The organism is Marinimicrobium sp. ARAG 43.8, assembly GCF_050113635.1.
Classification (GTDB): Bacteria; Pseudomonadota; Gammaproteobacteria; order Pseudomonadales; family Cellvibrionaceae; genus Marinimicrobium.
In genome coordinates this window covers 56,632-114,302 of sequence record NZ_JBNJLT010000001.1, presented here as the reverse complement: position 1 = coordinate 114,302, position 57,671 = coordinate 56,632, and the positions used below count along the sequence as shown (strand labels likewise).

The following is a 57,671-nucleotide window of genomic DNA, read 5'->3' as shown; positions in this document are numbered from 1 at the left end:
CGCATAGCCTTTGGGCACACTCAACTCCCGCGTCTGACTGTTGCCGGCGGCATCAAACAGCTCCACATAGAAGTGCGTAGAAACCGAGGCTTTGTTGATGACGTCAAAGGCTAGGTTGTAATCATCCAGACGGGAAAAGTCCCAGGGCTGGTCGGGGACTACGCTAAATACCGGAGTGTGGACCGACGCGGGAAAGCGTATATTGAGAGCTCGCGAGCGACCGTTGTCGACGGCGCTGATTTCGGCCTGCTCCGGCACCAGCCAGTCGAGCTCACGGGCGCTGGCGAAGTCCACAATAGTGGCGGGGAGCTGCCGGGGCGCTCTTTGCGCGGCAGGGCTTTCCCCAGGGCCGTGGCCCCCGAGATCATGGGCTTGCTGGCTACAGGCACTGGTCAGGGCGGCCGCAACCGCCACGGCGTAGGCTAAGGGCTTTAGGGTCATTTTTATGTCCTTTCTCGGCGTTAAGTTGATAGTGATAACGGACTCTGCTTTATAAGATGGCCTATAGAATGACTCACATGTTTATTGTCTACAATGATTGCGCGCAATCAACCCTCGAATTAACACTATTTAACTGCCAATAGCCCCTTGAGACGCGGTGGGAGCAGCAGGTGAATAAGCAACTGGAAGTGATGCAAACTCCGGTCAAAGTCGTCGGTGGCGGCCCCAAAAAGGTGCTGTACACCCTTCAGACCCTACATCGAATCGGGTTGCTGGACTCGGCCAAGGCGCTCAAAAGCCACAACACCTGTAAGGCCTGTGGACTCGGCATGGGCGGGCAACGCGGCGGCATGACTAACGAGAAGGACGAGTTTCCCTCGGTATGTAACAAGAGTATTCAGGCCCAATCCACCGACATCCAGCGAGCCATCCCCGATGAGGTGTTCGAGTACACTCTCAAGGAGTTCAACGAGCTGACCGACCGGGAGCTGGAAACCATGGGGCGTTTGAACACGCCCCTGTACAAGCCCGCGGACAGCGACCAATACCAACCCTTAGGCTGGGATGAGGCACTGGATCTGGCCGCCGAGCGCTTCCGTGCGCAGTCCGCCGGAGAAGAGCTTTTTCTACGCCTCGGGCCGCTCCTCCAACGAAGTGGGTTTCCTGCTGCAACTGCTGGCGCGGCTCTACGGCAGCAACAACGTCACCAACTGCTCCTACTACTGCCACCAGGCCACCGGTGTCGGCCTGCAGGGCACCATGGGCACCGGCACCGCGACGGTGCAACTGGAAGATTTGGCCCACGCCGACATGGTGTTTGTGATCGGCGCCAACCCGGCCTCCAACCACCCGCGCTTTGTGCATCAACTCAAGAACTGTCGCGACCGCGGCGGCAAGGTGATGGTCATCAACCCCGCCAAAGAACCGGGGCCGGTGCGCTTTGCCGTGCCCAAAAGCGCCAAGTCCATGCTCAGTGGCGGGACCTGGATTGCTTCTCGGTTTATTCAACCCAGCATCGGGTCGGACCTGGCGCTGCTCACGGCGCTGGCGAAACTGACGCTGGAAAACAGTGCCCACAACGCCGCCTTTGTCGATGATCACACTCAGGGCTTTGCCGACTACAAACACTCTCTCGACAGCTTAGATCTGGATGACTTGCTCGCCCAGTGCGGCGTGCCGGAGCAGGAGCTGCGTGCGATGGCGGAGGACTACGCCCGCGCGGAGAACGTGATTTTCGCCTGGGGTATGGGGATTACCCATCACCTGAACGGCGTGGCCAACGTGGAAGCCATTGCCAACCTGGCACTGCTGCGCGGCATGGTGGGCAAACCGGGGGCAGGGATGTTGCCGCTGCGAGGCCACAGCAACGTCCAGGGCATTGGCACCATCGGCGTCAAACCAGTGCTGGCCGATGACGTGCTCAAGGCGATGGAAGCCCAAATGGGCGTGACGCTACCGAGCCAACCGGGGCTGGATACCCTGGCCTGCCTGCGCGCCGCCGAGGCAGGGGAGATGCGCAACGCTATCATAATGGGCGGCAACCTGTTTGACGCCACCCCGGATACCGCCTTCGCCCGCCGGGCAATGGATAAGGTGAACTTCAAACTTTACTTGACCACGACGTTGAATCGCAGCCACTTCAACGGCATGGAGAACAGTGAGGCACTGGTGCTCCCGGTGTGCGCTCGGGATGAAGAGCCGCAAAGCACCACGCAGGAATCCATGTTCAACTATGTACGACTGAGCGACGGGGGCATTACACGCTTAACCAATGTGCGTTCGGAGGTGAGTGTGCTGGCTCAACTGGAGGCGAAGCTGCTGCCCAAAGAACCCTTGGATTTTTCCCGGTTCGAAGCGTACGACAAGGTCCGCCAGGCCATTGCGGACACCATCCCCGGCATGGCACCGCTAGCCGATATCGGCACCTGCAAGAAGGAGTTTATTGTCGGTCAACGAATACTGCACGAGCCGGTGTTTAACACCCCATCGGGCAGGGCAGCGTTCAAAACCCTTTCAATGCCCGTTCACGAAAAAACGGCGTACCCCTACCAATTGGCCAGCATTCGCAGCGAAGGGCAGTTTAATTCCATCATTTACGAGGAGGCTGACAGCTACCGAGGCACTCAACACCGATGGTGCGTATTGGTGTCCCATGACGACTGCCAAAGGCTGGGACTCACCAAGGGAGCCACCGTCACCCTGACTTCGGCCCACGGCGAAATGAAAAACGTGGAAGTGGTGCCGTTTGATCTGCCCGCCGGCAGTGTGATGGCCTACTACCCGGAAGCCAATGTCCTGATCGGCACTGAACATGACCCGCGCAGCAAAACCCCTGCGTTCAAATCGGTGCCTGTGTCGATAAAAGTGGGTATCGGTCAAAAAGGGGGAGTCCAGCGATAGCACAACTTGATCGGGACGTGAATCTGTCATATTTGCACAACCAGAGCTGAGAGAGGCGACGAATCTGGAGCGCTGACCCTGATTTGCCGGATGAACAATCCTGTCAGGCTAGTTATCCAGGCGATAATTTGGCCTAAATCCAATGTAGGTTAGGCGGCATAAGCCTATGATCCCCTGGGGGCGGAATTTCTGTATCAATGCTTATATGTTTTATGTGAGGTGGTAATATATCAGGACTGTAACTTGAATTGTGGGGCGCCCAACATGGCTGCTATTAAATTCGACAACGTCTTTGATGTCGTCACCGGGAAGAGAGATGAATCTAACGATTTGAAAGCTCGTGCCGATCTGATTATAGCAATTCGGGACATTGTGAGTGACAATGAATGCAAGCAAGTCGAGGCGGCTGAAAAGCTGGGCCTTACTCAGTCCTGTGTCAGCGATTTGGTCAATGGGAAAATCGAGAAGTTTCCGATTGATCTGCTGATGACTTGTCTTAATAGGCTTACGATCGACTTAAGACCGTTTGCAAGAATGACACGCTAACAGTGATCGTCTAGGCTGTGTGAGGGATTGGAGCATACTAGGCGAGAAAGTGTAGGGGACGTACAGGATAAGCCGAACTTAGAGGTTGAGCTATAACTCATTGATTTTAAGTAGTATTTTCCTTTCCGCGTCAATTTTGAATCACTCTTCCCTGAGTAATGCCGCTCATGCATATCTAGTCTCAAACTTTATTGTAGTCTCAAATCTTATTGTTTAGTCTCAAACTTCATTGTCCATCGACAGTGGTGGCAACCGCTACCGATACTCCTCCATACTTGGACAGGAACACACCAGGTTCCGGTCTCCGAATACATTATCAATCCGGTTCACTGTTGGCCACACCTTGTGTTCTTTCAACCAACTCGCGGGGCGAGCGGCCTTGTCGCGGCTGTAGGCGCGCTCCCAGCTCTCGTCCATCACATCGTCCTGCGTATGCGGGGCGTTGCGCAGCGGGCTTTGTTCGACGCTGTGCTCGCCGCTTTCAACCTGCGCGATTTCCTTGCGGATGGTGATCATCGCCTCGATAAAGCGGTCCAGCTCCTCTTTGGATTCGGATTCTGTGGGTTCGATCATCAGAGTGCCGGGCACGGGGAAAGACATTGTTGGCGCGTGGAAGCCGAAGTCCATCAAACGCTTGGCAATATCTTCCTCGGTCACACCCGTGGCCTCTTTGAGCGGGCGTAGGTCCAGCAGGCATTCGTGGGCGATGGTGCCGTTTTTCCCTTTGTACAGAATCGGGTAGTGGCCGCTCAATTGCCGGGCGACGTAGTTGGCATTCAGGATGGCGTACTCGGTGGCTTGGCGCATACCGTCGCGTCCCATCATTTTAATGTACATCCAGCTAATGGGCAGGATGCTCGCCGAGCCCCAGGGCGCGGCGCTGATGGTGCCGTTGGCCGGATCGGTGCCGGGCACGTCCTGAACCGGATGACCGGGAAGGAAGGGTGTCAGGTGCTCGGCGACGCCGATGGGGCCCATACCCGGACCACCACCGCCGTGGGGGATGCAGAAGGTTTTGTGAAGGTTCAGGTGCGAGACATCGCCACCGAACTGGCCGAACGCGGCGAGTCCGACGAGTGCGTTCATATTGGCACCATCGATATAGACCTGCGCGCCGATGCTGTGGATCAATGCACACAGTTCACTCACCCCCTCCTCGAACACGCCGTGGGTCGAGGGGTAAGTGATCATGATGGCGGCGATGCGAGTGCCGAACTCTTCGACCTTGGCTTTCAGGTCGGCCAGATCCACGTTGCCGTCTTTGTCGCAGTTGACCACCTTGACCTGCAAGCCCGCCATTTGGGCTGAGGCTGGATTGGTGCCGTGGGCGGAGGCCGGGATCAGGCAGAGAGTGCGCTCGGTTTCGCCTTTGCTTTCGAAGTATTTGCGGATCGCGACCAGCCCGGCGTATTCGCCCTGGGAGCCGGCATTGGGTTGCAGGCTGATGGCGTCATAGCCGGTGCAGGCCTTGAGCATCTGCTGAAGATCGTCGAACAGTTGCTGGTAGCCCTGGGCTTGATCCATCGGTGTGAACGGGTGCAACTGCCCGAACTCGGGCCAGGTGACCGGAATCATTTCCGCCGTGGCATTGAGCTTCATAGTGCAGGAGCCCAGCGGAATCATGGACTGGTTCAGGGCAATGTCCCGGCCTTCGAGTCGGCGCAGATAGCGCAGCATCTCGGTTTCGCTGTGGAAGCGGTTGAATACCGGATGCGTCAGCACGGCATCGTGGCGTTCGAGTGCGGCAGGAATGGCTTCCGGGCGTTTTCCAGCAGAAAGTTCGCCGTCGAGCTGAGACAAATTGAGAGCGTGGTCCCCGGCGCAGAAAACATTTAACAGGCGGTCGATGTCATCCAGCGTGGTGGTTTCATCCAGGCTGATGCCCAGCGCGGTGTTGCCGACCTTGCGCAGGTTGATTTCATGAGTCAGGGCGGCCTGATACAGACCGGTCTGCTTCTTCTCGCTGCCTAGTTCCACCACCACGGTGTCGAAATAGTGGTCGTGGCGTAGCTCGAAGCCTTTGTCTTTGAGGCCTTCGCCCAGCAGATAGGCAAGGCGGTGGATGCGCTCGGCAATGCGCCGCAGGCCTTCCGGCCCATGATAAACGGCGTAGCAGCTGCTCATGACCGCCAGCAGTACCTGGGAGGTACAGATGTTGGAGTTGGCCTTTTCCCGGCGAATGTGTTGCTCGCGGGTTTGCATAGCCATGCGCAGGGCGGTCTTGCCCCGGCTGTCGACCGACACGCCGATGATGCGGCCCGGTGCCGAGCGCTTGTAGGCGTCGCGGAAGGCGAAGAAGGCCGCGTGTGGGCCGCCAAAGCCCATGGGCACCCCAAAACGCTGGTTGCTGCCGATCACGACATCCGCGCCCATCTCACCGGGTGATTTGAGCCGCATCATCGCCATCAGGTCGCTGGTGACGGTCACCAGCACATTCTTTTCGTGGGCCTGGGTAATCAGATCCGTGAGATCGCGTACCTGCCCGGTGGAACCTGGATAAGAGAGCAGGGCGCCAAAGCATTCTGTGCTCGCCAGTTGCTCCGCTGGACCGGTGATCACGGTAAAGCCGAAATAATCGGCGCGGGTTTTAAGCACCGCCAGCGTTTGCGGGTGCGTGTCCTCGTCCACGAAAAAGGCATCGGACTTGTTTTTCTTGTTTTGGCGTTTACACATGGCCATGGCTTCCGCCGCCGCCGTGCCTTCGTCCAGCATGGAGGCGTTGGCCAGCTCCATGCCGGTCAGATCCATCACCATTTGCTGGAAGTTCAGCAGGGCTTCCAGTCGGCCCTGGGAAATTTCTGGCTGATAGGGCGTATACGCCGTGTACCAGCCCGGGTTTTCCAGTACATTGCGTTGAATAACCGGAGGCACGAAGGTGTTGTAGTAGCCCATGCCGATAAAGCTTTTGAACAGCTTGTTCTTGCGGGCGACGCTTTTGAGGGCGGCCAGGGCCTGATGCTCGGTCATGGGACCGTTCAATGCCAGCGGTTCTCGCTGGCGAATGGTTTCCGGCACGGTCTGGTCGAGCAGTGTGTCCAGGCTGTCAACGCCCAGCGCGTCAAGCATGGCGCGGGTTTCGGTGGCATCGGGGCCGATGTGACGGTGGGTGAACTCATCGGCGTAGGCCAGTTGCGCCAAGGGCGCGGAGCGGAAATCAGCGGACATAGAATGGCTCGTATCGGGGTTGTGCGAACGTAAGGGTCGGGGTAACGGCAGTGGGGTTCCTGAGCCTGCCCCAAAAGCCGCTAATGGTAGCAATTGCCGGCTCGTGCGGCAATTGGGAATGCGCTGGACCAAACGTTTCTGAAAGGCGGATGGCAAGCGAAACACGTTAAGAATTGGATTAGGTTTGCTGGTGGTGGAAAAATCGGTTTATACTGCCAATCTTATAGTAATATTAACTATATAGGGCGAAGCCGCCTCTGTTGTCAACGACCTACAATAAGATTCCGAGCATTATGAATAATCAATCGCAGCAACTTACGATCAGAGAGAAGGTCGGCTATAGCCTGGGCGACCTGGCCGCGAACCTGGTCTTTCAGACCATGGTGACCTTCATCGCCTACTACTACACGGACGTGTATAAGCTGGAGGCCAGCACTGCCCAATGGGTTATCGCCACTTGCGGCATTATTGGCGGCGTATTGTTCGCCCCGGTCATGGGTGTGATTGCGGACCGCACTCGCACCCGCTGGGGGCGTTACCGCCCCTGGATTCTATGGACGTCCGTGCCCTTTGGTGTGATGGTGCTGCTGACCTTCACCACGCCCGACTTGAGCTATGACATGAAGGTGGTGTACGCCTTCGCGACCTATCTGGCCCTGGTGACGCTCTATACCGCCAACAACCTGCCTTATTCCTCGCTCAGTGGCGTGCTCACCGGAAATATGTCCCAGCGGAACAGCTTGTCCGCCTATCGGTTCGTGGCGGTGATGGTGGCCCAGTTTATCGTGCAGGTGCTGCTGCGCCCGGTGGTGTTGATCCTCGGTGATGGCGACGAAGCGGTTGGCTTCGAGAAAATCATGATGATTTTCGCCGTGGCGGGGGTGCTCATGTTTTTGATCACCTTCTTCACCACCCGAGAGCGAGTGATGGAGAAGTCGAACGAAACCAGTTCGATTGCGCAAGATCTGGGGGATTTGTTCAAAAACCTGCCCTGGATCATCCTGCTGTTTGTGACGATTCTGGTCTTTACCAACCTGGCGCTTAAGGGTGGTACCTACGTCTATTACTTCAAGTATTACGCCGGTCAGGCCGCGCTGGCCGAATTCCTGAGCGATATCGGTTTTACCGGGATGATTGCCAGTATTCAGGAAATCTGGCCAAACTTTAAATGGCCTGAAGAGCCGGATGCGTCTGCTTTCGGTCTGTTTAATGGCGCGGGTATTATCCTCATGATTGTGGGTATTGGTTTTGCCCGTCCGCTTGCTGACCGGTTCGGGAAACGCAATGTCTACGGGCTTGGGTTGTTTCTGTCGACCTTGCCGTTGCTCGCGTTTATGGTGATTCCGCGTGAGGCCGTGGGCTGGATGTTTGTCTCCCAAATCCTGCACGGTTTCTTCTACGGCGTGACCATTCCGCTGCTGTGGGCGATGACCGCCGATGTGGCCGATTACTCTGAGTGGCGCAATCACCGCCGTGCCACGGGGGTGATTTTCTCCGCTATGATTTTGGGGCTGAAAGGCGGGCTGACTCTCGGCGGTACGCTGGTAGTTGCTATTTTGGCCGCGTACGGTTATGAGGCCGGTCAAGCGGAGCAGAGTGACGATTCCATTCTGGGTATCCGTCTCATGATGAGCCTTTATGCCTCGATTCCTTTCCTGATTGCCTGCGGCTTGCTGTTTTTCTACCGCATCAATAAAGGTATGGAAAACCAGATCGAGAAAGACTTGGGAGAGCGTCGTAACCAGCCCATGCCTGAGCCAGATGAGCCCACCCTGTAAAAGGGGCGGGTTGGCGGATGCGCAATGCGCATCCGCCGTCTGCTAACATTGTTCCCGGTGTCTTAACGTTCCGCGTCCCTCACGGCATTGCGGGCGTGAATAAACATAGAGTGAGACACATAAATTAAATCCGCGACTTTGCGAATCAGCGCCTCTTCATATTTATCCAAGTCCCCATCGGCATAAGCCACTTCCCACATGGATTTGATCAACTCGTACTTCTCGTCTGGTGTACAGGCGTCGTTGATCTGGGTCGTGAATTGATGCAGTGAGGTGGCGTCGTCCTGCTCGGATTTGGCCAGCTCGCTCAGCTCATGGAGCTTTTCTGGCTCAAGGTTGAACTGACGTTGAAGGATCGTGTGCAGGGTCTGGAGTTCGGCGTCATCAAGCAACCGGTCAGCGGTGCCCACTTCGATCAGCAGGGCGGCTACCGCCAACTGTTTCTGCTCCGGAGATAACGCCTGGGCGTTATCGTCCGGTTGCAGGTGTTGCTCAATAAACCGTGAGATTTTGCTCAGCACAACGCTTACGCACGACCTTTGAGCAGGTCTTCCAGCTTGATCTGGTCTTCGGCAAACTTGCGAATGCCTTCCGCCAGTTTCTCGGTGGCCATGGCGTCGTCGTTCAATGCGAAGCGGAAGCTGGATTCGTTGTCATTGGGCTTGGCGATGGACTCACCAGTGTTGTCCGGAGACAGTTTGCGCTCCAGAGTTCCGGTGTCTTTGCTCAGCTCTTCCAGCAGCGCCGGGCTGATGGTCAGGCGGTCACAACCGGCCAGGGCTTCGATTTCGCCCGAGTTGCGGAAGCTTGCACCCATCACCACGGTATCGTAGTTGTGCTGCTTGTAGTAGTTGTAGATGTGACGCACGGACAGTACGCCCGGATCTTCCTCGGCGGTGTAATCGGTTTTTCCGGTGCTGGCTTTGTACCAGTCCAGAATCCGGCCCACGAAGGGTGAGATCAGGTAAGCACCGGCGTCAGCACAAGCCGCAGCCTGGGTGAAGCTGAACAGCAGCGTCAGGTTGCAGTTGATGCCTTCTTTTTGCAGCACTTCGGCGGCACGAATGCCTTCCCAGGTGGAAGCCAGCTTGATCAGAACGCGGTCGCGGCTTACACCGTTTTTCTCGTACAGATCAATCAAATGATGGGCTTTTTCAATACTGGCTTTGGTGTCGAAAGAGAGGCGGGCGTCTACTTCGGTAGAGATCTTGCCCGGAATCAGTTTCAGCACTTCGGTGCCAATAGCGACCGCCAGATGGTCGGAAGCGTAGCTGATCTGCTCGGCATCGCTACCGCCTTCTTTTTTACCAGCGGCGACGGAGGCGTCCACCAATTCTGAGTAACCCGGTACCTGAGCGGCTTTCAGCAGCAGGGAAGGGTTGGTGGTAGCGTCTTGAGGCTGATACTTTTTGATGGCCTCGATTTCGCCGGTATCGGCCACCACGTCGGTCATCTTTTTCAACTGGTCGAGTTTCGTAGTCACTGTTATCCCGTCCTATTACTTGTTGAGTGTGAGTGTCGGTTGGCTCCGGCGCTGCCTCGTTGGCAGCGGAAACCTCCTTGAAGTCTGTTCTTTGGGGTCCCTATTGTATTATAAAATGGCGTCCGAGTTGCAGTGCCGTTGTTCCACGGCTTTCGTTACGGTTGTAGTTCTGGTTTGGGTATCGTCATGAATATTCTATCAGAGAGACTTCTTCTCTGGCTTTTTTCAAGACTTCGAGGCCTGCGCCGGGCTTGAAGGCCTGTTCGCTGATAATGCGGCGGAACTTGCGTCCTCCGGGTCGGCCCTGATAAAGGCCGAGAATATGCCGGGTCATATACTTCAGGGACACGCCCTCGGCCAGCCGGGTTCCAATATAGTCTTCAAAGGCGTCCAAAATCTCTTCTCGGGTGGCGATCGGGCGGTCGGCACCGAACAGACGGTGGTCCACTTCAGCCAGCAAATACGGGTTGGCGTAAATTTCCCGGCCGAGCATGACGCCGTCGAGATCCCGGAGCAGGGTTTCGGATTGCTCCAGGGTGTTTATGCCGCCATTAACGATGATTTCAAGGTCTGGACGCGCCTGTTTCAATCGTTTTACACGGTCGTAATCCAGCGGTGGAATGGTCCGGTTTTCCTTTGGGCTGAGCCCTTGCAGCCAGGCTTTGCGGGCGTGGACGATAAAAGTACGACAGCCAGTGGCCGCCACGGTGTCGACAAAATGGGCCAGCCCCTCTTCGCTGTCCATGTCGTCCACGCCGATGCGGTGCTTGACGGTAATGGGGATAGTCACGGCCTGCTGCATGGCGGCAATGCACTCCGCCACTCGCTCCGGCTCGGTCATTAGGCAGGCGCCGATGCGGTTGTTCTGCACCCGGTCACTCGGGCACCCGCAGTTGAGGTTGACCTCATCGTACCCCCAGTCCTCGGCCATGCGGGCGCATTCGGCCAGCTCGGCGGGATTACTACCGCCCAGCTGCAAGGCCAGGGGATGCTCGGCGGGGTGGAAATCGAGGTGGCGGGGGCGATCCCCGTGGATCAGGGCGCCCGTGGTTACCATCTCGGTGTACAGAAGCGTGTGTTTGCTCAACAAACGCCAAAAGTACCGGCAGTGGGTGTCTGACAGGTCCATCATGGGCGCTGCGCAGAAGCGGCGGCTCAAATCGGCGGAGGGATGGGTGCGCCTGTGGGTCCGGAGCATGGCAACCTGATTGGGATAAAACGTGCATTATATCACCGTTTGCAACACCTAAAAACGGCTCGGGGCGGAAAACGCGGGATGAGTTGTGTAAACTATGGGTTTTATTTAGGCAAACACAGGAAGAGGTATTATGACGTTTCGTATGGCTGCTCTCGTTGCTGGCATCGCGGCAACTTCCGCGGCGCCAGCGTTGCTGGCCCAGGATGTGGAACAAGAAAACCGTAAATGGAAAGCCACGGCTGAAGTGGGTGCTATTTCTACCTCAGGTAACACGGAGACCACCACCTTTCAGGGAAAGCTGGATGCCACTCAGGATCTGAATCGCTGGCGCAACCAATACGTGTTAAGCATTTTGTACACGGAAGATGACATTGAGCAGTCGGATGGCACCACCAGCACAGAAACCACGGCAGAGAAATTCTCCGGCTCGGTGAAAAGCGCCTACAAGATCAACAACGACAACGCCAACTTCTTCGTGTTTGCGTCTCACACCAATGATGAGTTCGGTGCTTATCAAAAGTACACCACACTCGCTCTGGGTTATGGTAACCGGTTGTTCGAGACGTCCACAATGACGCTGGATGCCGAAATCGGTCCGGGTTATTACTGGGCAGAGCAGGATCTTCCCGAACCACAAGGTACTACCGACGAAGAAGGTGCGCTGCTGCGTGCGGCGGCGCAATATGAGTGGCAGGTGTCGGAAACCGCGGACTTCAAGCAAGTTGTCAGTGTGGAAGCGGCGGATGATAATACCCGTACCATTTCCGATACGTCGTTGAGCTTGCGCATTAATGGCGCTCTGCAGATGAAAATCGGCTATACTCTGCAGAACGACTCGGACGTGGCCCCCGGTAAGGAAAAAACGGACACCACGACCTACGCCAACCTGGTCTATAAGTTCTGATCAGCGATCCCGCCCGGCGGGATCACACACCCGTCGAGCCGTCTGGTAGCTGCTGCGCTCGGTGCAGCGGCCCAGCCAGGCGTTCACTGACGGGAACTCCTTGAGTTTCAAGTGCTCGCCCGCTTTGTAGAAGATTTCCAGGCAGTCCACCCAGGGAGCAATCGCCATGTCCGCGATACTGAAGCTCTCTCCCAGCATATAAGCCCGCCCTTTCAAGTGGCGCTCCAGAACCCCTAGCAGTCGGCGCGTTTCATCGCTGTACCGTTGGATCGGGTAGGGGTGCTCGCACTTGTCCCTGGCGTACACATAAAAGTGTCCGAACTGGCCGAACATTGGTCCGATGTGTCCCACCTGGAAAAACAGCCATTGCAGGCAGGCGCTTTTCCCGTCTGGGTCCATCGGCATAAACGTGCGGGTTTTCTCGGCCAGATAGGTAAGAATGGCGGCGGACTCCATCAGGCTGATGGGGCGTCCATCCGGCCCGTCGGGGTCGTACAGCGCGGGGATCTTGCCATTGGGGTTGATCCACTGAAATTCCGGGGTGTGTTGATCGCCCTCCATGATGTTGATCGTATGGGGCTCATAGGGCAAGTGCATCTCTTCCAGTGCCTGTGCCACCTTGATGCCGTTTGGCGTGTTCATTGAGTACAGCTGGATAATGCCTGGCTCTCTCGGGGGCCAGCGGCGGAAAATGGGTGGTGTTGACATATAAACCTCCACTTGAAAGATCTGGCACCTGGGTAAACCTGCCAATGCGCACTTGGATTACCAGCTTAAGGCCCCATATGAGTTAAGGAAAGCCCGAATTTGCATCTCGCCGCTCCGCCCACCGCTGGCGCGGGGCGGCGCTTTCGCCTAATCTCTAAGGCATTGATGGAACCACAAGCAAACCGTGAGGCAGTTATGGCAAATTCCTATCAGACCGTTGATACCCTGAAAGTCGGCGGCAAAGAATATCGTTATTTTCCCTTCTCCGAACTTGAAAAACGCTTCTCCATCCAAAAGCTTCCTTATTCCCTTCGGATTCTTCTCGAGAACTTGCTCCGACATTCGGACACCGGGCTGGTCAGTGAGGCGGACATCGAAGCGCTGGCCGGGTGGGACCCAAAAGCCGACCCCTCTCAGGAAATTGCCTTTGTCCCCGCGCGAGTGGTCCTGCAAGACTTTACTGGCGTGCCCGCGATTGTGGATCTCGCGGCCATGCGCGATGCAGTCAAGGCGCTGGGTGGCAAACCCGAACAGATTAATCCACTCTCGCCGGTAGAGCTGGTAATCGACCACTCGGTGATGGTGGATTACTTTGGAACCGAGCAGTCCTTCGAGAAAAACACGGCCGTTGAAATCGAGCGCAACCGCGAGCGCTATCAGTTCCTGCGGTGGGGACAAAAAGCCTTTGATAACTTCAAAGTGGTGCCGCCCGGCACTGGCATTGTCCACCAAGTGAATCTTGAATACTTGGCGCGAGGCGTTTTCAGTCGCGAGCGCGATGGTGTGCTGGAGGCTTACCCAGATACGCTGGTGGGGACCGACTCCCACACCACCATGATTAATGGCCTCGGCGTGCTCGGCTGGGGTGTGGGCGGCATCGAGGCGGAAGCGGCCATGCTCGGCCAGCCGATTTCCATGCTGATCCCGCAGGTAGTGGGTTTCAAATTGACCGGGGAGCTGCCGGAAGGAGCCACCGCCACTGACCTCGTCCTGACTGTCACGCAAATGTTGCGCAAGCTGGGTGTTGTCGGGAAGTTTGTAGAATTCTTTGGGCCCGGTTTGAAGCATCTCACTCTGGCTGATCGGGCCACCATCGGCAATATGGCGCCGGAGTACGGTGCCACCTGCGGCATTTTTCCAGTGGATCAACAGACGCTCGATTACTTGTCATTCACGGGCCGCTCCGAAGAGCAGGTGGAACTGGTCGAGCAATATATGAAGGCTATGGGCCTGTGGCACGACGATAACTCAGCGGATGCCGAGTACAGCGATGTATTGGAACTGGATCTCGGCACCGTCGAGCCTTCCATTGCCGGACCCAAACGACCTCAGGACCGCATTGCGCTGGATAAGGCCAAGTCGGCGTTTCACGACGTACTGAATGAAATGGATCGCCATCGGCGGAATACCATCGCCTCCACCGAGGAAGATTTCGCGGCTGAGGGTGGCGCGGCGGCCGTTGGCGGCGTACCGCTGTCTGATCAAGGGGCTGTGGAGGTTCAGTATAACGGCGAAGAGTTCCTGTTGAAGAACGGCGCGGTCGTCATTGCGGCGATTACCAGTTGCACCAATACCTCTAACCCGGCGGTATTGATGGCCGCTGGCTTGCTGGCCAGAAATGCCCGCAAGAAAGGGTTGAAAAGCAAACCCTGGGTAAAAACCAGTTTGGCGCCTGGCTCTAAAGTGGTAACCGACTATCTGGAAAAAGCCGGGTTGATGGATGAGTTGGAAAGTCTTGGCTTTTACCTGGTGGGTTATGGCTGCACCACGTGTATTGGTAACTCAGGTCCGCTGCCCGAAGAGATTCATGCCGCGATTCAGGAAGGGGATTTGACGGTTACTTCCGTATTGTCCGGTAACCGCAACTTTGAGGGGCGCATTCACCCCGATGTGCGCGCCAACTATCTCGCCTCACCGCCGCTCGTTGTCGCCTATGCGCTGGCGGGGAGCATGGATGTCGATCTGAGAAAAGAACCACTGGGTTATGATGCAGACAGCAAGCCGGTTTACCTGAAAGATATCTGGCCCACGACGGAAGACATCGATAACGCCATCGCCGATAACCTCGAGCCGGAAATGTTCGCGGAGAAATACGCGGACGTCTTCAGTGGCGATGAGAACTGGCAAGCGCTGCCGGTTGAAGAAAGCCAGCTCTATGCCTGGCCAGACTCCAATTATGTGCGCAAACCGCCATTCTTCGAAGGCATGAATAAACAGCCTGGCGAGGTTCAGGCCATCAAAGGCGCACGCTGTCTGGTCAAGGTGGGCGATAGCATTACTACCGACCATATTTCGCCGGCCGGTGCTATCATGCCGGACAGCCCGGCGGGTCTTTATCTGCAAGAGCAGGGGGTTGATCCGAAAGACTTTAACTCCTACGGCTCGCGTCGCGGTAACCACGAAGTGATGATGCGCGGCACCTTTGCCAACGTGCGCCTGAAAAACCAAATGGCGGCCGGCACGGAAGGAAGCTGGACAACCTACTTGCCGGAGAATAAAGTCATCAGCATTTTCGATGCGGCCGAGCGCTATCGCAAAGACGGCACGCCACTGGTGGTGCTTGCCGGTAAAGAGTACGGGTCGGGCTCATCCCGTGACTGGGCCGCCAAGGGACCTTCCTTGCTGGGGGTGAAAGCCGCCATCGCCGAAAGCTACGAACGTATCCATCGCTCTAACCTGGTCGGTATGGGGATCGTACCGCTACAGTTCGCTGACGGCGATTCGGTGGAGTCCCTCGGGCTAACCGGCGAGGAAGTGTTCGACATCCCCGCCGTCGAGGCCGACACCAAAGAAGTGGACGTCAAAGCGACTGGTGAGGATGGCAAGGTCAAAACGTTCAAAGCGCGCGTGCGCATCGATACGCCGAACGAATTTGCCTACTTCCAGAACGGCGGCATTTTGCATTATGTACTGCGCAACCTCGCGAACCAGTAGCGTCATGAGCCTGACCCATACCGATGATCATGGTCGTGCCACCATGGTGGATGTTTCCGCCAAGGTGCCGACCGCGCGGGAAGCGCGTGCGGAAGCCGTTGTTCGCATGCAGCCAGCGACCCTTGCGCTGATTCGCGAGAATGGACTGAAAAAGGGCGACGTGCTGGCGGTGGCGCGTATCGCGGGCATTCAGGGTGCTAAGAAAAGCGCCGAGCTGATTCCTTTGTGTCACCCGCTGGCGCTGAGCAAGGTTGATGTCGCCTTCGAGCTTCTCGATAGCCCGCCGCGCATTCGCATTGAAACCCGCTGTAAAGTCACAGGCCAAACCGGCGTCGAGATGGAAGCGCTGACCGCCGCGAGTGTGGCAGCGCTGACCATCTATGACATGTGTAAAGCCGCGGATCAGGGGATGGTAATTGAGTCAATCTGTTTGCTGGAGAAAACCGGTGGACGACGAGGGCACTATCGGCGGGATCTGACCGAGCCGGGAGAACGCACATGATCGACGTGTTGTTTTTCGCCCGACTGCGGGAAGAACTCCAGTGTGACCGTACCCAGCTGGAGGCGGTGGCGCAGGATACGGTCACCAATATCCGCGAGCGTCTCATTGCGCTGAATCCGCAGTGGCGTGAGCCACTGAGCCGGGCCGGGATTTTGTTTGCGGTGAATCAAACGCTGGTGTCCTCGGAGCATTCAGTACACGATGGTGATGAAGTGGCCTTTATGCCACCGGTCACCGGGGGCTGACGATGATTGCTGTGCAGACCGCGCCCTTTGACGTGGGTACAGAATATGAGCGACTGGTAGGCGGCGATGTGGACGCCGGTGCTGCCGTTTTTTTTGTGGGCCGCGTGCGAGCCAACAATCACGGTCGCCAAGTAACGGGGCTCACCCTTGAGCATTATCCCGGTATGACGGAAAACACCTTGAGCGGCATCGTAGAAGATGCGCGGCAACGGTGGACGCTGGGTCGGGTAAACATTATTCATCGAGTCGGCACTTTGCATTTGGGCGAACCCATTGTCTGGGTTGGAGTAACCAGCACACACCGCGAAGCCTCGTTCGCCGCCGCTGAATTTATTATGGATTACCTCAAAAATCGTGCGCCGTTTTGGAAACGGGAAGAGACTGCAGACGGTGCGATCTGGGTAGACGCTCAGGAAAAAGATCAAGAAGCGCTGAAGCGCTGGTAAAACATTTCCACAAAGTGCTTTTTTATAAATTAATAACCGGAGGCTTTTATGAAGTGGTCAAAACCCTTGGTCGGGCTGGCGGCCTGTTGTGCGCTGGTGGCTTGTGATACCAGCGACGAAACAACCCCCAAAACCAGTGAGACACCCTCGCGTGAAGCGCAGGCTCGTGAAAGCGCACCGATGAAAAGCGAAACGATGGGCGAAACCATCCTGGAGATTATGGCCAGCCCGCATCGCAGCGACACGAACCGCGAGCGTGATCAGTATCGCAACCCGGAAGAAACCTTGTTTTTCTTCGAGTTGAAACCCGAGCATACCGTGATGGAAGTTAATCCCGGTGGTGGCTGGTACATGGAAATCATCGCGCCTTTTGTGCGGGACAAGGGCCACTACATTGCGGCCACACCCGACCCTTCCCTGGACGGCATGCCAGGCTATGTGGAGCGACAGGCCACCAGCATCCAGGCACGCATTGACGATCAGAAAAACATCTATGGTGATGCCGAAATGCGGCTCTACAACCCGGCAGCGCCTGAGCTCGGTGAGCCCGAGTCGGTCGACCGCGTACTGACGTTCCGCAACGTTCACGGCTGGATTGGAGCCGAGCAGGCGCAGGGAATGTTTGAGGCCTTTGCGCGCGTGTTGAAGCCCGGCGGTATGCTTGGTGTGGTTCAACACCGTGCGGAAGATGGCTCTGCCGCCGAAAAAACGACCGGTACCGGTTACGTCTCTGAAGCGACTGTGATTAAACTGGCCGAAGAGGCCGGGTTGGAGCTGGATGGTCGCAGTAACCTGAACGCCAACCCGAAGGACACCCGCGACTATGAACAAGGTGTCTGGACCTTGCCTCCAACGTTGCGCCTGGGCGAGCAAAACCGCGAAGAGTATCTCTCCATTGGCGAGAGCGATCGCATGACGTTACGGTTTATTAAGCCCGCCAAACCCGCTGAAGAATAAGTGGGACGAGGTTGATCGTATGCCGGTGCGGGCAATGGTCCGCACCGGCCCTTCTGTGTTGTCTGCCTGACCCCAACGCCACATCGCGCCTGTCGCCCGGCTCACGTATAATGCCGCCCCAATGTCCTGTTCACCAACCTGCGGAAAGCTATTATGACCGTTCGCACCCGAATTGCGCCCTCGCCGACGGGCGATCCCCACGTCGGAACTGCCTACATTGCCTTGTTCAACCTGTGTTTTGCCCGGCAACACGGCGGCCAGTTCCTGCTGCGCATTGAAGATACCGACCAGACCCGCAGCACCCCCGAATCCGAGCAGGCCATTCTCGACAGCTTGCGCTGGTTGGGTATTGAGTGGGACGAAGGGCCGGACGTTGGAGGCGATAGCGGACCATATCGACAAAGCGAGCGCATGGACATTTACCGCGGCTACGCCGAGGAACTGGTTGAGAAAGGCCATGCCTTCTACTGCTTCGCCACGGCGGAAGAGCTGGATCAAATGCGCGCTGAGCAGCAGGCACGGGGCGAAACCCCCAAATATGACGGTCGCGGGCTGAAGCTGTCCGATGCCGAAATACGACAGCGTCTGGCGGCTGGTGAACCTTATGTGATCCGCATGAAAGTGCCGGAAGAGGGCGTCTGCAAGGTGCAGGACATGCTGCGCGGCGACATCGACATCGACTGGACGCAAGTGGATATGCAGGTGCTACTCAAGGCCGATGGCATGCCGACCTACCACTTGGCCAACGTGGTCGACGACCACCTGATGGGCATCACCCACGTTATCCGTGGGGAAGAGTGGATCAACTCCGCCCCCAAACACTTGAAACTGTACGAATATTTTGGCTGGGAAACGCCGGTGCTGTGTCACCTGCCGCTGCTGCGCAACCCGGACAAATCCAAGCTCAGCAAGCGCAAAAATCCCACCAGCATTTTGTACTACCAGCGCGCCGGGTTCCTGCCGGAAGCGCTGCTCAACTATTTGGGCCGCATGGGCTGGTCCATGCCCGATGAGAGGGAAAAGTTCACGTTGGAAGAAATGCAGGCCAATTTCGACATCAACCGGGTCTCCCTGGGCGGCCCCATCTTCGATGTGGAGAAGCTGTCCTGGCTCAACGGCCTCTGGATTCGTGAAAACCTCTCCGTCGAACAGCTGGCCGACCGCCTTCAGCAGTGGGTTTTTAATCGGGACAACCTGCTCCAGGTGTTGCCTCACGCTCAGGCCCGTATGGAAACCCTGGGTGACTTCGCCCCCCTGGTGAGCTTCCTCGCCTCAGGCAATCTCGGCCTGACCGAGGTCCATTTCAGCGGTAATAAACTGGAGCTGGATGACCAAAAACGCGTACTGCAGTTTGCCCTTTGGCGTCTGGAAGCGCTGCGCTACTGGGAGCGCGATGCCATCTTCCAAACCCTGAAAGGGCTGGCGGATGCGATGGACATCAAACTGAAAGACTTCCTGGCGCCACTGTTCGTGGCGATCTCTGGCACCACCGCTTCTTTCTCGGTTATGGACGCCATGGTACTGCTCGGGCCGGACATGAGCCGCGCCCGGCTCCGCCAGGCGCTGGAAGTGCTGGGCGGCATCGGTAAAAAGCAGCTTAAAAAGCTGGAAAAGGCCTACCAAGCGCTGGAAGCCGAGGCCTGAAAGCGGGTAAGTAGAGGGCAAGTATCGAGAAAAGTGCCTAAAAATCAATTTGTTAGGATTTTTGGCCCATCCAGTCTTGACAGTCGGGGACGGGGTGCTACAATGCGCCCCGCTTCCAACGAAGCACCACTTTTGGGGCCTTAGCTCAGCTGGGAGAGCGCAACACTGGCAGTGTTGAGGTCAGCGGTTCGATCCCGCTAGGCTCCACCACAAAACGCTGTTAAATCAGCAGCTTAAAAGCCCGCTAACTTAGCGGGCTTTTTTGTGTCTGTTTGTTGGGTGAGGACTACTCGTAAGCATAAAAAACCGAATTGGGATGGCATGAATTTCTTCATGCGACGCCGCTTTATCAGATCCTCTACAGCCCTGATTTTACGGTTTCTCCGGCACCAAAACAGGGCGCCACCAACATTTTTAGCATTTCCCGAGTGCAAAAAACCGTAAAGCGGTTGCCTTATGGTTTTTTTCGTAATATCCTTTGTATCGCCTGTAATCGGTTACAAAAAATGGTATTCAGGTCTCTTACATTGTCCTGAAAAATAAGCCTGATCTCCGGGTTTTTGGTTGAAATGGGTATAGATTTACAAAAAGTGCTCATTTTTTCGCCGATATTGGTAAGGTGGCTAGGATGCCTTATATGATCATCGATCATCATTTTGGCGCAGCCAGGATGTAGCCACGACCCGAGAATCAAGCATTTGGGCCAATGATAAAAACTCAATGCTGTGATAGGAGAGTTCCATGACATCCCCAAAAATGCATTTTCATAAGAAAATCATTCCGGCGGTTGTTGCGGCGTGTGCGGTAGGCGGTATGTCTGCTCAGGCGCTGGCACAACAAAATGACGGAATGCTGTTGGAAGAAGTGGTGGTAACTGGCGTACGTAGTGCCCAGGAAACCGCTGTAAACGTCAAGCGTGACGCCGATTCCATCGTAGACGCCATTTCCGCCGAAGACATCGGTAAACTGCCGGATGTCACCATTACCGACTCTCTGCAGCGGATCAGTGGTGTTCAGGTGCGCCGCACCGCCGGTGAAGGTGGTTCGCTGAACATTCGCGGCCTGGCCCAGGTTCAAACAACGCTGAATGGCGAGTCCTACCTGGGCGCTAACTCCATTACCAGCGTTCAGCCCAACTTCTCGGACATTCCGTCCCAGTTGTTCTCTGGCACCACAGTGATTAAATCCCAAACCGCCGAGAACCATCCGGGCGGCATCAGCGGTGTTGTCGATCTGCAAACCTATCGTCCGCTGGACAGCGGCTTCGATCAGGGCTGGACCTTGTCCGGCGCCGTGCAGGGGACTCGCGGTACTGAAACTGAAAAAAACGATCCCTCATTGAATTTCCTGGCCAACTGGCGCAATGACCGCATGGGTTTCATGCTGTCTTTCGCACACCAGAAATCCAATCTGGCCAATACCTACTCTGGCATGAATGGCGATGGAGGCTGGACCGGTTTTGCCAACGAAAGCTACACCGGCGGCAACTATGGTTGGGTCAGCGAAGACACCCAGCTCGGTGGTATGGGTGATCGCATCAATGGCGAAGGCATTGACGTAAACGGTAACGGCACCGTCGGCGACAGCTTCTGGGCTTACCAGGGCCATGCGGCGTTCAACCGTGCTTCGGAGCGTGAGCGCAACGGCGTTAACGCCGCGTTCCAGGTAGATCTGGGCAATGGTTTTGAATTGGTCACTGAAGCGTTCTACACCAAGATGGAAGATTACGACCGTCAAATGGGTGTAGCGTTCACCGATAAGTGGAACCGTTGGGACTGGGCCTACCCGAGCGTCAGCACACCTAAAGGTGTAAACGTAAGCGGTGGTGAACTGCACACCGTTCAGGAGTTCACCGGTAACGGCATGCGTCTGAAGTCCTACTCCGATGTGGCTGCGACCGAAGCGGAGTCCCAGAACTTCAACATTGAATTGAACTACGACAATGGTGGTCCGTTCATTGGTAGCGCACGCTTTGTTCACGGCAGTGCCGAACAAGAGCAGCTGAACAGCTACATGGATATCGACGCGGCGAACGGCAGTCAGTGGGGCGTTGAATGCCAGCTGTACCCGGCTGGAACGGCCGGCGAACAAGGCGACTGCGCCGATGGCCGTCTGCAAACCAACCCGAATGGCTACCAGGGCTTCCCGGTTCTGACCGTCAATTACGAAGGCAGCAACCCGCATTGGAGCGGTTGGGATAACAACGCCAACCTGGATCGTGATGGCCAGGCTCAAGCCGGTATTCCGGCGCGCAGTCTGCAAAGCTACCTTGACGACGTAAACAGCTATTCTGTGGGCGCGTTTGCTTCTGAGAACAACTTCCTGCGCGAAGGCGACTTGAATGTGGCCCGTTTTGACGGCAGCTATGAGTTGAACGTGGGCGTATTGGACTCCATTGATTTCGGTATCCGTTACAGCGAGCGCAGCGTTGATAACTTTGAGTTCGACCTGATGTCGCCCAGCAATGGCTGTGACGTTAAGTGGAAAGCCACCGACGTGGTACTCAATGGCGGCGATATTGAAGGCGCCTGTACTGCTGGTGAAGGTGGTGAGTTCTACACCGCGGGTAACCCGACGCCGCTGTCCAGCCTGGACCCGGTTCTCGTTACTGATTACGGCAGTGCTACCGGTATCCCGGCGGTGTGGACCGTGAATCCGGAAAGCATGGATGACGTTGAGTCTTACCACAATGGTCTGTATCCCGGTACTTACCGTGCTATCAATCCCGGTCGTTCTTACGGGGTGGATCTGGATGAGTTGAGTACTTATGCCAAGGCTAACTTCTCCTACGGCATCATGAGCGGTAACCTGGGTCTGCGTGTTGTGGAAACCGACTTGACGGTTGACCAGTACCAGGTTGGCAATCCGCAGCCGTATGGTGCCGCTAACGAAAGCCTGGGTACGCGCCAGATCGAGCGCTCATACTCTGATGTTCTGCCGTCATTGAACGTGCGTTTTGATTTGACTGACGACTTGACGCTGCGGGCCGCCTTTGCGGAAACCATGGCACCCCTGGATCTGGCTCAGTGGGGTTCTGGCCTGTCACCCAACTATGCCATTGATGGCGAGCCGGGCAGCCCGACTTACCAGCAGTTCATCGTGACTGGCGGTAACTCTGATGGTAACCCGGATCTGGATCCGTGGCGCGCCCGTAACTACGACCTGTCTCTTGAGTACTATCTGGGGCCTGCCAGTGCCTTGAGCGCCGGCCTGTTCTACATCGATGTGGACAGCTTCATTGAAAGCGGATCGGTGATGATGGAGCTGCCGGATCAGGATGGCGTTGTGCGTCGTTCGGTGTCGGTGTCCACCAGCACTCAGGGTGAAGGCGGTGAGTTGAAAGGTGTCGAGCTGAGTGCCAAGCTGGCCTTCGGTGACTTCTGGTACGACTCTGTGCTGGAAAACTTCGGTACTGATGTAAACTACACATACTCCCCGAGTGAGTCTGGTAACCTGGATCTGAATGGTGGCGACCTGCCGTTCCAGGACAACTCCGAACACGTGTTCAACCTGGTGGGTTGGTACGAAGCCGGGCCGTTCCAGGCGCGTGTAGCGTACAACTACCGCAGCGAGCGCGTGGCCGGTTACAACCAGACTTGGGGTAACGGTGCTTTGTGGCAGGAAGCGACCGGTTATGTTGACCTGTCAGCCAGCTACGACATCAATGATGCGGTCAGCGTGTTCTTCAACGCTTCCAACATCACTGAGGAAAAAGAGCAATACTACCTTGAGTACGAAGACCAGTTCGCCTGGCAGTACGAGTACGAAGCTCGCTATACCCTGGGTGTTCGCGCTACCTTCTAAGGTGGTCTCGGGGCCTGATGGCCCCGCTCCCAGCATAAAAAAACCCGGCAGCCTTGATGGTGCCGGGTTTTTTTATGGCTGTTGCCTGAGTGTTATTCGTTGCCGGTGTTATCCGCCCACACTTTCAGGCGCTCGGCGGTTGCTTCATCCACGAGTTCCAGTTCCACGCGCTGGCGTTCGGTATCCACACTCTGGATGACCACAAACACCGATTGATCCAGTCGGTATTGGTTGGCGTCGACCGAAAGGGTGAGACGTCGTGAGTCGAAGTTGGGCTTTACCTTTTCCGAGGCCAGTTTTACGTAGCCGTCAATGCCCCATTCTTCGAGTCGTACGCCGATGCCCTGAGAATTCACCAGCGTGATCTTTCCTGTGTGGACGCTGCCAATTTTATCGCGCACATAGTCGCAAGCCAGCCACTGTTCCAGTTGTCGGCATGCCTGGCGCCCCTTGTGCAACTGTGCTTGCAACTGCTCCAATAGCGCGGCGGAGGGCGACGATGCTTTTTCGTCGCGCAGAATACGCTTGATCGCACGATGATTGTGAAAGTCGTGGTAACGGCGAATGGGTGAGGTCACAGTGGCGTAGTGAGAAAAGCCCAGCCCGAAGTGTTCGCTGGCATTATCCGACAGCGAAGCGGCTTGCAGCATACGTTGCAACAGCGGTTGTAACGTCGAGAAGGCTTCGACATCGTCCGGATTGGTGCGCAGGTCCCGCATCAGTTTCTGGAAATGGGGCAGAGTGGTCAGATCGCCGACCTCGTAGTCTGGCGCATCTTCTCTCAATAAACCCAGTGCGTCGTCCAGACGTTCAGGCCGAAAACCAATATGGTTTGAGAAAATACCTTGACCGGGGTGTTCGCTGAAAAGCAGGCCGGCGCAGATATTGGTGGCGAGCATGGACTCTTCCACAATGCGGTGCGCGCGAGTGCGCTCGCGTTTTTCGATACGCTCGATTTTCTTTTGATCGTTCAGTATAAAAAAGTAGTCGGGGCGATCCTCCATCACCAGAGCGTGTTGCTCGCGGTAACGGCCACGGGCTTCCGCGCAGGCATCCAGCGCCTGCAGGCGCTGCAAATCGTCGGCGTTCAACTGAGCTTCCGCCTCTCCGGCGTGTTCTGTTTGGCCATCCAGCAGGGCGGATACGCCCGTGTAGCTGAGTTTGTGGTGGGAGCGGATCAGCGCCTCCGAGAACTGGTATTGCGCGACCTCGCCGTTGGGCCGTATGTGCATACGGCACACGAGAGCCGGACGGCGTTGCTCGGGTACCAGAGAAAAGGTGTCGTGGGCGAGTTCGGCGGGCAGCATGGTGATGCTTTGCCCTAACAGATAAACGGTGCTCGCCCGTTCGCGGGCTTCGTTATCCAGTGGGGTATCTGCGGCGATGTAGCGGCTCGGGTCGGCAATGGCCACCCACAGGTCCCAGCCGCCGTCAGCATGCGCTTCAACATACACCGCATCGTCCATATCGCGTGTGGTTTCGGCATCAATGGTGACAAAGCGCAGGTGAGTCAGGTCGGTCTGCTCGGGCTCCTGTGTGATCGGTGTCAGGTTGACCGCCTGAGCCTGATCCAGGGCCTTCTCATGCCACTCGTGGGGCAACTGGAACTTGGCGGTAATATACCGTGCTTCCACTCCCGGCTCCCCGGGCTTGCCCAACGGCCCGATGACCTTAGCCTGGGCCTTGCCTTCGTTATGGAACGGATGACGAGACAGTGTGCACTGAATGAGGTCGCCATCCTCATAACCAGTGCGTTGATTTGGCGGAATGAATAGCCAGCGTGTAAACTGTGGGACATCTGGCTCTACAAAATGGGCCTTCCCCTTGATCCGGTATCGTCCGACGAAGGTGGTAAAGTCGCTGTTGAGGAGTCGTTCCAACTGGGCTTCCAGTTGGTCTTTCCGATTGGTTGTCAAATTGACTTCCACTCGATCTCCCGGGACCACCCGCAGGGTTTCCTCCGGCGGAAGAAAGGCGTCCCGGCCATCGTCCAGATGTACGAACGCGAAGCGGCGGGTAGTGGTCCGCACGGTGCCCTGTGCCAGATCTTTCTGGGAGCGCAAGTCGGATTTGAGTTGAGACAGCTGTTGCAGAACGTTTTGGTCAAACATGGGTGAGTAGGAACCGGGTTGGTCGGATTTAAAGGTCTGGCGCGATCATAACAGGAAACCCACCCCGACGTTACCGGCGGGGTGGGAAAAGGGGTGCGCCGAGCGCCCGAAGCTTTGGAGTACTATTGAGCGTTATGGATACATTGAACCAGTTGATTCTCTTCGGTGGGGTGCTGTTTGTCGTCAGTATTCTCGCCAGCACGCTCTCCCCGCGCATGGGGATGCCTCTGTTATTGGTTTTCCTTTGTGTCGGGATGATTGCCGGAGAAGACGGTCTGGGTGGCATCAGCTATGACGATGTGCACTCGGCCTATTTCCTGGCCACGCTGGCCCTGGCCGTTATCCTGTTTGACGGCGGGTTGCGCACGGATCGACACAACTTCCGGGTGGGGCTGCGCCCGGCGCTGGTTCTCGCCACCATTGGCGTGGTGGGCACGGCGGCGCTGACCGGGGCCTTCGCAGCCTGGGTGCTGGGTGTGGGCTGGATTGAAGGGTTATTGATTGGTGCCATTGTCGGCTCGACGGACGCGGCGGCGGTTTTCTCTGTGTTGAATATGCAGGGGCTGGCGCTTAAAACACGGGTGGGGGCGACCCTGGAAATTGAGTCCGGCCTGAACGATCCGATGGCCATTTTCCTGACCATTTTCCTGGTGGAGTTCATGGTCAGCCAGCCCTCGGGCTTTGACGTCATGATGCTCGGTCAGTTTTTCTGGCAGATGGGCATCGGGGCCGCTATCGGGTTACTGGGTGGGCGCCTTCTGGCCTACGGCGTGGCGCGGTTGGCCTTGAGTCCGGGGCTGTATCCGTTGCTGGCGCTGTTCGGCGGCATTTCCATTTTCGGGCTGGCGGCGGTGCTGCAGGCGAGTGGTTTTCTGGCGGTGTACCTGGCCGGCCTGGTGGTGGGGAACCGTTTGTCCCGGGGGCTCTACAATATTCAGCGCTTCCACGACGGCATCGCCTGGCTGGCGCAAATCAGCTTGTTTTTAATGCTGGGGTTGTTGGTGTCGCCCCGGGAATTGATGGTCTATGCCCCCAGCGCGGTGCTGGTGGGACTGTTTCTGATCCTGGTTGGACGACCACTCACGGTGTGGTTGTGCCTGCTTCCCTTTCAGTTCGCCTGGCGTGAAAAGCTGTTTATCAGTTGGGTGGGGTTGCGTGGCGCGGTGCCGATTGTACTGGCGATGTTCCCCTGGCTGGCCGGCTTTGATAACTGGCCGTTCTTTTTCAACGTGGCGTTTTTCATCGTGCTGGTCTCCCTGGTGTTGCAGGGGTGGACAGTGGCGCCGTTTGCTCGCCGACTGAAGCTGGATGTGCCGACGACGTCGTCCCGGGTGCAGCGGGTGGAGTTGGGTGTTCCGGGGCAGGGCGATTATGAATTTGTGGGTTACAAGCTGGCCGAAGGCAGTCCGGCCGTGCATAAATCCACTGAACAAATGCCGTTGCCCTCTGGCGTGAGACTGTTGTGCGCACTGCGCAATGACCAGCCTCTGGAGATTCGTGGCGGCGTTGTGCTCGAGCCCGGTGACCATGTGTACCTGTTGGCATCGGCCTCCAACCTGGCGGCGCTGGACAAACTGCTCGTGGGTGTGGATGAGCCGGATCGTTTGTCCGCTCAGGCGTTCTTTGGGGAGTTTGTGGTCACCCCGCGTGCCAAACTTGAAGACCTCGGTATGCTGTACGGATTCGTGGCGCCGGAAGACAAGCGCAACTGGAGTATCGCCCGCTACATTTACAGCCAGTATCGCCACCCTGTGGTCGGTGACCGGGTGCGGCTGGGGAACATTGAGTTTGTCGTGCTGGAAATGAAAGATTCCAAGCTGACGAAAGTCAGTTTGAAGTTGCACCAGTAAATGCCAGCAGACGCAGGAGCTGCTGGCCTTCAGAATCCCGGTGGTTGGTCGATAACTTAATAGCTGGCCACACTAGGTGAATGAACTACACTTCGTACAGTAAAAAACAAAATAGTAAAAAGCATAGGTAAAGCATCCACTTTGCCTATTAGCCCTCCCTGTTTTGCGGGGAGCCTCTTTGATGGCTCAATCGGGGTAATTCCGATGATTCGCTGGTACAACAATCTGGGTTTTCGCTGGAAGCTGACGCTCCCTTTACTGGTGCTGGTGGTGATCTTTATTGGCGTCAGTGTGTACGCCGTGCGAGCGACCACCTCCGTGGCCGATAATGCCAATACGATTGCCGCCGTAAACTTGCCCGAAATCCAGTTGCTGATGCAGGCTGATCGGGATCTCTATCAAGCGCTGACCGCCGAGCGCGCGTTGCTGATGAATCGCTCCGATGCACTGAGTCGAGAAGCACTGTATCGTGAACACAGCGAGAACGCGCAGCAAACCTATGACCGGGCCATGCAGTCATTCGAACTCTCCCAAATAGTAACGCGTGACGAACGCGAGCGTTTTGAGCAGTTGTACGAGCAGTGGTTGCAGGTCAGTACCGACATTGTGAACCAATCGCGCACGGCGGATGAGGCGGTGCTGAGCCGTCTGATCGGATTGTCGTTCGGGGAGGGGATGGCTGCATTCAGCGCGTTGCGCCAACATATCGATGTGATTTCCGAGCGTCGCTTGAAACAGGCTGAAGCGCTTAATCAAGAGATTGAGCAGGATGAGCGACGTATGATTTCCGTTTTGAGCCTTTCTGGAGTGATCGGTTCGCTAGTTTCATTGAGTGTGGCGGCGTTCCTGCCGACACTGGTGACCCGGCCGTTGGGTCAAATCAGCGCCCGGCTGGAAGACATCGCCGAAGGGGAGGGGGATCTCACCCTGAGAGTTCACCTGGAAAGGCATGATGAACTGGGGCAACTGGCCGGTCACGTCAATCGGTTTATGGCGCGGCTGCAAGTGTTGATTGGTGATATACGTTCCAATACGGAGGCGGTTGCTTCCTCCTCAAGTGAAGTGTTGCAAGCCTCGGTAGAAAGTCGGCGGGCAGCCGACGACCAGGGGCAATCGATCAATATGGTGGTGGCGGCCGTTAATGAACTGACAGCGGCCATTCATGAGGTCGCTCAGAATACCAATGAAACGGCGGAAAGCGCCAAGGATGCGAATGCCACGACGGAAGAAGGGCGCCAGCGGCTTGAGAAAGCCGTGGACAGTGTGCATAGCCTGGCGGAGCACCTGCGCAATACGGCGACCAGCATGCAGCGCCTTGAAGACGATGCTCGCAGCGTGACGTCGGTCATTGAGACCATTCGCGGGATCGCGGAGCAAACCAACCTGCTGGCGTTGAATGCCGCGATTGAAGCGGCCCGTGCGGGTGAGCAAGGAAGGGGCTTTGCGGTAGTGGCCGATGAAGTACGGACATTGGCCAGCCGCACACAGCAGTCGACGGAAGATATTCGCAGTATGCTTACACGGTTGCAGGGTGGGGTTCAACAGGCGGTGGGTGCCATGGAAGCCAGCCGGGAAATGACCGCGAACGCTGTGGAGTCCGCGGGGGATGCCGGCAACGCTTTGGCGGACATTGCCGGGGCGGTGCAACGCATTACAGAGATGGCGATACAAATTGCCAGCGCGGCAGAAGAGCAGAGTACGGTTACCGCCGATATAGACAAGAATATGGTGGAAATCAATGAGTTATCGGTTCGTACCGCCGAGGGTGCCGCGACGACCACAGCGGCCAGTGAAAGTCTGTCTTCGCTGGCTTCACGCTTAAGTGAACTGGTGGTAAGGTTCCGGGTATAAGCGAGCCGCTGAAATCGAGGAGAAATTTGTGACAGACCCGGTAGGTAACAGCCTCATACTGGTCGGTATGCCCGGCGCGGGAAAGAGCACCGTTGGGATTTTGCTGGCAAAAGAGTTGGCCAAGGCGTTTGTGGACACCGATCTTTTAATTCAGACCCGTGAGGGGAAAACCTTACAAGACATCGTGGACGACCACGGCTACCAAGCCTTGCGTCACATTGAGGAAGAGGTGCTGTTGGCCTCGCGCTTTCTGAACCACATTATTGCCACCGGAGGGAGTGCGGTCTACAGCGAGCCGGGCATGACTCACCTGAAACAGTCCGGCCGAGTGGTGTTTCTCGATGTCCCGCTTGAAGAACTGGAGCGCCGGGTGGTGAACCTGAGTTCAAGAGGGCTTGCCTGCCCGCCGGGGCAGTCCTTGTCAGAGCTTTATGACGAACGGCGTAGTCTGTACCAGCAATACGCGGATATTGTCATTGATTGTGGCACCAAAGGGCAGGAGGATGTGGTGGCAGAGATTATCTATCGAGAAGCGGGCCAGTTCGCCGATATGGACGCCTGACCCTTGACGCAATGGGTCGCCTGAATAACCTGGTTGGCTGGGGTTATAAGGGCAATTCTGTGGTGTACTTTACCTGCTTCAGCGCGAAATTCGAGTGGATGGAGGAAACGTGGGGCAGTGCACGAAGCTGCTCATTGAGCAGATGATCGTAATGCTCGATACTGTTGACCACCACTTTTAAGAGGTAATCACTATCGCCGGTGCTGGCGTAGCATTCCAGAACCTCGGGAATATCCTGCACACCCGCCTCAAAGGCCGCCAGCGTATGACTTTGGTGACCGGTAAGACGAACGGCGCAATGAACCACCACATTCAGTCCCACCTTGACCGGATTCAGGAGTGTTACCTTCCCTCGAATAATACCTTCTGCCTCAAGACGCTTGAGTCTGCGCCAGCAAGGTGTGTGAGAAAGGCCGACCAAATTGCCCAGATCCGCCATGGAATAATCGGCGCTGCCCTGAAGCGCTCGGAGAATTTTTCGATCATAGTCGTCCAGATCGATAGAACCGGTAGGGGTTGATGCAGACATAGTTGTTATCCTGATAATCAGTTTCTCTCTGTTTCTCTCAGGTTCTATTGTAGGCCCGGCTTGTAGGGCAATCAATGACAGTCTGCGGTCCGTGACCCAGGCGTCACCGTCGGGTGCGTCAGCGTTGTGTTTTCAATGCTCGCAGATGCTTTTGGCTTAGTGACAAAAAGCGTGGCGTGGGCCCATCATCCTTGTATAACGGGTCTCCCTGCTCGTCTTCCGCGACAATGTCCTGGCCCTTGATATAGGGCATTCCGGATTCCAGCTCGGCCAGGGCCGCAGACAGCAAATCGGTGATCAGGCTTTCCGGGGTCTTCTTGGGATACATGTCGCTCAGCGCTTTAATTCGCGCGGCGTCTTCTATGGGAAGATGGACAGAATAGGTGGTGTGGGTCAATTCCCCACTGGCGTGCTTTTCCCAATGACTCAGAAGCTCGCTGACTTTCATTGATAAAACCTCACGGTTGGTTTTCAAATCCCTACGGTGTCGCGCCCTTTTGGCGACCGGGTCAATTTAAGTATAGAGCAGGGGCGGAGAGCCAATAGTGCTGGGGCTCATCCGCCGATGCTTTTATATTACCTAGGGATTAATTGTCTGAAATCAAGGGCTTCTGAGGCGCGGCCAGGCGTCGGCAGCGGGAATATTGTGCTCCTGTGAAGGGCCGTGTATCGTATGCGGTTTTTCATTGGCCATCACTCCGCGTGCTCACTGCTTGGCCGGAACCTAATGCTTGAGAGGAACAATACCATGAAAGTCATCCTGCTCGGTGCCCCCGGGGCCGGTAAAGGCACCCAGGCACATTTAATCATGGATAAGTTTGGTATTCCCCAGATCTCCACAGGGGATATGCTGCGGGCGGCGGTTAAAGCGGGTACGCCACTGGGCCTGCAAGCCAAGGATATTATGTCCTCTGGCGGTCTGGTGCCGGACGATTTGATCATCGCCCTGGTGAAAGAGCGTATCAAAGCGCCGGATTGCGCCAATGGTTTCCTGTTTGATGGCTTTCCGCGCACCATCCCGCAGGCTCAGGCACTGCTGGATGCTGGTATACATATTGACCATGTTATCGAAATTGATGTGGACGACGAGGAAATTGTCTCCCGTTTGGCCGGTCGCCGTGTCCACGAACCCTCCGGTCGCGTGTACCACATCAAGCACCAGCCGCCCAAAGAAGACGGTGTGGACGATGTAACGGGCGAACCACTCATTCAGCGCGAAGACGACCGGGAAGAAACGGTGCGCAAACGGCTGTCGGTTTACCACGAACAAACCAAGCCGCTGGTGTCCTTTTACCAGGATCTTGAGCGCTCCGGAAATCCGAATGCACCCAAGTACACCTGTATTCATGGTGTAGGTGATATTGCGGACATTCGTCGGCAGGTGGAAGAGGTTTTGGGTTGAGTTCGGGTTTAAAGGATCGATGTTTGTTAAAGAGAGCCCCCGGGCTCTCTTTTTTATGGCGGGTCTGTTTTCTGTCATAAACGTTGCTTTCTGGCAACACGGAGGCTCTAAAACAAAAAAATTTAAAAAAACAGGAGAAAATTGCCAAAAAAATTGCCAAAAACTCGCAATGTGCCGAATTTTTACATAGTATTTGATAGCGAACTGGACGCACACTGTTAAATGAATGTCGTTAAGTGTTTAGCATGTGCTCTGTTGAACCAATCAACTGTTGTTTTCAAGACAAGCCAAGGTTGAGGAGAAACATTTATGGCCAGAGTAGCGAAACGAGTAGCCAAAAAACGTAAAGCCACTGCCAAGCGACCCACGGCAAAGCGCACGGCCACTGCTGCCAAAACAGTAGATCCGGCGGTGACTAAAGCCGAGGCGAAGCTGGAGAAACTGCAAAAAGACCTCGCTGCCCACAAGAAAAAAGTGGAAGACGCTCGCAAGAAAGCGGCGACCGCCAAGGCCAAGGCGGCCAGCACTAAGCGGGCGGCCGCCAAACGCTCCGCAAAAAGCGCCACCAATGCGGTGACCAAGGCGAATGAGCGCGCCAAGGCTGCACGTTCCAAGGTGGCCGATGCGCGTGTTGAACTGGCGAAAGCCAAAGCAATGGCGTCAGCTCGGGCAGCAGCGCAGGCAGCAGAGGCCAAAGTGGCTGAATTGCGTGAGCGTTTGAGCGATCGGGCCAGCAAAGACTTGGAAACGGCAAAACAAGCATTTGAGCAGCGTTGGAAAAAGGCGCGCGCCAAAGCGGATGAACGTAAGGTGAAAGCGGCGAAGAAAAAAGCGGCTACCAAGGCGAAAGTCGCCGAGAAAAAGGCGAAGACCAAAGTCAACCAGGTGGAGCGTAAAGCGTCCGCCAAGGCAAAGACCAAAACCCGCCGCAAAACGAGCGCTAAACGGACGGCCACCCGGAAAAGCAGTGCGACTACGACGCGCAAAGCTTCCCCGGCCCGTAAAACCTCTGCGAAGCGCGTAGGGCGTCCTCGCAAGAAGTCCTCCTAAGCTGTCGAGCCAGGCTCGATACGCCGTAAACCCGAGAGATGGTCGATGAACCCGTCTCTCGGGTTTTTTTATGCCCAGGTTTTTTATGTCGGCGTTGTCTGGGCTTTGCGTGGGCTTTGCATGAGAATGCCGTATGTCATGCAGAAGTCAGGAAAATCTGTCAAAATGCGTCGTTTAAAAATCGGCTATGGCCCTCTATGCCAAGAATACTCGCACTCGATACCGCTACGGACGCTTGCTCTGTCGCCCTTCAGGACGGCGAACGGACGCTTCACCGTTTTGAGTTGGCCGCACAGAGCCATACTCGCCGATTGCTTCCTCTCGTAGATGAGTTGCTCGCCGAAGCCGGCTGGACGTTGTCGACCCTGGATGCGCTGGCATATGGTCGTGGCCCCGGCTCTTTCACCGGGCTGCGTATTGGCCTGGGCACCGTTCAAGGGTTGGCGTTCGCGCAGGATATTCCCGTCATCGGGGTATCCACGCTTGAGGCGATGGCCGTTGGTTACTGGGCACAGTGGCCCGAGCACTCGAGCTATCCGGTATTAACCGCGCTGGACGCGCGAATGCAAGAGGTGTACTGGTGCTTGTTCTCCCCCTCGGAAGGGCGACCTGTCCCCTGTGTTGAGGAGCGGGTAGCCGCTCCCGCTCAGGTGGCGGAATGGCCTGAGGTGTGCCGTCTGGAAAGTCCCTGGGCGGGGGTAGGAGCAGGCTGGCATTACCCTGAGTTGCGAGCGCTTTCGCCCACCTGGCAACGAGACGACGTTTACCCGGAAGCCCGCTGGATGCTGCCCTCTGCGGTCGCGGCCTGGGAGCGCGGAGAAGCGGTTGCGGCCGAACAGGCGCAGCCGGTGTACCTGCGGGATACCATCAGCTGGAAAAAACGAGAGCGCATTCGTCGCCGGTGAGGTAAAACTACGTGGAATGGCTACACATTGCGGTGCTGGCGCTGATTCAGGGCGTTACGGAGTTTTTGCCCATCTCAAGCTCGGGGCATTTGTTGCTGCCTGCCGCCTTATTGGGCTGGGAAGATCAGGGGCTGGCGTTTGATGTGGCGGTTCATGTCGGAACCCTGCTGGCGGTGGTAACTTACTTCCGAAACAGTCTTTGGGAGATGGGGCGCGATTGGCTGGGTCAGGTCTCCGGACAACGTCAGGCGACGGAGCACAGTCGGCTCGCCTGGTTTGTCATCATGGCTACCGTGCCGACCGCTCTGGCGGGTCTGCTGTTGGACTCATTGATTGAAACGCATCTGCGCACGACACTGGTGCTGGCCACGACCACCATTGTATTCGGTTTGGCGTTGGGGTGGGCTGACTGGCGGGGCGCTCGTGTGCATTCCTTGATGGATATGACTTGGAAAGCGGCGCTTATCGTTGGTCTGGCCCAGATGCTGGCACTGATTCCTGGTACCTCGCGCTCCGGCATCACCATCACAGCGGCGTTGCTACTGGGTTTCACCCGTCACGATGCCGCGCGTTTCTCATTCCTGCTTTCGGTGCCCATTATTGCCTTGAGCGGTGGTTATAAAGCCCTTCAACTCTGGTTGCAAAGTGATGGCGCGCCCTGGGGCGATTTATTAATGGGCGCGGCGCTGGCTGGCCTCAGTGCGTTTGTCTGTATTCACTATTTCATGCAGTATATCAGTCGTATTGGTATGCAGCCGTTCGTTGTTTATCGCCTGCTGCTCGGGGGTGTGCTGCTCTGGGTAGCGTTGTCGTAACACCGACGGCTTTTCTGAATCACTCAATGATGGAATGTTATGACTGACCCGTCCTCCAGCGCTCCTGTTTTCAATGGCCCTGTTTTCAACGAAGGGCTACTGAATTTCTTGCGCGAATCACCCACCCCGTACCACGCTGTGGCTAAAATGGTGGAAGCACTCACTCTCGCGGGTTTCCAGCCATTGCGAGAGGGCGACAGCTGGCGACTTGAGCCCGGTGGTAAATACTGGGTGACGCGAAATGATTCCTCTATCATTGCGTTTGTGTACGGCAGCGAAAGCCCGGTAGAGCAAGGCATTCGCATGGTGGGTGCCCATACCGACAGCCCTTGCCTGAAAGTGAAACCCCAGCCTGAACTCTCCCGTCAGGGCTACAGTCAGCTCGGGGTGGAAGTGTACGGTGGGGCCTTGCTGGCCCCCTGGTTTGACCGTGATTTATCCCTGGCGGGGCGGGTCAGCTACCGCGATCAGGAAGGGCGTGTGCGCAGTACGTTGGTTGATTTCAAAGCGCCCATCGCGATTATTCCAAGTCTGGCCATTCATTTGGATCGGGAGGCAAACCGTCAGCGCAGTATCAATGCGCAGAAAGAGTTGCCGCCACTGCTGCTGGTTGATACACCGGAAGCCGATCAACCCGCGTTTCGCGAACGACTCAAGACACAGATACTCAGTGAGCACGATGGGCTGGCAGTGGATGAAGTGCTGGACTTTGAAATCGCACTTTACGACACCCAGAGCCCGGCCATGGTGGGGCTGAGCCAGGATTTTATCGCCAGCGCGAGACTGGATAATCTGCTCAGCTGTTACGTGGGGCTGCAAAGTCTCTTACAGGCCGATGGTCGGCATAGCGCTTTGCTGGTGTGTAATGATCACGAAGAGGTGGGCAGTGCCTCGGCGTGTGGGGCCAAAGGCCCGATGCTGCAGCAGTTTCTCGAGCGCTTGCTGCCGGAAACGGAAACCAGGCTACGCGCGCTGGATGCCTCACTGATGATTTCGGCGGATAACGCCCACGGTGTTCACCCCAATTTTGCTGATCGCCACGATGAGCAACATGGCCCCAGACTCAATCGTGGACCGGTGATTAAAGTGAACGCCAACCAGCGTTACGCGACCACCAGTGAAAGCAGTGCGGTGTTTCGTGATCTGGCGGCACGCGCAGGCGTTTCGGTCCAAACCTTCGTTTCCCGGTCGGATATGGAGTGTGGCAGTACCATCGGGCCGATTACCTCGGCCGAAGTCGGGGTCAAAACACTGGATGTCGGTGTGCCCACTTTTGCCATGCACTCGATTCGGGAGCTTGCCGGTCGTGATGACGCGCTGGCCTTACACCATATACTGAATGAATTCTATCGCTATCCGTACCCCCCGGGACGGTCCTGACACAGGGAGAAACCTATGCCTGCGAGACTCTTGCCCGCGAGATACCGCTGGTTATTATCGTTGATCATGGCGCTGGGAACGGCGTCGACGTCGTTGACCGCCGGTGCGAACGGCGGTCACTTTATGGTGGACGATGCGAGTATTGCACCGCCGTCCAATTGTGAGCTGGAGACCTGGGTTACCCGCCTGGACCCCAACACCGTCGCGACAGCGGTTCCCACCTGTAATTTCACCGGTGCTTCCGAATGGTCAATGCCGGTGCGATACAACATTAGCGACAGCGAGACCGAAGCCGTTGGCCTGCAGTACAAGCGCGTGCTCTGGTCTACCAGCAGTGGCCCAACCCTCGCGGTTTCGGCGGGCACCCAGTATTCGCTGTTGAGCGATGAATTCGGCAAGTTCTACGTGAACCTGCCCTTGAGCGTCCAGCCTCTGGAGAATCTCACCGTGCATTTCAATGGCGGGCTGACTCACGACAGAGTACTGGATGACACTTACGCCAATTGGGGCGTAGCGGCTACTCTGAAGCCTCTCACAGGACCCGTGTGGATTTTGGAGATGGCCGATAACGAATGGCGCTCCGACCCGGTTTTTGCTGCCGGTGCGCGCATGCCCATTGGCAGCACCCGCTGGACACTGGATCTCGGTGTGGCGCGGGACACCCAATGGGATGAAACCGCCTACACCATTGGTATTAATATTCCCAACTTGTTTTAAGCCGCGGGTTTGGAGAAGGTAAGGTTTGTATGACCCTTCAGCGGAGCAGTTTGCGATCATTCACGCCCTTTGAGCACTTGTCAGAGGAATACCTTGATCAAGTGGTGCAGAAGGCGCAAAGCGAGCATGTGACCAAAGGAACGTTAATCTTCAAGCGGGGAAAGACGCTTGAGGATCGGTTTTACCTGCTCGATGGTGAAGTGGATCTGATTGATGTGCAGTTTCAAAGCCGTCGATTGGTGGCAGGCAGCCAAGAGGCTCGCCTGCCGTTAACGGATCAGTCTCCCACCCAGGCCTCCGCCGTCGCCAAAACGGATGTCACGTTACTGCGTCTGGAGCGGGATTTTCTCGATCTGGTGATGGCCTGGAGCCAGAGCGGCGACCACCCGGATGGTCCGGTGGCTGACGAACACGACTGGATGTCCTGCCTGTTGGAATCCCCGTTGTTTACCCGTATCCCACCGAGCCACATCCAGCAACTGTTTGTGCGTTTCGACGAAGTGGATGTCCGCAAAGGCGACCTGATCGTGCGCGAAGGCGAGCTGGGTGATTATTTCTACGTGCTGGAATCCGGTCGTGCCGAAGTCACCAACAAGGCGGGCAAGCCGTTGGCGGAGCTAAGGGCCGGCCATTATTTTGGTGAAGAGGCGCTGGCCGGTGAAACCACCCGGAACGCCAACGTAACGATGTTGACGTCTGGTCGTCTGATGCGTCTGGAAAAAGCTGATTTCAAAACGCTTCTTCAGGAGCCCGTCATCAAAACGTTGCCGGCCTCCGAATGGGAAACGCGGCGCGCCGAACTGGGGCCTGTGCAAGTAGTCGATGTGCGTCTTGCCGTAGAGCGCCGGTTCGGGAAGTGTCCCGACAGCCGTAACGTGCCACTGGGCCAGCTGCGACAGATGCTCGGGGAGCTGGACAGGGGAACGGCTTATGTTGTAACGGATGATGCCGGTCGTCGCAGCCACGTGGCGGTGCAGTTGCTCGCGCAAGCGGGTCTGGATGTTTACCTGCTGGAGGGGGCCGCCACCCTGTACAGTTCCTCATCCGCCTGATGCGCGTCCTCCTGCTATCGGGCTACGATGCGCCCAGTCACCGGCGCTGGCGACAGTCCCTTGTGCAGCTTCTCCCCCACTGGCAGTGGACTGTGCTGCACCAGCCACCGCGGCATTTCAAATGGCGCATGCGCGGTGGCGGTTTTCTCTGGGCGTATCGTGATGCGTCCACATTGCAGCAATCTTACGATGCGGTGGTGGCCACTTCGATGGTGGATCTGGCCACGTTGCGGGGTCTGGTGCCTTCGCTTGCTGCTGTTCCGACGCTGGTCTATTTTCACGAGAATCAATTCGCCTATCCGCAAAGGCACCATCAGCGGGCCGATGTAGAGCCTCAGCTGATCAATCTTTACAGCGCCCTGAGTGCGGATCGCATTGCCTTCAACTCCGCTTACAATAGGGACAGTTTTCTCTCTGGCGCAGAAGCTTTGTTTCATCAATTGCCAGATGCCATCCCTCCGCAGGTATTGACCCAGTTAAGGGAGCGCAGCGAGGTGCTTCCTGTACCGGTGGAGGCTGGGTGTTTTGTCCAAAACCGGGCTGCTCGCGACGGACGCTTGTCGCTTGTCTGGAATCATCGCTGGGAATACGACAAGGCACCGGACCGGTTGCTGAAAGGCTTGCAATGTTTTTTTGATCGATGTGGCGACTCGGAGCCCGCCATCACCGTGCATGTGGTTGGCCAACAATTTCGTGAACAGCCGCCGGTGTTTGACGCGCTAAAAGCGTTATTAACGCAACAGGGTGCCCTGGGCCAATGGGGGTACGTGCACTCGCAGAGCGAGTATCGTCAACGGCTCGCCGACAGCCACGTTGTTTTGTCCACCGCTCTGCACGATTTTCAGGGGCTGTCAGTGTTGGAAGCGGTAGCGGCGGGGTGTCGTCCTATAGTCCCGGCCCGACAGGCCTATCCCGAGTGGTTTCCACCCGCGTTTTGTTATCGCAGCCACGAGGAGCACCCCGAGCGGGAAGCCGAAGCATTCGCCGATGCTCTGCTTGAGTGTTATTGCCAATTCCGGGAAACGCGCAGAATGTCGGTGCCGGATATTCGCTTTTTGCACGAAGCAAAGTGGCGGGACGCTTACCAGAACGTGATTACCGGTATGGTGCGAGAAACGAAAATGCGAGAGGCGAAAAAATGACCCCTTGGGTGCACAACCTGTCGGGCAGCCTGTATCATAGCGGCTTTTCCTAAACCAACCGACGCCAACGATGGCATGACATCATGAGCAAACAGCGGATTCTTACCGGCATTACCACCACAGGCACACCGCATCTGGGCAATTACGTGGGCGCTATTCGTCCCGCCATTGAAGCAAGCCAGCGTGAGGATGCCGAATCATTTTACTTTCTGGCTAACTACCACGCGCTGATCAAGTGCCAGGATGCGGAGCAAGTGCATCAATCCACTCGCGAAATTGCCGCGACCTGGCTGGCATTGGGATTGGATACTGACCGCGCGGTTTTCTACCGTCAGTCGGATATTCCGGAAATTCCCGAGCTGTGCTGGCTGCTCACCTGCATGGCCGCTAAAGGTTTGATGAATCGTGCTCATGCCTACAAAGCGGCGGTGGCGGCCAATCTGGAAGCGGGTGAGGATCCGGACTTCGGTGTCACTATGGGGTTGTATTCCTATCCGGTGCTGATGGCGGCCGATATCCTGATGTTTAATGCCAATGAAGTGCCGGTGGGCAAGGACCAGATTCAGCACGTGGAAATGGCCCGGGATATCGCTGCGCGATTTAACCATCATTACGGGGAGCATTTTGTACTGCCCGAAGCGCGGGTAGACGAACACGTCTCCGTATTGCAGGGGCTTGATGGGCGCAAAATGAGTAAAAGCTACGGCAACACCATTCCGCTGTTCCTGCCGGAGAAAAAACTCAAGAAGCACATCAACAAAATCAAAACCAACTTGCTGGAACCCGGCGAGCCCAAAGACCCGGATGATTCCACCGTCTTTCAAATCTGGCGGGCGTTTGCAACCCCGGAGCAAACGGCGGAAATGCAACAGGCGTTTGCCGATGGCATTGCCTGGGGTGAGGCGAAAAAACAATTGTTTGAGTTGGTCAACGAGCACATCGGTGACGCCCGCGAGCGCTATGAAGCGTTGATGAATAACCCGGGTCACATTGAAGAGGTACTGCAAGCGGGCGCCGTGCGTGCGAGACAGCACAGCCAGCCGTTACTGGAAAAATTGCGCGAAGCGGTAGGCATTCGGCCGCTGGGTTAACCCAGCGCCGAAACCACCCTGTAAATCCCCTGCGTTAATTGCCGCAACTCCTCGGGTGTGATCACAAACGGTGGCATGATGTACACCAGCTTGCCAAAGGGACGCACCCAAATACCCTGCTCAACGAACTGTGGTTGGACCACATTCATATCGACCGGTTCGTGCAGTTCTACCACGCCAATCGCACCCAACACACGCACCTCCGCCACAGCGGGCAGTGCCCGACAGGCTTCCAACTCCGACAGCAGTTGGCTTTCAATGGCGCTGACCTGCGCCCGCCAGTCGTTTTCCAGCAATAGGTCGATGCTCGCATTGGCGACCGCACAGGCCAGCGGATTCCCCATGAAGGTGGGGCCGTGCATAAAGACACCCGCCTCGCCGTGGCAAATGCCATCACTCACAGTGTCATTGCACAGTGTGGCCGCCAGTGTCATGTAGCCGCCGGTTAATCCTTTGCCGAGGCACAAGATATCCGGGCTGATCCCGGCGTGTTCGCAGGCGAACAATTTGCCCGTACGCCCAAAACCCGTGGCAATTTCGTCGGCAATTAATAACACATTGTGCTCGTCGCACAGTTCGCGCACGCGCTTCAGATAGTGGGGCGAATAAAACCGCATGCCTCCCGCGCCCTGCACAATGGGTTCGAGAATGACCGCGGCGAGTTCATTCTTGTGTTCTTCCAGCCGCTGTTGCATATCCCGAATGTCATGTTCATCCCACGGCTCATCAAAGCCACATTGAGGTTCAGGGGCGAAGACTTGCGACGCCAGCGTATGGCTGAACAATTGATGCATGCCGGTGACGGGGTCACACACGGACATGGCGCCAAAGGTATCCCCGTGGTAACCGCGCCGCAGTGACAGGAAGCGGTGCTTATCCGGTCGACCTTGAGAGTGCCAGTATTGCATGGCCATCTTCAGCGCCACTTCCACCGATACAGAACCTGAATCGGCCAGAAAGACTTTGTTTAACCCCTCGGGGGTCAACTCGACCAAGCGGCTGGCCAGGCGCACGGCGGGTTCGTGAGTCAGGCCGCCAAACATGACGTGTGCCATGTGTTCGGTCTGTTCATAGAGGGCTTGATTCAGCCTCGGGTGGTTATAGCCGTGCAATTGACACCACCAGGACGACATTCCATCGACCAGACGACGCCCATCGCTCAGGTGGAGATAAACGCCGTTTGCGCTTTGTACCGGAAAGACAGGTGTGGGGTTCAGGAAGGACGAGTAGGGGTGCCAAACATGCTGTTGGTCCAGTGCCAGAATTTGCTCATTACTCAGAGGTGTGGTGTCGGTCATGGGGCGGTTATCGGTATTTCTGTGGGGTGGCTGAAGTGTCCACGCTAGCAGAAAACCTGTTGAAAATCAGCCGCTTCAGTGGCTTTCGTGCCGGGTCTTCCAGTGTATGGGTGAAAAAGTGGCGTTTTTTTGTTGACCCGAAGGCTTGGATGGCGTAACTTCTGGTCCATGTGACCAAAAGAAGGCGGTAGAGAGGGCGACTTGGTTTCCGCGCTGGCTTTGTACCCCTTGCTCTGGTCGCCGCCCGCCCGCGATGAGGCGGTGTTTTTATAACAATAATCGGAGTAATGACCTATGAATTTTTCCAAGCGTAGCCTGACCTCTTTGATGTTGGTGTTGCCATTGTCGCTGTCTGTTCAGGCGCAGGAAGCTGAGCCGGGACCACTGGCCGCCGGGCGGGATAAGTTTCTCGGTAGTGTCTACTCGCCGAGCCAGCTCGACTACTTCACCGATTATTTCAATCAGGTGGTGTCCGAAAACGCGGGCAAGTGGGGCGTGGTGACCAATCAGGAAACACAACCCGCTGCCTATGAAGACGCCTGGTTCACGGCCGATGGGGATAACAGCTGGGCCGGTGGCATTGACGAGTCTCTGGAGTTTGCCGAACAGAACGGCTTTCCTTACCGTTTCCACGTCATGTTGTGGGGCAACCAGCAACCCCAGTGGATGGCCGATCTTGACGCGGCCGCTCAGCTCGCCGCGATTGATGAATGGTTTACTGTCGTGTCCGACCGCTATCAGGATGGCGAAGGTGGAAGCCGGTTCGATTTTATTGAAGTGCTTAACGAACCGGTGAACGATCCGCCGGATCAGCCCGATGACAATGGCCAGGGCGGTAATTACAAGGAAGCATTGGGCGGTGACGGTGCCACTGGCTGGGACTGGGCGGTAGAAGCTTTTGAGCTGGGCAGAACCTATTTCCCGGGTTCCACGTTGATGGTGAATGAATACAACGTGCTCAGCAGCGATGATGTGCTGACCGGTTATCTCGAACTGATCGACGTGCTGGTCGAAAACGACCTGCTGGACGCGGTAGGCATTCAGGCGCACGCGTTTTCCACTCAGAACACGTCCTCGGAAGATATTCGCGATCATTTGAATCAGGTGGCTGAGCGCGGCTTGCCCGTCTACATCACGGAAATGGATATTGATGGCCCGGACGACCAGGTGCAATTGGAGGAGTACCGCCGAGTATTTCCAATCTTCTGGGAGCACGAGTCTGTTCAAGGCGTGACATTGTGGGGCCACAACCCGGGCCTGTGGCGTGAAGACGCGTTTTTGCTCAACGAAGACGGTTCCGAGCGTCCGGCCATGGCCTGGTTGCGTTGTTATATGGACAGTGTGCGCACCGGTGTCCCATCGATTTTTGCGGGGCAAGCTCTGGAGGCGCCTTTGGATTCCGTACCCGGTACGGCGTTTGGTCAGGTGTGGGACTGCTACGGCGAGGATTCCAGCCCGGTCGATAGCTGGCGCATTACCGGAGGCACCGGGGAAAATGTCTTTGTGGTGAGTGACAGTGGTGAACTCAGCCTCGCGGATGGCCAAAGCCTGATGCCGGAAGAAAACTTTACGCTGGAACTGGTAGCGGCAGTGGGTGACGAGGAAAGCGAACCTCAGCAAGTCAATATTGAAGTGGTAGGAGAAGGTACGCATACGCCTGCCCCGTCCGCTCTGCCCAAAGGCAACAGCGGTTCGACAGGCGTGTGGTGGTTGGGATTGCTGCTGCTTCTCGCCAGCGCACGGTGGGGCTCCGCCCGCCGCTGAAGATTACCTGACTGGGTTTTCAGCAACACGTAACCGGTGTTGTAACAACGAGCGTCCTCCTAACGCAGCATTCGCCCCGACTGGTTCGGGGCTTTTTTGTGTGCAGTTGTTTTTTAGTAGGTGCTGGCCAACGGTTAGTAGGCGCCCCGGATGTGGTGATGCACTTGCTGCTGGTAGAAGTCATACAAGGTTTCATGCAGTGCATCGGACAGTGGTGCCAGTTCACTGACTTTGGCGTTTTCCTCGGCCTGGCGGGCGGAACTGGCGCCGGGGATAATGCTGCTGACGCCCGGTTGATCCAGAATCCAGCGCATGGCCATTTGCGCCATGGTATAGCCGTCGGGCACATGGGTTTTCAGGGCTTGGGACAACTCCACACCGGTTTCAAACGGCAGGCCGGCAAACGTCTCGCCGACATTGAAGGCGGCACCGTCCCGATTGAAGTTACGGTGGTCGCTTTCATCGAACTGGGTGCTTTCGGAAAACTTGCCGCTCAATAAACCGCTGGCCAGTGGCAGGCGCACGATCACGCCAATGTTCCGGTCTTCAGCCCGGGGCAACAATTCGTCGAGCAGTTTCTGGCGAAAAATGTTGAAAATAACTTGCAGTGACGTCAGGTCGTCGTGCTCGGCACAGATCAGGCCTTCCTCCACCGTCTCCACGCTCGCACCAAAATAGCGGATGTGTCCCTCTTGTTGAACGGTGCGCAGCCAGTCAAAAATCTCGCCACGGCCCAGCACTTCAGTGGGCACACAATGGAGTTGCAGTAAATCCAGAGCGTCAGTCTTGAGACGATCCTGGGCACGTTTGACAGAGTCGCGCAGGTGGGTCAGGGAGTAGCCGTCCGGGTAACTGCCATCGCCACGTCCGTACTTGGTAGCGATCACGGGGCGCGGGGATACGCCGCTTAAGTGTTGGCCAAGATAGCGCTCACTGGCACCGTTTCCGTAAACATCCGCCGTGTCGAAAAAGGTAATGCCTGCGGCCAGGGCACTGTGCAAGATGGCTTCGACGGTGGGCTGTGTAATCGGGCCGAAATCGCCTCCGAGCTGCCAGCATCCCAATCCTACCTCGCTGACGGTGAGATCGCTGTTGCCTAATGTGCGGGTGTGCATAGCCGGGTGCTCCTGTACTTAATTCACCGAGTGTGATATAAGTTTTAGTCTTTGTGACCATTTTGGTCGATGAATTGTACCATCGACCTGCTGGAATGTATTTTTCGCGCCAGGTTTCAGTCGGTCAGGCACGCCGGATCAAAGGTGTAACCGCCGTCCAGCCAATCAATCAGCTCCTGGATCATGGCAGAGGAAGTCTCACGCGCATCGGGCAGAGTTTCCGAGAGAGCGACATAGCGTTTGCGTAGCGCCGCGATCTCCTCGCGGGACAGATCGGGAAGGCCGCGGTGTTGCAGTTGCTCAACATCCGCTTGCAGGGCGGCGGCCAGCGGTGTCGAACAGCAGCGCTCAAGCGCTTCCTGCCAGGCGGCGTCTTCCCGATAGCGCACTCCCAGTCGATAAGCGAGTGGCAGTGTGGCCAGGGGAATTTGCGACAACAATGCCTGATTCATTGGGTTGACGGCATGACCGGCTACCTGTCCCGGCAATTGGCCGTGGCTCGCCGGGTAGGGGCTGAGTCTCAGGTGGCCGCACAGTTTGGCGCCGTCATTGACCGGGTAGTTATCCCACAGGAAGGGACGCCGCTGAAGTCGCTCACTGACTCGCTCAAGGTGCTCGGCGGGGTAGGTGGGTGAACACACCTGAGGGCCGGTCCAGAACACATCAATGGTGTGGTCCAGGGCGGCGCCGAGGTCTTCCCAGTAATGAGTGGGACGCTCGCCGAAAACCTTTTCGAGAACCGGGTCGTCGCTGTAGTAGGTCGGGCACAGTACCAGGCGACGGGCGGTGCTGATTTCGGCGGCGACATGAGCCAGTTCCACTTGGCGGCGGGCCAGCGCTGGCAGGTCGCCGCGCATATCGTCGAAGAGCAGGCCCATGAGATCGGGCTCCAGCGCGTTGAGTTGCCGCACGCGGGCGTGCAGCTGCTGTCGGGCCTGAGCCGGGGGCTCGCGATATAAGTCCAGCGGGCTCAGGCCGACGCCGAAATCGATACCTTTGTCCCGGCAATGCTCGCGCAGCGCCAGCAACGCTTGCCATTCGGACGCAGGCCAGGGAGCGGTCCATTGACGGCGAAGGTGGGGGTCCGCCTTCGGGGCGTATAGATAGAAGTCGAACCCCTCCCGGGCCAGGAAGTCAACCATGGCGTGTCGGTCTGACCAGGACCAGGTGCGGCCAAAAAAGCCCTCGATGATACCGGTGAAAGGCGAGCGATTGGCGGTGGGTTCAAAAGCGGGCATAGACGACAATCCGGGCCTGGCGAAAAGGGCCAGCTTACCGCGGAGTAAGGGCCTGAGGGAAGCGGTTCAAATTGACTTTTTCACCCTAAGTGCTTATTATGCCAGCCCTTTTAAAGGCACCGTCTGTCGCGCATTCAGTCACTGAAAACGTGGCTGCGGAGCGAAGTTCCCGCTCTGCCCCCGTGTCGTTTCGCGTGGCTCTGCCGTGCGCCGGGGCCGGGTTCCGGCGGTGCACTCCGCTCAATTCCCACCAGACCGGTGCTTAGATCGCGCATTGCAAGCGCTGTTTCCAACCCAACATGATGACCCGCTTTGCGGACAAAAGAGGTCGATACATGGCAAGTCCTACCGAATTACCGAGTTGGCAATCCCTGGTTCAGCATGCTCAGACGCTGCGCCAGAGTGAATTGAAATCACTGTTTGCCGACGATTCCTCCCGTTTCGACTCCTTTTCGATCCAAGCGCCGAACCTGCTGCTCGACTACTCCAAGAACCTGATTACCGAAGAGACTCGCAAGGGGCTGCTGACCCTGGCGGAAGCGTCCGCCGTGGCGGACTGGCGCGATCGCATGTTTGCGGGCGAACACATCAACCGCACGGAAGACCGCGCCGTCTTGCACGTGGCGCTGCGGGATAAATCCGGTGCGCCCCTGATGGTGGACGGCAAGGACGTGCGCCCGCAGGTAGAGCGCGAGCTGAATCACATGAAGGCGCTGGTGGACAGTGTCCGCTCTGGCGAATGGACCGGCTTTTCCGGCGAGCGCATCACCGATGTGGTCAGTATCGGTATCGGCGGCTCCAACCTCGGCCCCCTGATGGTTACCGAGGCACTGGATGCCTACAGCGACGATACGCTGAACATGCACTATGTCTCCAATGTGGATGGCTTCCAAATCGCTCAAGTGCTGGAGCGAGTCAAGCCGGGCAATACGCTGTTTATTGTGGCCTCCAAGACCTTCACCACACTGGAAACCATTACCAATGCCAATACAGCGCGCGAGTGGTTCCTGAAAGGCGGTGGCAGCGAAACCACCACCAGCCAGCACTTCGTCGCGGTTTCCTCGAACGTGGAAAAGGCCGTTGAGTTCGGCGTGGCGGAGAAAAACATCTTTGAAATGTGGGACTGGGTAGGCGGTCGTTTCTCGCTCTGGTCCACCATCGGTTTGCCCATTGCGCTGCAGCTGGGCTTCGATCTGTTTGATGAACTGCTGCAGGGCGCCTATGAAATGGATCGCCATTTCCGCGAGGCACCTCTGGCGGAAAACGCACCGGTCATGCTGGCGCTGGTCGGTATCTGGAACCGCAACTTCCTGGGCTACCCCGCGTATGCGTTGTTGCCTTACGACCAGTGCCTGCACCGGTTCCCCGCCTACATGCAGCAGGCGGAAATGGAGAGTAACGGCAAGTCGGTCAACTGGGAAGGCGAGCCGCTGACGTATGGCAGTGTCCCCCTGATCTGGGGTGAAGTGGGCATCAATGGCCAACACGCCTTTTACCAGTTCCTGCATCAGGGCACCGACATTATCCCGGCGGATTTCATCGGCTCGGTGAAGCCCACCATCGACGTACCGGGTCACCATGACGCCCTTATGGCCAATATGTTCGCCCAGACCGAAGCGCTGATGAAAGGCATTGACGCCGATCAGGTGCGGGCTGATCTGAAAGCCAAAAGCATGGACGAGGCGCGCATCGAAGAGATCGTGGCCCACAAAGTACACCGTGGCAATCGCCCGACCAACACCATTTTGATGGACAAAGTGACCGCCCGCTCCCTGGGTTCACTGATTGCGCTGTATGAGCACAAGATCTTCACCCAGGGCATCATCTGGCGGATTCACTCCTTTGACCAGTGGGGCGTGGAGCTGGGCAAGGTGCTGGCGGCCGGTATTCAGCCCGAGCTGGCGGAAGGGGGGCAGGTCAGCGACAAGCATGATGCCTCTACCCGCAGTCTGATAAACTATTACAAGCAAGCAAAATAAGCCGCCGTATGGATTGCGCCGCCAGTGACACGTGTTTCTGGCGGCCAAATCGTTTTATAAGGCGTCGGTACGGAGACGTGTGAGAGAACCCGAGGGGATTGATCGGCAAAGAATCGATCAGGCCCGAGGGAGCGTGAAGACCGTGAATTTAGCGAGCCAGATACAGCCTCGGCGCGCCGGTATGGTATGCCGGTGCGAAAATCGGCGCCCACCCCGGCGGGATCGCGTGTGCGGATTGCACTGCTGCGAGAGTGAGGGAGTGCGTGTCTGGCAGGACGTCAAGCAATTAATGGTGCTGAAATGACTCACAAACGACTCTCCGAGATCACCCAGCGGATTATCGACCGCAGTCGTGATACCCGATCGGCCTATCTGGAGCGGATCGAGCGGATGCGCTCGGACGGTCCGGCCCGGCAGCGGCTTTCCTGTGGCAACCTGGCTCACGGCTTTGCCACCGCTGAAGGTCAGGAAAAACAGATGCTCGCAGAGGGCGATACACCGAATCTGGGTATCGTCACAGCGTATAACGACATGCTGTCCGCCCATCAGCCGTACAGTACCTACCCGGATCAAATCAAAAGAGCCGCTCACGCCAATGGCGTGACCGCACAGGTGGCTGGGGGTGTGCCCGCCATGTGCGATGGCGTGACCCAGGGGCGCGACGGGATGGATCTGTCCCTGTTCAGCCGCGATGTGATTGCCATGTCCACGGCAGTGTCGCTGTCACACGATATGTTTGATGCGGCGCTGTGCCTGGGAATCTGTGACAAAATCGTGCCGGGCCTGATGATTGGTTCGCTCTCTTTCGGCCAATTGCCGGTGATGTTTGTCCCGGCAGGTCCCATGACCCCGGGGCTACCGAATTCCGAGAAAGTGCGGGTGCGCCAGTTGTTCGCCGAGGGCAAAGTCGGGCGCGATGAACTGCTCAAGGCGGAAAGTGAGTCCTACCACAGCCCGGGCACCTGTACTTTTTATGGCACCGCCAACAGCAACCAGATGCTGATGGAAATGATGGGGATGCAACTGCCGGGCAGCTCCTTCGTGAACCCAGGCACCGGCATGCGTGATGCGCTGACCGACGAGGCGGTGAATCAACTGGTTCGGCTGACTCGTCACGGTGGGCGCTACACACCAATGGCCGACATTGTTGATGAAAAAGCTGTCGTGAACGGTATCATCGGTCTTTTGGCCACAGGCGGTTCCACCAACCACGCCATTCATTTGGTGGCTATTGCGCGCGCTGCCGGGGTCATTATCAACTGGCAGGATATGGCGGACCTCTCCGAAATTATCCCGCTAATGTGCCGCATTTACCCGAATGGACTGGCGGACGTGAACCGGTTCCAGGCTGTAGGTGGCATGGGCTTCCTGGTACGTAGCCTGCGTGAAGAAGGCCTGATTCACGACGATGTCACCACCATTATGGGTGAGGGCGGTATGGCTCCTTATGCCCGTGAGCCGTTCCTGGAAAACGGTCGCATCGAGTGGCGCGATGCCCCGGCGAAGAGCCTGGATGAGGATGTGCTCCGTCCGGCGGGCAGTGCGTTTAGCAAAACCGGTGGTATGGCACTGCTGACCGGCAACCTGGGGCGTTGTGTGATCAAAGTATCCGCCGTTAAACCGGAAAACCGCAAGGTGAAGGCACCCGCTCGTGTGTTCCAGCGGCAGGAAGATTTGCAGGCGGCTTTCAAGGCGGGAGAGCTGGATCGGGACTTTATTGCCGTTGTGCGTTTTCAGGGGCCGAAAGCCTGTGGCATGCCGGAGCTGCACAAACTGACTCCGCCCCTGGGCGTGCTTCAGGATCGCGGTTACAAGGTGGCTCTGGTCACCGATGGCAGGATGTCCGGTGCCTCTGGTAAAATTCCGGCAGCGATTCACCTCACCCCGGAAGCCCTGGATGGTGGTCCTATCGCGTTGGTGCGCGACGGGGACATGATTGAACTGGACGCCGATGCCGGAAAACTGGAGTTGTTGGTCGCCGAAGACGAGCTGGCCAAACGCTCGCTGGCGGAGGCCGATATCACCGAAAGCCACTTCGGAATGGGGCGTGAACTGTTTGCACCGTTGCGTGCGGAAGTGGGGCTGGCCGAAGAGGGCGCGACAGTCTTCCGCTGGTAGGCAGAAGAGTCATCGTGGGGAGCGGTCCTTTATTGAGGGCTTCCATTGAGAGCGTCTATTAAGAGCTTCGGCGATCCGGCAGCGGCCGGTCGCCAAGAAACCGACAGTACAGAATACAAGGTTTTTCATCCATGCTGAATGCATTTGATTTTGTGATTTTTGGCGGTGCCGGCGACCTGGCGCTGCGCAAATTGATTCCCGGTCTGTATCGGGCTTACTGCAACGACGAACTGCCGGAAGGGACCCGTATTTTCGGCACCTGCCGTCGTCAGGAAGCGGTTGATGAGTATCAGGGCAAGGTGCGCGCCGCGGCTGAAAAGCATTTGCGCAAAGGCGAGTTTGTGGCCGAGACCTGGGATCGCTTCGCCAAAATGATTCACCCCTTGTTTCTGGATATCAGTGCTTTTGATGAGCACTGGGAAAAGATGGCCGAGACGCTTAAATCCGGTAACGATCAGCGCGTATTTTATCTCTCCACGCCCCCGAATGTGTTCGGCACCTGCTGCAAACACATTTCCGAAAGTGGTTTGATCAGCCCGACCACCCGTGTGGTTGTCGAAAAGCCGCTCGGCTACGACGCCAAATCCGCCGAAGCCATTAACTCGGAAATTGCCGAGTACTTTGACGAGAAAGCGATTTATCGCATCGATCACTATCTCGGCAAGGAAACCGTGCAGAACCTGCTTACGTTGCGGTTCGCCAATGGCATTTTCGAGCACCTGTGGGATGCCAAAACCATTGATCATGTGCAGCTCAGCATCTCCGAAACTGTCGGCCTGGAAGGTCGAGCCAGCTTCTACGATGACGCGGGCGCACTGCGCGATATGGTGCAAAACCACTTGCTACAACTGCTCTGTCTGGTGGCTATGGAGTCGCCCAACAAACTCACCGCCGACAGCATCCGCTCCGAAAAAATCAAAGTGCTTGAGTCGCTGCGTCCGCTGACGGGTGATGCTGTTAAGTGGCACACCGTGCGCGGCCAGTACATCGCCGGGGAAATGGCTGGCGAGCAAGTGCCAGGCTACCTCGACGAGCTGGGTAAAGAGAGCAACACCGAAACCTTCGTGGCTATTCGCGCGCATATCGATAACTGGCGCTGGTCCAAGGTGCCGTTTTACCTGCGCACCGGCAAGCGGATGCACAAACGTTGTGCCGAGATCGTGATTCAGTACAAAGATGTGTCCCATGCGGTCTACCCGGAATCGGCGGGTCCGCTGATCCCCAACCGTCTGGTCATCCGGTTGCAGCCGGAAGAAAGCATCCAGATGGTATTGATGTCCAAGAATCTGGAAAAACACGAAACCGAACTGGCTCCGGTGGTGCTGAACCTGAACCTGGCTGAAAAGTACAAGCACTTTGTCAGTGATGCCTATAAGCGTCTGATGCTGGACGCGGCGGCGGGTGATCCGAGTCTGTTTATTCACCGCGCCGAAGTGGACGCGGCCTGGGCCTGGATCGACCCCATCATTGAGGCATGGCAGCGTCCCGAGAACAAGCCCATGGGTTACCAGGCGGGCAGTTGGGGCCCGGAAGCCTCTGAAGAGCTGCTCAGTGGCGATGGCCGCAGCTGGTTCAATATTGATGAACTGCTGTCAGAAGGAAAGGAATAATGTTGGAAGAAAAACTGTTTGACAGCCGCGAAGCGTTGCTCGCGGCACTTCAGGAAGATTGTGTTGACGCGCTTCAGGGCGCACTGGCCTCCCGCGAAAAGGCCAGCCTGCTGGTATCGGGAGGCAGTTCCCCCGCGCCGTTGTACCAGCGCCTGAGCCAGATTGCGTTGGACTGGAAACGCATCGAAGTGGCGTTGGTAGACGAACGCTGGGTGGAACCCGGCCACGACAAAAGCAATGAAAGTTTTGTCCAGAAAAATCTGCTGCAACACGCCGCTGGGCAAGCGCCGTTTCTCGGCATGAAGAACTCGGCCGCTTCGGCGAATGAGGGCCTTGCCGCCTGTGAGCAGGCCTACCAGAAACTGGCTCAACCCTTTGATGTGACCATCCTTGGAATGGGGCCGGACGGCCATACCGCCTCGCTGTTCCCGAACGCGCAAGGATTGGACGAAGCACTTCAGACCGATGGCTTGTGCTCAGCCATCACCGCACACCAGAGCGAAGTGACCGGCGAGTATACCGAGCGGATGACGCTCAGCCTGGCGGGCCTGCTCAACAGTCGCCGCCTGGTACTGCTGATCACCGGTGAGGACAAACTTAAGGCGTTGCGCGCGGCTCAGGAGGACGGGCCGGTCGAGGACATGCCTATCCGGGCGGTACTGCGCCAGAACAAAGTGCCCTTTACGCTTTACTGGGCACCTTGATATAGAGAGCGACTGACCGTCACCGATCAACCGAATCATCGAATACAGAGGAAACCGACGTGGCATTGAGTATCGACAAAATTGTTCAGGTGGCACCCGTAGTGCCGGTCATGGTGGTGGAGCGGCTGGAAGATGCCGTGCCGCTGGCCAAGGCGCTGTACAACGGCGGCCTGAAAGTGCTGGAAATTACCCTGCGCACCCCCGTGGCGCTGGACGCAATCAGTGCCATGGTAGAAGCACTGCCGGATGATGCCGTTATTGGTGCTGGCACGATCGTGACGCCAGACGACCTTAAAAAAGCCGTCGCCGCTGGCTCCACGTTTCTGGTCAGTCCCGGCACTACACCGGAGCTGATCGAAGCAGCGAAAGCCAGCGACATTCCGCTGCTGCCTGGCATCGCCACGCCCAGCGAAGCCATGAACCTGCTGGCCCACGGTTTCACGCACATGAAATTCTTCCCGGCCGAAGCGGCGGGTGGCGTTCCCATGCTGAAATCCATCGGCGGCCCGCTGCCACAAATTACGTTCTGCCCCACTGGCGGTATCAACCTGGCCAAAGCGCCCGAGTACCTGAAACTGCCGAATGTGGCGTGCGTGGGTGGCACCTGGATGGCTCCCAAAGAATTGATCGCAGAGAAGCGTTGGGACGAGATCGAAACTCTGGCCCGTGAAGCCGCGCAGTTGGCTCGCTGAGCGGCCTTGATCACGCGTTGAGTTTTATCGCCATAAACCACTGATTTTTTAATCTTCAGAAAGACCGAATTGTAATCAGGAGATGTGTAATGACCATTAAAGTAGCAATCAACGGCTATGGCCGTATTGGCCGCAACGTACTGCGCGCACTGTACGAGTCTGGAAAGCGGGAGCAAATTCAGATTGTAGGCATCAATGATCTGGGCGATGCCAAACTGAACGCCCATTTGACCAAATACGACTCTGTTCATGGCGCGTTCAACGGTACCGTTGAAGTGCAGGGCGATCAAATGATCGTCAATGGTGACGCCATTCGCATCACCTCCGAGCGTGACCCGTCCAAGCTGCCCTGGGCCGATCTGGGCGTTGATGTCGTGTATGAATGTACCGGCATTTTCACCAGCAAGGAAAAAGCCCAGCCGCACCTGGATGCGGGTGCCAAGAAAGTGATTATTTCCGCTCCGGGCACCGACGTGGATGCCACCGTGGTGTTCGGTGTAAACAACAAGGTGCTGAAAGCCACCGACACCGTAATTTCCAACGCCTCATGCACCACCAACTGCCTGGCACCGGTGGCCAAAGTGCTGAACGACAAGTTTGGCATCGTGCAGGGCTCAATGACGACCATTCACTCCTACACCAACGATCAGGTGTTGTCCGATGTCTTCCACAAAGACATTTACCGTGCCCGTTCAGCGACGCAATCCATGATTCCGACCACCACTGGTGCTGCCAAAGCGGTTGGCCTGGTGTTGCCGGAGCTGCAAGGTAAGCTGGATGGTATTTCTGTACGCGTTCCCACCATCAACGTTTCTCTGGTTGACCTGAACGTGCTGGTGGAGAAAGATGTCAGCGTAGAGGCCATTAACGCTGCCATGAAAGAAGCCGCCGAAAAAGAAATGCCCGGCGTTCTGGCGTACGTGGATGAGCCACTGGTATCAGTGGACTTTAACCACAACGCTCACTCCTCCAACTATGATTCCCTGCAAACCAAAGTCTATGGCAAGTGGGTCAAGGTTCTGGCGTGGTATGACAACGAGTGGGGTTTCTCCAACCGCATGCTGGATAACACCCTGGCGCTGATGCAGGCCAAATAAGATCCGAGAGAGAATTATGTTAAGACGTACCAAAATCGTTAGCACTCTGGGGCCGGCTTCCGAGTCCCCGGAAATGCTGGAAAAGTTAATTCTGGCGGGTGTGAACGTGGTTCGCCTGAATTTTTCCCACGGCTCACCGGAAGATCACAAGCGGCGCGCGCAAATGGTTCGCGAAATTGCGGCCAGGCACGACCGCTTTGTGGCCGTGCTTGGTGATTTGCAGGGCCCTAAAATTCGCATCTCACGCTTTAAGGTTGGCAAGATCGAGCTGAAGCTGGGCGATAAGTTCGTGCTCGACGCCGATCTGGGCCGCGATGAAGGCGATCAGGATCAGGTCGGTATCGACTACAAGGAACTGCCGGGCGATTGCCGTCGCGGTGACCACCTGTTGCTTGACGATGGTCGTGTTGTACTGGAAGTGGAAAAAATTGAAGGCCCGCGCGTGTACTGTGTGACTCGCGTAGCCGGTCCGCTGTCCAACAACAAGGGCATTAACCGCAAAGGTGGTGGTCTGTCTGCGCCAGCGCTGACCGAAAAAGACTTGGCCGATATCAAAACCGCCGCCGAGATCGATGTCGACTACCTGGCCGTGTCCTTCCCGCGCAGTGCGGAAGACATGAACCAGGCACGTGAGCTCATGCGTGAGGCCGGTGGCGAAAAAGCCGGGCTGGTGTCCAAGATTGAACGTGCGGAAGCGGTGGCGGATGACGAAACGCTCGACGCGATCATCGCCGCCAGTGATGCGGTTATGGTCGCCCGTGGCGACCTGGGCGTGGAAATTGGTGATGAAGCGCTGATCGGTGTCCAGAAGCGTATTATTGAGCGCTCCCGGGCACTGAACAAAGTGGTCATCACTGCGACCCAGATGATGGAGTCCATGATCAAGAACCCGATGCCCACCCGGGCAGAAGTGTTCGACGTAGCCAACGCCGTGCTCGATGGCACCGATGCGGTGATGCTGTCAGCGGAGACTGCTGCTGGGGACTTCCCGGAAGAAACCATCAAGGCCATGGTCCGCATTATTATCGGCGCCGAGAAACATCCCACGGCCAGTCGCAGCACCTACCGTGTTGAAGAGCGGTTCGGCACCATTGATGAGTCCATTGCGATGGCGTCAATGTATACAGCCAACCATCTCAGCGGTGTCAAAGCCATTATTGCGTTGACGCAGTCCGGTGCGACACCGCGCCTGATGTCGCGCATTGGTTCGCAACTGCCGATTTTTGCGTTTTCAGAGCGCACTGACACGCAGCGGCGCGTGGCGTTGTATCGCGGGGTGCAGCCTGTACCTTTTACCACGGGCTCGAACCCGGGGCACGAAGATCACATGCGTGCGGTAGAAGTGCTGAAAAGCAAAGGTGTGCTCAACGATGGCGATCTGGTGATTGTCTCCAACGGCGACTCCAATGCGTTGGGCGGTACCAATACCATGAAAATACTGCGGGTTGGTGGCTAGCAGCCTTAATCGCTCAAACCACAAAAACGGCGGCCTCGGGGCCGCCGTTTTTGTGTGTGTGGGATGATGGTGTATTCGTGTGGTCCAAGTAGTGTCTAACGTCAGTTCTGTGCGCCAGGGCGGATCGTGCTACTCTGGTAACCGGACAATAACAAAACAGTAACCACTCATTCGAGGCGCAGTACGATGCGAAGTGTGACTTTGGGAATACTGGGTTTTTTGACGCTCCTGACCCTATCGGCCCAGGCCGTCGAGATTCACCATGGTGAATGGAAACAGGGCTCTGTTCTGAGAGGCTCGGCAACGCCGGGCACCAGGTTGGAACTGGATGGCCAGCCCGTGCGTGTCAGTGATGATGGCCGCTTCGTGATTGGGCTGGGGCGCGATGCGGGAAGTCCCGCGATTCTCAAGGAGTTCCCTCCGGAGGGCGACCCCAAAACGTTAGAATTTGAAGTGGTGTTGCGCGACTATCAAATTCAACGCATTGAAGGGGTGCCGCAGCGCACCGTCACTCCCGACCCGGAGCAACTGGCCAGGGCTAGAGAAGAGGCAGCGCTGGCGCGTGCCGCTCGGGAGAAGGATTTGCCGCGAACGGATTTTGCCCAGCAATTCCAGTGGCCGCTGGTCGGTATTGTGACGGGCGTTTATGGGAGCCAACGCATCTACAACGGCGAGCCGAGATCCCCTCACTATGGCGTGGACATCGCCTCTCCTACCGGAACCCCTGTGCTGGCTCCTGCATCCGGTGTGGTCACACTGGTGCACGAGAATATGTTTTTCTCCGGCGGAACGCTGATAGTGGATCATGGCCATGGCCTGTCTTCCACTTTTATTCATTTGAGCAAAATTCTCGTTAAAGAAGGGGATGAGGTAAAAAAAGCTCAGCCGATTGCCGAGGTTGGCGCCACAGGGCGGGCCACGGGTCCGCACCTGGACTGGCGGATGAACTGGTTTGATCGCCGGGTGGACCCCACTTCCCTGGTGGGGCCGATGCCCAAGCCGGCTCCCGAACCGCCGGCCGCTCCTCAGCCTCCCGCCGTAGACCCTAACGCCGTCGACCTTAGCGCCGAGCAAAACGCTGAAGACAATGACCGGGAAAGCGCCCCCGCTGCCACGGACGAGCCTGATGAGGAAGTCGGCGAGGGTGAAGAACCCTCGTCTCCCGCAGACGCCCCGTAGCTTAGCGGCGCTGTGCGGTGTAAGATAGCGGCTTTTAGCTCTGTTCCCGAGGGGCACCATGATTGACAAAAAACTGCTCAGCTTGCTGGTCTGCCCGGTCAGTAAAGCGCCGCTGGAATACAACGCCGAACAACAGGAACTGGTGTGTCGCGCCAGCGGTCTGGCTTACCCGGTGCGCGACGGCATCCCCGTTATGCTTGAAACCGAAGCTCGCCAGCTGACACTGGAAGAACGGGAGCAACTCGGTCGCCAGTGACTATTGTCCATTGTCATTCATTGTCAGTGCCCTGAATCCCAACACTACGAACGACCTCGAATACGCCACGACCACGGATACGCTATGAGAAGCGCAGAGATTCGCGACGCCTTTTTGTCTTATTTCGAACGCCAGGGCCACACCATCGTGCCCAGCAGTTCCCTGATTCCCGGAAATGACCCGACGCTGCTGTTCACCAACGCCGGTATGAACCAATTCAAGGACGTGTTCCTTGGTGCCGAGCAGCGTGACTACTCGCGTGCCACCAGTTCACAGCGCTGTGTGCGCGCTGGCGGTAAGCATAACGATCTGGAAAACGTCGGTTACACCGCCCGCCACCACACCTTTTTCGAAATGCTGGGCAACTTCAGCTTTGGCGACTACTTCAAGCGTGATGCCATTCGTTTCGCCTGGGAGTTTCTGACCGGTGTGCTTGAACTGCCTGCCGAGCGTCTGTGGGTGACCGTGCATATCAGCGATGATGAAGCCGCCGATATCTGGATCAACGAAATGGGCATCAGCCCCGACCGCTTTTCGCGCCTGGATGAAGACAACTTCTGGCAGATGGGCGATACCGGCCCCTGTGGCCCCAGCTCGGAAATTTTCTACGATCACGGCCCGGACGTGCCCGGTGGCCCACCGGGCAGTGAGAACGACGACCTGGATCGCTATATCGAAATCTGGAACCTGGTGTTTATGCAGTACGAGCGCCAGAGCAATGGGGAGCTCAAACCGCTGCCGAACCCTTCGATCGATACGGGAATGGGGCTGGAGCGCATTGCCGCAGTCATGCAGGGCGTTCACAACAATTACGACATCGATCTGTTTCAGCATCTGCTCAAGGCGGCGGCCGACGCCACAGGCACGACCGATCTGGACAACAAATCCCTGCGGGTGATTGCTGACCATATTCGCTCCTGTGCGTTTCTGGTGAGCGATGGTGTGCTGCCGTCCAACGAAGGCCGCGGCTACGTTCTGCGCCGAATTATCCGCCGCGCCGTGCGACACGGTCATCAGCTCGGTCAGACCGAGGCATTTTTCCACACTTTGGTGGCCTCACTGGCCGATGTAATGGGCGACGCCTACCCTGAACTGTGCCGCGAGCAGGCGCGGATCGAAAAAGTGCTGCTGCAAGAGGAAGAGCAGTTCGCCAAAACCCTGGACAAAGGGATGAGTGTGTTGGAAGACGCTCTGGCGAGCCTGGAAGGCAGTGAACTGCCGGGTGAGGTCGTGTTTACCCTTTACGACACCTATGGCTTCCCGGTGGACCTGACGGCAGACATTGCCCGTGAGCGCCGTCTGACCCTGGATATGCCGGGTTACGAAGCCGCGATGGAAGCCCAGCGCGCCCGTGCCCGCGCCGCCGGCAGCTTCAAGGTGGACTATACGGCGGCCGGCCTGGATTTGCCGACGACGGAGTTTCTCGGCTACGTGCATCTTTCCGAAACTGGTGAGGTGCAGGCGCTGCTGAAAGAGGGTCAGCCAGTCGACCGTCTGGAAGAAGGTGATGAAGGAGCGGTGGTTCTCAATCGAACCCCATTCTATGCCGAATC

The 57,671-nt window shown here is 57.0% G+C and carries 46 protein-coding genes and 1 tRNA gene (2 of these 47 only partly in view); 35 read left to right on the top strand and 12 right to left on the bottom strand.

Translation table 11 applies throughout. The annotated features are described in order from the left end of the window. Window positions 1-441 carry the start of an agarase gene (locus ACQCLF_RS00485; RefSeq protein WP_426984269.1) on the bottom strand. It extends 1,893 nt beyond the left edge of the window, so only the first 441 of its 2,334 coding nucleotides appear in the window; the start codon lies at window positions 439-441; its stop codon lies beyond the left edge, outside the window. A 564-nt stretch (window positions 442-1,005) separates the two neighbouring features. On the opposite strand from ACQCLF_RS00485, the gene ACQCLF_RS00480 reads away from it, so the two are divergent. Together ACQCLF_RS00480 and ACQCLF_RS00475 are read left to right on the top strand one after the other, a co-directional pair. Further along, window positions 1,006-2,841, top strand: coding sequence for a molybdopterin-dependent oxidoreductase (locus tag ACQCLF_RS00480; RefSeq protein WP_426984268.1), 1,836 nt, complete (start codon window positions 1,006-1,008; stop codon window positions 2,839-2,841). Window positions 2,842-3,105: 264 nt separating this feature from the next. After that, window positions 3,106-3,387, top strand: a complete 282-nt coding sequence (locus tag ACQCLF_RS00475) for a helix-turn-helix domain-containing protein (RefSeq protein ID WP_426984267.1) — start codon at window positions 3,106-3,108, stop codon at window positions 3,385-3,387. A gap of 255 nt (window positions 3,388-3,642) precedes the next feature. On the opposite strand, the gene gcvP is transcribed toward ACQCLF_RS00475, so the two are convergent. Then, the gene (gcvP, locus tag ACQCLF_RS00470; RefSeq protein WP_426984266.1) at window positions 3,643-6,552 is read right to left on the bottom strand and encodes an aminomethyl-transferring glycine dehydrogenase; all 2,910 of its coding nucleotides are present in this window, start codon (window positions 6,550-6,552) and stop codon (window positions 3,643-3,645) included. Between the two features lie 293 nt (window positions 6,553-6,845). Between gcvP and ACQCLF_RS00465 the strand changes: the two genes are divergently transcribed. After that, a complete protein-coding gene (locus ACQCLF_RS00465; protein WP_426984265.1) occupies window positions 6,846-8,330 on the top strand; it encodes an MFS transporter in 1,485 nt (494 codons plus the stop codon). A 62-nt stretch (window positions 8,331-8,392) separates the two neighbouring features. On the opposite strand, the gene ACQCLF_RS00460 is transcribed toward ACQCLF_RS00465, so the two are convergent. The 3 genes from ACQCLF_RS00460 to dusA form a co-directional block, all read right to left on the bottom strand. Then, window positions 8,393-8,851: a TerB family tellurite resistance protein gene (locus ACQCLF_RS00460; RefSeq protein ID WP_426984264.1), complete on the bottom strand. Its 459-nt coding sequence runs from the start codon at window positions 8,849-8,851 to the stop codon at window positions 8,393-8,395. Window positions 8,852-8,856: 5 nt separating this feature from the next. Then, entirely contained in the window at window positions 8,857-9,813 is a 957-nt protein-coding gene (tal, locus tag ACQCLF_RS00455; RefSeq protein ID WP_426984263.1) for a transaldolase, read from the bottom strand. Between the two features lie 184 nt (window positions 9,814-9,997). Then, window positions 9,998-11,011, bottom strand: a complete 1,014-nt coding sequence (dusA, locus tag ACQCLF_RS00450; RefSeq protein WP_426984262.1) for a tRNA dihydrouridine(20/20a) synthase DusA — start codon at window positions 11,009-11,011, stop codon at window positions 9,998-10,000. A gap of 130 nt (window positions 11,012-11,141) precedes the next feature. Here dusA and ACQCLF_RS00445 point away from each other — a divergent pair, with 130 nt between their 5' ends. Beyond that, a complete protein-coding gene (locus tag ACQCLF_RS00445) occupies window positions 11,142-11,915 on the top strand; it encodes a DUF481 domain-containing protein (protein ID WP_426984260.1) in 774 nt (257 codons plus the stop codon). Here ACQCLF_RS00445 and ACQCLF_RS00440 read toward each other — a convergent pair whose 3' ends face one another. Further along, on the bottom strand, window positions 11,916-12,623 hold the full coding sequence (locus tag ACQCLF_RS00440; protein ID WP_426984259.1) for a glutathione S-transferase N-terminal domain-containing protein: 708 nt from the start codon (window positions 12,621-12,623) through the stop codon (window positions 11,916-11,918). A 195-nt stretch (window positions 12,624-12,818) separates the two neighbouring features. Between ACQCLF_RS00440 and acnA the strand changes: the two genes are divergently transcribed. The 8 genes from acnA to ACQCLF_RS00400 all read left to right on the top strand — a co-directional run bounded on the left by acnA (window position 12,819) and on the right by ACQCLF_RS00400 (window position 23,155). Further along, the gene (gene acnA, locus ACQCLF_RS00435) at window positions 12,819-15,557 is read left to right on the top strand and encodes an aconitate hydratase AcnA (RefSeq protein WP_426984257.1); all 2,739 of its coding nucleotides are present in this window, start codon (window positions 12,819-12,821) and stop codon (window positions 15,555-15,557) included. A 4-nt stretch (window positions 15,558-15,561) separates the two neighbouring features. Next, the gene (gene moaC, locus ACQCLF_RS00430; protein ID WP_426984255.1) at window positions 15,562-16,059 is read left to right on the top strand and encodes a cyclic pyranopterin monophosphate synthase MoaC; all 498 of its coding nucleotides are present in this window, start codon (window positions 15,562-15,564) and stop codon (window positions 16,057-16,059) included. Beyond that, complete coding sequence (gene moaD / locus ACQCLF_RS00425) at window positions 16,056-16,304, top strand: molybdopterin converting factor subunit 1 (protein ID WP_426984253.1); 249 nt, start codon at window positions 16,056-16,058, stop codon at window positions 16,302-16,304. Before moaC ends, moaD begins: the two co-directional genes overlap by 4 nt. A gap of 2 nt (window positions 16,305-16,306) precedes the next feature. Beyond that, on the top strand, window positions 16,307-16,750 hold the full coding sequence (gene moaE, locus ACQCLF_RS00420; RefSeq protein WP_426984252.1) for a molybdopterin synthase catalytic subunit MoaE: 444 nt from the start codon (window positions 16,307-16,309) through the stop codon (window positions 16,748-16,750). Window positions 16,751-16,798: 48 nt separating this feature from the next. Next, window positions 16,799-17,707, top strand: coding sequence for a class I SAM-dependent methyltransferase (locus ACQCLF_RS00415; RefSeq protein WP_426984251.1), 909 nt, complete (start codon window positions 16,799-16,801; stop codon window positions 17,705-17,707). Window positions 17,708-17,860: 153 nt separating this feature from the next. Further along, window positions 17,861-19,351, top strand: a complete 1,491-nt coding sequence (gltX, locus tag ACQCLF_RS00410) for a glutamate--tRNA ligase (protein ID WP_426984249.1) — start codon at window positions 17,861-17,863, stop codon at window positions 19,349-19,351. Window positions 19,352-19,485: 134 nt separating this feature from the next. Next, window positions 19,486-19,561, top strand: a tRNA-Ala gene (locus ACQCLF_RS00405). A gap of 531 nt (window positions 19,562-20,092) precedes the next feature. Next, window positions 20,093-23,155 (top strand): TonB-dependent receptor, encoded by a 3,063-nt coding sequence (locus tag ACQCLF_RS00400; RefSeq protein ID WP_426984248.1) that lies wholly within the window; start codon window positions 20,093-20,095, stop codon window positions 23,153-23,155. Window positions 23,156-23,247: 92 nt separating this feature from the next. Here ACQCLF_RS00400 and ACQCLF_RS00395 read toward each other — a convergent pair whose 3' ends face one another. Further along, window positions 23,248-25,266: a VacB/RNase II family 3'-5' exoribonuclease gene (locus ACQCLF_RS00395; RefSeq protein WP_426984247.1), complete on the bottom strand. Its 2,019-nt coding sequence runs from the start codon at window positions 25,264-25,266 to the stop codon at window positions 23,248-23,250. A gap of 134 nt (window positions 25,267-25,400) precedes the next feature. Between ACQCLF_RS00395 and ACQCLF_RS00390 the strand changes: the two genes are divergently transcribed. The 3 genes from ACQCLF_RS00390 to ACQCLF_RS00380 all read left to right on the top strand — a co-directional run bounded on the left by ACQCLF_RS00390 (window position 25,401) and on the right by ACQCLF_RS00380 (window position 29,529). After that, a complete protein-coding gene (locus ACQCLF_RS00390) occupies window positions 25,401-27,116 on the top strand; it encodes a potassium/proton antiporter (RefSeq protein ID WP_426984246.1) in 1,716 nt (571 codons plus the stop codon). 204 nt (window positions 27,117-27,320) lie between these two features. After that, on the top strand, window positions 27,321-28,967 hold the full coding sequence (locus ACQCLF_RS00385; protein WP_426984245.1) for a methyl-accepting chemotaxis protein: 1,647 nt from the start codon (window positions 27,321-27,323) through the stop codon (window positions 28,965-28,967). A gap of 67 nt (window positions 28,968-29,034) precedes the next feature. Beyond that, the gene (locus tag ACQCLF_RS00380) at window positions 29,035-29,529 is read left to right on the top strand and encodes a shikimate kinase (protein ID WP_426985215.1); all 495 of its coding nucleotides are present in this window, start codon (window positions 29,035-29,037) and stop codon (window positions 29,527-29,529) included. Between the two features lie 43 nt (window positions 29,530-29,572). Here the strand turns inward: ACQCLF_RS00380 and ACQCLF_RS00375 are convergent, their stop codons facing one another. Further along, entirely contained in the window at window positions 29,573-30,058 is a 486-nt protein-coding gene (locus tag ACQCLF_RS00375) for an Lrp/AsnC family transcriptional regulator (RefSeq protein ID WP_426984244.1), read from the bottom strand. Window positions 30,059-30,176: 118 nt separating this feature from the next. Continuing rightward, window positions 30,177-30,506: a type 1 pili tip component gene (locus ACQCLF_RS00370; RefSeq protein ID WP_426984243.1), complete on the bottom strand. Its 330-nt coding sequence runs from the start codon at window positions 30,504-30,506 to the stop codon at window positions 30,177-30,179. 300 nt (window positions 30,507-30,806) lie between these two features. Between ACQCLF_RS00370 and adk the strand changes: the two genes are divergently transcribed. From adk to ACQCLF_RS00325, 9 genes are all read left to right on the top strand, one after another. Continuing rightward, window positions 30,807-31,460: an adenylate kinase gene (gene adk / locus ACQCLF_RS00365; protein WP_426984242.1), complete on the top strand. Its 654-nt coding sequence runs from the start codon at window positions 30,807-30,809 to the stop codon at window positions 31,458-31,460. 309 nt (window positions 31,461-31,769) lie between these two features. Beyond that, window positions 31,770-32,510, top strand: a complete 741-nt coding sequence (locus tag ACQCLF_RS00360) for a hypothetical protein (protein WP_426984241.1) — start codon at window positions 31,770-31,772, stop codon at window positions 32,508-32,510. A gap of 197 nt (window positions 32,511-32,707) precedes the next feature. Beyond that, window positions 32,708-33,415, top strand: coding sequence for a tRNA (adenosine(37)-N6)-threonylcarbamoyltransferase complex dimerization subunit type 1 TsaB (gene tsaB, locus ACQCLF_RS00355; protein WP_426984240.1), 708 nt, complete (start codon window positions 32,708-32,710; stop codon window positions 33,413-33,415). 11 nt (window positions 33,416-33,426) lie between these two features. Next, window positions 33,427-34,230: an undecaprenyl-diphosphate phosphatase gene (locus ACQCLF_RS00350; protein WP_426984239.1), complete on the top strand. Its 804-nt coding sequence runs from the start codon at window positions 33,427-33,429 to the stop codon at window positions 34,228-34,230. A gap of 39 nt (window positions 34,231-34,269) precedes the next feature. Then, the gene (locus tag ACQCLF_RS00345; protein ID WP_426984237.1) at window positions 34,270-35,610 is read left to right on the top strand and encodes a M18 family aminopeptidase; all 1,341 of its coding nucleotides are present in this window, start codon (window positions 34,270-34,272) and stop codon (window positions 35,608-35,610) included. 15 nt (window positions 35,611-35,625) lie between these two features. After that, window positions 35,626-36,327 (top strand): hypothetical protein, encoded by a 702-nt coding sequence (locus tag ACQCLF_RS00340; protein WP_426984235.1) that lies wholly within the window; start codon window positions 35,626-35,628, stop codon window positions 36,325-36,327. Window positions 36,328-36,356: 29 nt separating this feature from the next. After that, window positions 36,357-37,379: a cyclic nucleotide-binding domain-containing protein gene (locus ACQCLF_RS00335; protein ID WP_426984234.1), complete on the top strand. Its 1,023-nt coding sequence runs from the start codon at window positions 36,357-36,359 to the stop codon at window positions 37,377-37,379. After that, on the top strand, window positions 37,379-38,521 hold the full coding sequence (locus ACQCLF_RS00330) for a tRNA-queuosine alpha-mannosyltransferase domain-containing protein (protein ID WP_426984232.1): 1,143 nt from the start codon (window positions 37,379-37,381) through the stop codon (window positions 38,519-38,521). The genes ACQCLF_RS00335 and ACQCLF_RS00330 overlap by 1 nt, the downstream gene beginning before the upstream one ends. 83 nt (window positions 38,522-38,604) lie before the next feature. Next, a complete protein-coding gene (locus ACQCLF_RS00325) occupies window positions 38,605-39,612 on the top strand; it encodes a tryptophan--tRNA ligase (protein WP_426984231.1) in 1,008 nt (335 codons plus the stop codon). Here the strand turns inward: ACQCLF_RS00325 and bioA are convergent. Then, on the bottom strand, window positions 39,609-40,910 hold the full coding sequence (gene bioA / locus ACQCLF_RS00320; protein ID WP_426984230.1) for an adenosylmethionine--8-amino-7-oxononanoate transaminase: 1,302 nt from the start codon (window positions 40,908-40,910) through the stop codon (window positions 39,609-39,611). The two genes, ACQCLF_RS00325 and bioA, sit on opposite strands and share 4 nt — an antisense overlap. A gap of 294 nt (window positions 40,911-41,204) precedes the next feature. On the opposite strand from bioA, the gene ACQCLF_RS00315 reads away from it, so the two are divergent. Further along, the gene (locus ACQCLF_RS00315; protein ID WP_426984229.1) at window positions 41,205-42,674 is read left to right on the top strand and encodes an endo-1,4-beta-xylanase; all 1,470 of its coding nucleotides are present in this window, start codon (window positions 41,205-41,207) and stop codon (window positions 42,672-42,674) included. A 134-nt stretch (window positions 42,675-42,808) separates the two neighbouring features. On the opposite strand, the gene ACQCLF_RS00310 is transcribed toward ACQCLF_RS00315, so the two are convergent. Both ACQCLF_RS00310 and ACQCLF_RS00305 read right to left on the bottom strand, forming a co-directional pair. Further along, entirely contained in the window at window positions 42,809-43,789 is a 981-nt protein-coding gene (locus tag ACQCLF_RS00310; protein ID WP_426984228.1) for an aldo/keto reductase, read from the bottom strand. 116 nt (window positions 43,790-43,905) lie between these two features. Beyond that, entirely contained in the window at window positions 43,906-45,027 is a 1,122-nt protein-coding gene (locus ACQCLF_RS00305; RefSeq protein ID WP_426984226.1) for a beta-N-acetylglucosaminidase domain-containing protein, read from the bottom strand. A gap of 335 nt (window positions 45,028-45,362) precedes the next feature. Between ACQCLF_RS00305 and pgi the strand changes: the two genes are divergently transcribed. The 10 genes from pgi to alaS form a co-directional block, all read left to right on the top strand. Beyond that, window positions 45,363-47,006 carry a glucose-6-phosphate isomerase gene (gene pgi, locus ACQCLF_RS00300; RefSeq protein WP_426984224.1) on the top strand — a complete coding sequence of 548 codons (1,644 nt, stop codon included), beginning with the start codon at window positions 45,363-45,365 and terminating at the stop codon, window positions 47,004-47,006. A 300-nt stretch (window positions 47,007-47,306) separates the two neighbouring features. Further along, complete coding sequence (gene edd / locus ACQCLF_RS00295; RefSeq protein WP_426984222.1) at window positions 47,307-49,124, top strand: phosphogluconate dehydratase; 1,818 nt, start codon at window positions 47,307-47,309, stop codon at window positions 49,122-49,124. Window positions 49,125-49,255: 131 nt separating this feature from the next. Next, window positions 49,256-50,734, top strand: coding sequence for a glucose-6-phosphate dehydrogenase (gene zwf / locus ACQCLF_RS00290; RefSeq protein ID WP_426984221.1), 1,479 nt, complete (start codon window positions 49,256-49,258; stop codon window positions 50,732-50,734). Next, entirely contained in the window at window positions 50,734-51,438 is a 705-nt protein-coding gene (pgl, locus tag ACQCLF_RS00285; protein WP_426984220.1) for a 6-phosphogluconolactonase, read from the top strand. Before zwf ends, pgl begins: the two co-directional genes overlap by 1 nt. Window positions 51,439-51,497: 59 nt before the next feature. Then, window positions 51,498-52,130: a bifunctional 4-hydroxy-2-oxoglutarate aldolase/2-dehydro-3-deoxy-phosphogluconate aldolase gene (locus ACQCLF_RS00280; RefSeq protein ID WP_426984219.1), complete on the top strand. Its 633-nt coding sequence runs from the start codon at window positions 51,498-51,500 to the stop codon at window positions 52,128-52,130. Window positions 52,131-52,219: 89 nt separating this feature from the next. Continuing rightward, window positions 52,220-53,227, top strand: a complete 1,008-nt coding sequence (gap, locus tag ACQCLF_RS00275) for a type I glyceraldehyde-3-phosphate dehydrogenase (RefSeq protein WP_426984217.1) — start codon at window positions 52,220-52,222, stop codon at window positions 53,225-53,227. A gap of 16 nt (window positions 53,228-53,243) precedes the next feature. Then, window positions 53,244-54,683, top strand: a complete 1,440-nt coding sequence (pyk, locus tag ACQCLF_RS00270) for a pyruvate kinase (protein ID WP_426984216.1) — start codon at window positions 53,244-53,246, stop codon at window positions 54,681-54,683. Between the two features lie 186 nt (window positions 54,684-54,869). Continuing rightward, on the top strand, window positions 54,870-55,862 hold the full coding sequence (locus tag ACQCLF_RS00265; RefSeq protein ID WP_426984215.1) for a M23 family metallopeptidase: 993 nt from the start codon (window positions 54,870-54,872) through the stop codon (window positions 55,860-55,862). Window positions 55,863-55,920: 58 nt separating this feature from the next. Beyond that, window positions 55,921-56,118 carry a Trm112 family protein gene (locus ACQCLF_RS00260; protein WP_426984214.1) on the top strand — a complete coding sequence of 66 codons (198 nt, stop codon included), beginning with the start codon at window positions 55,921-55,923 and terminating at the stop codon, window positions 56,116-56,118. A gap of 84 nt (window positions 56,119-56,202) precedes the next feature. After that, window positions 56,203-57,671: the 5' portion of an alanine--tRNA ligase gene (alaS, locus tag ACQCLF_RS00255; protein WP_426984212.1), read on the top strand. Its footprint extends 1,132 nt past the window's final position; 1,469 of the gene's 2,601 nt are visible here — the first part of the coding sequence; its start codon is at window positions 56,203-56,205; its stop codon lies off the right edge, out of view.

Bases quoted from the DNA above. Each gene is read 5' to 3' on its own strand.
- dusA (WP_426984262.1), bottom strand. From the start codon at position 11,011: ATGCTCCGGACCCACAGGCGCACCCATCCCTCCGCCGATTTGAGCCGC.
- zwf (WP_426984221.1), top strand. From the start codon at position 49,256: ATGCTGAATGCATTTGATTTTGTGATTTTTGGCGGTGCCGGCGACCTG.
- ACQCLF_RS00260 (WP_426984214.1), top strand. From the start codon at position 55,921: ATGATTGACAAAAAACTGCTCAGCTTGCTGGTCTGCCCGGTCAGTAAA.
- ACQCLF_RS00385 (WP_426984245.1), top strand. From the start codon at position 27,321: ATGATTCGCTGGTACAACAATCTGGGTTTTCGCTGGAAGCTGACGCTC.
- gcvP (WP_426984266.1), bottom strand. From the start codon at position 6,552: ATGTCCGCTGATTTCCGCTCCGCGCCCTTGGCGCAACTGGCCTACGCC.
- bioA (WP_426984230.1), bottom strand. From the start codon at position 40,910: ATGACCGACACCACACCTCTGAGTAATGAGCAAATTCTGGCACTGGAC.
- acnA (WP_426984257.1), top strand. From the start codon at position 12,819: ATGGCAAATTCCTATCAGACCGTTGATACCCTGAAAGTCGGCGGCAAA.
- moaD (WP_426984253.1), top strand. From the start codon at position 16,056: ATGATCGACGTGTTGTTTTTCGCCCGACTGCGGGAAGAACTCCAGTGT.
- ACQCLF_RS00335 (WP_426984234.1), top strand. From the start codon at position 36,357: ATGACCCTTCAGCGGAGCAGTTTGCGATCATTCACGCCCTTTGAGCAC.
- ACQCLF_RS00400 (WP_426984248.1), top strand. From the start codon at position 20,093: ATGACATCCCCAAAAATGCATTTTCATAAGAAAATCATTCCGGCGGTT.
- gap (WP_426984217.1), top strand. From the start codon at position 52,220: ATGACCATTAAAGTAGCAATCAACGGCTATGGCCGTATTGGCCGCAAC.
- ACQCLF_RS00480 (WP_426984268.1), top strand. From the start codon at position 1,006: ATGAGGCACTGGATCTGGCCGCCGAGCGCTTCCGTGCGCAGTCCGCCG.
- ACQCLF_RS00360 (WP_426984241.1), top strand. From the start codon at position 31,770: ATGGCCAGAGTAGCGAAACGAGTAGCCAAAAAACGTAAAGCCACTGCC.
- edd (WP_426984222.1), top strand. From the start codon at position 47,307: ATGACTCACAAACGACTCTCCGAGATCACCCAGCGGATTATCGACCGC.
- ACQCLF_RS00380 (WP_426985215.1), top strand. From the start codon at position 29,035: ATGCCCGGCGCGGGAAAGAGCACCGTTGGGATTTTGCTGGCAAAAGAG.
- pgi (WP_426984224.1), top strand. From the start codon at position 45,363: ATGGCAAGTCCTACCGAATTACCGAGTTGGCAATCCCTGGTTCAGCAT.
- ACQCLF_RS00340 (WP_426984235.1), top strand. From the start codon at position 35,626: ATGCCTGCGAGACTCTTGCCCGCGAGATACCGCTGGTTATTATCGTTG.
- ACQCLF_RS00390 (WP_426984246.1), top strand. From the start codon at position 25,401: ATGGATACATTGAACCAGTTGATTCTCTTCGGTGGGGTGCTGTTTGTC.
- moaC (WP_426984255.1), top strand. From the start codon at position 15,562: ATGAGCCTGACCCATACCGATGATCATGGTCGTGCCACCATGGTGGAT.
- ACQCLF_RS00310 (WP_426984228.1), bottom strand. From the start codon at position 43,789: ATGCACACCCGCACATTAGGCAACAGCGATCTCACCGTCAGCGAGGTA.
- ACQCLF_RS00370 (WP_426984243.1), bottom strand. From the start codon at position 30,506: ATGAAAGTCAGCGAGCTTCTGAGTCATTGGGAAAAGCACGCCAGTGGG.
- ACQCLF_RS00375 (WP_426984244.1), bottom strand. From the start codon at position 30,058: ATGTCTGCATCAACCCCTACCGGTTCTATCGATCTGGACGACTATGAT.
- ACQCLF_RS00445 (WP_426984260.1), top strand. From the start codon at position 11,142: ATGACGTTTCGTATGGCTGCTCTCGTTGCTGGCATCGCGGCAACTTCC.
- ACQCLF_RS00265 (WP_426984215.1), top strand. From the start codon at position 54,870: ATGCGAAGTGTGACTTTGGGAATACTGGGTTTTTTGACGCTCCTGACC.
- pyk (WP_426984216.1), top strand. From the start codon at position 53,244: ATGTTAAGACGTACCAAAATCGTTAGCACTCTGGGGCCGGCTTCCGAG.
- ACQCLF_RS00395 (WP_426984247.1), bottom strand. From the start codon at position 25,266: ATGTTTGACCAAAACGTTCTGCAACAGCTGTCTCAACTCAAATCCGAC.
- ACQCLF_RS00465 (WP_426984265.1), top strand. From the start codon at position 6,846: ATGAATAATCAATCGCAGCAACTTACGATCAGAGAGAAGGTCGGCTAT.
- gltX (WP_426984249.1), top strand. From the start codon at position 17,861: ATGACCGTTCGCACCCGAATTGCGCCCTCGCCGACGGGCGATCCCCAC.
- pgl (WP_426984220.1), top strand. From the start codon at position 50,734: ATGTTGGAAGAAAAACTGTTTGACAGCCGCGAAGCGTTGCTCGCGGCA.
- tsaB (WP_426984240.1), top strand. From the start codon at position 32,708: ATGCCAAGAATACTCGCACTCGATACCGCTACGGACGCTTGCTCTGTC.
- ACQCLF_RS00305 (WP_426984226.1), bottom strand. From the start codon at position 45,027: ATGCCCGCTTTTGAACCCACCGCCAATCGCTCGCCTTTCACCGGTATC.
- ACQCLF_RS00440 (WP_426984259.1), bottom strand. From the start codon at position 12,623: ATGTCAACACCACCCATTTTCCGCCGCTGGCCCCCGAGAGAGCCAGGC.
- ACQCLF_RS00325 (WP_426984231.1), top strand. From the start codon at position 38,605: ATGAGCAAACAGCGGATTCTTACCGGCATTACCACCACAGGCACACCG.
- ACQCLF_RS00315 (WP_426984229.1), top strand. From the start codon at position 41,205: ATGAATTTTTCCAAGCGTAGCCTGACCTCTTTGATGTTGGTGTTGCCA.
- ACQCLF_RS00330 (WP_426984232.1), top strand. From the start codon at position 37,379: ATGCGCGTCCTCCTGCTATCGGGCTACGATGCGCCCAGTCACCGGCGC.
- ACQCLF_RS00345 (WP_426984237.1), top strand. From the start codon at position 34,270: ATGACTGACCCGTCCTCCAGCGCTCCTGTTTTCAATGGCCCTGTTTTC.
- moaE (WP_426984252.1), top strand. From the start codon at position 16,307: ATGATTGCTGTGCAGACCGCGCCCTTTGACGTGGGTACAGAATATGAG.
- ACQCLF_RS00475 (WP_426984267.1), top strand. From the start codon at position 3,106: ATGGCTGCTATTAAATTCGACAACGTCTTTGATGTCGTCACCGGGAAG.
- adk (WP_426984242.1), top strand. From the start codon at position 30,807: ATGAAAGTCATCCTGCTCGGTGCCCCCGGGGCCGGTAAAGGCACCCAG.
- ACQCLF_RS00415 (WP_426984251.1), top strand. From the start codon at position 16,799: ATGAAGTGGTCAAAACCCTTGGTCGGGCTGGCGGCCTGTTGTGCGCTG.